Raw genomic sequence first — 55,428 nt, forward strand, 5'->3', positions numbered from 1 at the left:
TGGCGCCCGCCCCCCCCCGCCCCCCCGCCCCCCCCCCCCCCGCCCCCCCCCCCCCCCCACCCCCTTGGGGGCCCTATGGGGGTTTAGCCCCCCGCTAAACCCCACTTGCGCCACGAATCGTCGGAGGGTTGCCGCCGTTAGGCTGGAACGCGTGCGTATCGGCGTGATCGGAGCAGGAGCCATCGGCGGAACGATCGCGGCGCTCCTCGACCGCGTCGGCCATCTCGTCGAGGTGACGGCGCGCGGCGAGCAGCTCGCCGCCATCCGCGACGGCGGCCTCCGGCTCGACGGAGGCTGGGGTGTCCACACCGCACGGGTCGCCGCAGCGGAGACGCTCCAGACCCGCCCGGAGCTGGCCTTCGTCACCACCAAGGCCCAGGATGCGCCCGCCGCGATCCGCGCCAACGCCGCCGCCCTCGACGGCATCACCGTCGTGATCGTCCAGAACGGCCTCGCCGGCCTCCGCGAGGCGGAGCAGCTGCTGCCCGGCTCCGACTGCGTCGGCGCCCTCGCCCTGTACGCCGCGAGCTACCTCTCCCCCGGCCGCGTCTCGGTCACCACCACCGCGAACACCTACCTCGGCGCCGGCGACGGCCCGCCGCCCGCCGCGGCCGTCGACGCCGCGCGCATCCTCGACGCCGCCATGCCCGCCTTCGCCATCGACAACTTCACCGGCGCCCAGTGGACCAAGCTCATGGTCAACCAGATCAACGCCCTCCCAGCTATCACCGGTCTGAGTGCGCAGCAGGTGCTCGGCGACCGGCGGCTGCGGCCCATCGTGACCGCGAGCCTTCAGGAGGCCACCCGCGTCGGCTACGCGCGCGGCGTGCGCTACGGCAGTATCCAGGGCCTCGACGATCGCATCCTCCGCGTCGTCGCGCGGGCTCCGCGCTGGGCCGCCCAGGCCGTCCCCCTGCTCATGAAGCGGAGGATGGGATCGACCCCGAACCCGGGCTCGACGCTGCAGAGCATCCGCCGCGGTCAGCTCACCGAGATCGACTACCTGAACGGCGCCGTCGTCGACGAAGCCCGCACCGCCGGGGTCGAGGCACCGGTCAACGCGGCGATCACCGCGCTCGTGCACGAAGTGGAGCGCACCGGCGCCTTCCTCGCGCCCGATCAGGTCGCCGAGCGGATGCGTCCCCTGCTGGCCTGAAACGCCGACTCAGAGCGCGCGGTCGACACGCAGCGGCAGCTCGGGCTCGGAGTCGTCGACCAGGTGGTCGGCATTGGCGAGCGGACGGGCATCGTCGAGGTACACGGTCTCCTGCAGCGCGTTCACCAGCAGGATGGAGGCGTTCCAGGCGTCGCGCAGCGTCGGACGCAGGGCGAACTCCCCGTCGACGACGAGCACCGCATCCTGTCCGGCGGTCAGCCAGCGCGCCTCCACCGGCTGATCCCGCTCCTCGTCGAAGGCCGCGGTCTGGAACCCGGCGCTGCCGCCGAAGCGGAACGGATCGAGCAGCACGCGCCGCAGCGTCACGTAGTCGTAGGAGTCGCGGTAGTAGCTCTCCTCCGTCTCGGGACCGAGGCGCGTGCGGTACGCCCGCGAGTTGTGGAAGTCCGCCAGCCGCGCCCGGAACGTGTCGGCCCCGGACTCCCGGAACACCGCCGCGAGGTCGTCGGCGAACGGGCCGCCCACCGTCCCCGCGTCGACCGCCACGATCACCCGCCCGACCGGCGAGACCGCACGGATGTCACCGACCAGCGAGCGCAGGAACAGTACCCGCGGCGTCGGAGGAAGCATCATGCGACGAGCATAGGCCGTCGCACCGGTTAGCCTCGATGCATGCACGACTTCGCCGGAACGGTGGTGGATTGGTACCACGCCAACCGGCGCGACCTCCCGTGGCGACGCGACGGCTTCACCGCCTGGGGCACCCTCGTCAGCGAGTTCATGCTGCAGCAGACGCCGGTCTCGCGCGTCATCCCGCGACTCGAGGAGTGGCTGACCCGCTGGCCGACCCCGGCCGACCTGGCCGCTGTCCCTCCGGGCGAGGCGGTACGCGCCTGGCAGTCGCTCGGCTATCCGCGCCGCGCGCTGTGGCTGCACGCGGCCGCCGTCGCGATCACTGAGCAGCACGACGGAGTCGTGCCGGAGGATGTGGATGCGCTGCTCGCGCTCCCCGGCATCGGCGACTACACCGCACGCGCCGTCGCGGTCTTCGCCTACGGCAACCGGCACCCGGTGGTCGACACGAACATCCGCCGCGTCATCGCCCGGGCGATCGACGGGCAGGCGGAACCCGGCCCGCCCGGCAAGCGCGACCTCGCCGCGATGGAGGCGCTGCTCCCCGAGGATCGCCCGGCCGCCGCCGCGTTCAACGCCGGGATGATGGAGCTCGGCGCGATCGTCTGCGTCGCCCGCTCACCCCGCTGCGACGCGTGCCCTGTCGCGCAGCGCTGCGCCTGGCGCCGGGCCGGCTACCCCGCGTACGACGGACCGAAGAAGGCCGTGCAGAAGCGCTACGAGGGCAGTGACCGGCAGGTGCGCGGACGCATCCTCGCCGAGCTGCGGGCGTCGCACATCCCGGTGACCGCGGCCGAACTCGAGACCGTGTGGCCGGATGCCGCCCAGCGCGACCGTGCGCTGGCCGGGCTGCTCGCCGACGGTCTCGCCGTCGCGGCCGAGGGCGGGTACACCCTGCCGTAAGCCTGTCGGGGGTCAGCTCTCGGAGAAGACGAGCGGGTCCCAGGCCTGGATGCGCACCCGGTACACCAGGCCCTCGGTGACGAACGGGTCACCCTCCAGGAAGCGCTCCGCCGCCTCCTGGCTGCGGAAGATCGCCATGGAGCCCTGCGTGGCCGGGTCGCCGAAGGTGCCGATCATCAGCACCTCGCCTCCCGCGGCGAACTCGTCGAGGTAGGCCCGGTGACGGGGGTACGTCTCGACGAGACGCTGAAAGTGCTCCGGAGACGCGTCCGGGTCGGCATCGTAGAACGTGACGGCGAACATGCCGTCAGCCTAGAGCCGACCCGGCGCGGCGGTCAGTGCTTGTCGTCCGCCTCGTCGGCGCCCTCGGCGTCGTCGGAGTCCGCGGCGTCGTCATCCTCGTCGTCGTCGAAGTCCTCGTCGTCGTCCTCGAACTCGCGTGGCTTGACGTACGGGTCCTCGTCGCCGGCGTAGCTCGCGCCGGCCGCGAGCCCCGCGACCTCCTCATCCCGCTGGCGCGCCTCGCGGAGCAGGTTCTCGATCTGCGCGGCGTTCTCGGGGATCGCGTCGAGCTGGAACTCGAGCGTCGGCGTGAGCCGTGCGGTGATGTTCTTGCCGACCTCGCTGCGCAGCATGCCGGTGGCGGCCTTGAGAGCGGCGGCGCTGTCGTCGCGCTCCTGCTCGGTGCCGTACACCGTGTAGAACACCGTGGCGTGCTGCAGGTCGCCGGTCACCTGGACGTCCGTGATCGTGACGAAGCCGAGGCGCGGGTCGCGGAGACCGCGATCGAGCCGCTTCGCGATGATCTCCTTGATCCTGTCCGCGAGCTTCCTCGCGCGTGCCGGATCAGCCATGGTTGTGCTCCTTTCAGACAAGATGGCCGGTGGCGAAGCCACCGGCCATCTCTCGAATCAGACTCGAGGCTTCTCGCGAAGCTCGGTCGTCTCGATCTCGTCGCCGATCTGGATGTCGTTGTACTTCCCGAGACCGATACCGGCCTCGAAGTCCGTACGGACCTCGGTGACGTCGTCCTTGAACCGGCGCAGCGACTCGATGGCGAGGTTGTCCCCCACCACGACGCCGTCGCGGATGACCCGCGCCTTGGCGTTTCGCGTGATCGTCCCGGAGCGGACGATGACACCGGCGATGTTGCCGAACTTCGAGGAGCGGAACACCTCGCGGATCTCGGCGACACCGGACTGGACCTCTTCGAACTCGGGCTTGAGCATGCCCTTCAGCGAGTTCTCGATGTCCTCGATCGCGTTGTAGATGACCGAGTAGAAGCGCACATCCACACCCTCGCGGGCCGCACGCTCGCGCGCCTTCACGTCCGGGCGGACGTTGAAGCCGATCACGATCGCGTTGTCGATGGTCGCCAGGTCGATGTCCGACTCGGTGATCGCGCCGACGCCGCGGTGCAGGATGCGCAGGCTGACCGAGTCGTCGACCTCGATCTTCATGAGCGACTCCTCCAGCGCCTCCACGGCACCGGACACGTCGCCCTTGATGATGAGGTTGAGCGCCTCGACCTTGCCCTCCTCCAGGGCCCGGGTGAAGTCCTCGAGCGAGATGCGCTTGCGGGCCTTCGCCAGCTGCGCGTTGCGCTCCGCGGCCTCACGCTTCTCGGCGATCTGGCGGGCGGTGCGGTCCTCCTCGGTGACGAGGAACACATCACCGGCGCGCGGGACGCTGGAGAGACCCTGCACCTGGACCGGACGCGACGGGGCTGCCTCGAAGACGGCCTCGCCGTTCTCGTCGGCCATGGCACGCACGCGGCCGTAGGCGGTGCCCGCCACGATCGCGTCGCCCACCCGGAGCGTTCCGGACTGGATGAGCACGGTCGCCACGGCGCCGCGGCCCTTGTCGAGCTTCGCCTCGATGGCGACACCGCGGGCGTCCTTGTTCGGGTTGGCGCGGAGGTCGAGGCCGGCGTCGGCGGTCAGCAGGACCGCGTCGAGGAGGTCCTGGATGCCGATGTCGTTGCGCGCGGACACATCCACGAACATGACGTCGCCGCCGTACTCCTCCGCCACCAGGCCGAACTCGGTGAGCTGCTGGCGCACCTTGGCCGGGTTGGCCTCCGGCTTGTCGATCTTGTTCACCGCGACCACGATCGGCACGTTCGCCGCCTGGGCGTGGTTCAGCGCCTCGATGGTCTGCGGCATGATGCCGTCGTCCGCCGCGACCACGAGGATCGCGATGTCGGTGACCTGCGCACCACGGGCACGCATGGCGGTGAACGCCTCGTGACCCGGGGTGTCGATGAAGGTGATGGCACGCTCGATGCCCTCGTGCTCCGTCCACACCTGGTACGCACCGATGTGCTGGGTGATGCCGCCGGCCTCGCCCGCGACGACGTTCGCGTTGCGGATGGCGTCGAGGAGGCGCGTCTTACCGTGGTCGACGTGACCCATGACGGTGACGACCGGGGGCCGGATCTCGAGGTCTTCGTCGGACTCGCCGGCGAGCTCGCCGTCGAGGTCGATGTCGAAGCCCTCCAGGAGCTCCTTGTCCTCGTCCTCAGGCGAGACGACCTGGATCTTGTAGCCGAGCTCCTCGCCGAGCACCTCGAAGGTGGCCTCGTCGAGCGACTCGGTCGCGGTCGCCATCTCGCCCAGGTGGAAGAGGACGGTGACCAGCGACGCGGGGTTCGCGTCGATCTTGTCGGCGAAGTCCGAGATGGACGAGCCGCGACGCAGTCGGATGACGGTGTCGCCGTTGCCGCGGGGAACGGTCACGCCGCCCAGCGACGGGGCCTCCCGCATCTCGAATTCCTGACGCTTCGCGCGCTTCGACTTGCGGGCCTTGCTCTTGCCGCCACCGCGGCCGAACGCACCGGCCGTGCCGCCGCCCGGTCCACGACCACGACCGCCGCCGCCACCGGGGCGCGGGCCGCCGAAGCCGCCGCCGGGACGCTGGAAGCCGCCGCCTGCGCCTGCTCCCGCACCGCCACCGGTGCCGGGGCGCTGCTGGAAGCCGGGACGACCGCCGCCGCCCTGACGCGGGCCGGGACGGTTGCCGCCACCCTGACCGGGTGCGCCGATGCGCGGGGCACCGGGACGCGGCGGGGTCGGACGCGGGATGTTGGCGGGCGAGGGACGCTGTCCCATGCCCTGCGACGACGAGAACGGGTTGTTGCCCGGACGCGGCGTGCGCTGGCCCATGCCCTGGTTCGACGAGTACGGGTTGTTGCCGGGGCGCGGGGCGCTCGGGCGCGGGATGCCACCGCCGCCGGGGCGGGGCGCGGAGCTCGGCTTGACGGCGTCCGGGGTCGCCGGAGCGCCCGCGGCAGGCGCGCTCGAAGCGGCCTTCTCCGCCGCCTTCTCAGCAGCCTTCTCTGCGGCGGCCTTCTCGGCCGCGGCCTGACGCTCGGCGACCGACATCGGCGCCTGAGGCTTGGGCCCGGCATCCGTCTCGGTCGCGGCGGCGGGCGCCTGCGGCGGACGCGGCGCGGCCGGACGCGGCGCCTGCGACGGCGCCTTCGGGGCGGTAGCGGTCGCCTTCTCGGCAGACGGCTTCGCACCCTCGGCCTCCAGCGCGGCACGCAGCTTGCGTGCTACCGGGGGCTCGATGCTCGAGGACGGTCCCTTGACGAACTCGCCCATCTCCTTGAGCTTCGCGAGCGCGACCTTGCTGTCGACGCCGAGCTCGCTCGCGACCTCATGTACGCGTGGTTTTGCAGCCACAATTCTCCTGTCTGGGCCCACCCCAGACAGGGGCAGGCGTTAATAGCGGACGGATCTCATTTCGAGACACTCATCGGTTGTCACTCATGTGAAGTCAACTTCTTCAGCCTGTTCTAATGAATTGCGACCGGATGGTCGCGGTGTCGAGCGTCCCCTCCACCCGAAGCGCCCGCCCGAAGGCCCGGCGCTTCAGTGCGAGTTCGAGACACTCCTCGACCGGATGCAGCCACGCACCTCGCCCCGGCCGGGTGGCGGACGGGTCCACCACGAGTTCCGAATCCTGGGCGACGATCCTCAGAAGAGAGGACCGGGGAGCGCGAGAACGGCATCCGACGCACGTTCTGACGGGTTCCATCCTACTCCTCTCGGCGGCGCGCGCCGAACGGACAGGAACCCGCGTGATCAATAACGCTGTGGAATGCAACCGCATTCCAACCGGACGAACTCAATCGCGGTCGAGGATCGAATCGGGCTGGATGCTGTGCTTGTGCGCCTGCGGCGACCGTGGCGCCACGGCTCCGCCGCGTCGGCACGGCGCGAAGATCGACAGACGAACTCAATCGCGGTCGAGGATCGAATCGGGCTGGATGTCGATCTTCGCGCCCGTCAGCTTCGCCGCCAGGCGAGCGTTCTGACCCTCCTTGCCGATCGCTAGCGACAGCTGGTAGTCGGGCACGAGCGCGCGGACGGCCTTCAGCGACTCGTCGATGACGAACGCACTGGTCACCTTCGCCGGCGACAGCGCGCTCGACACGAACGTCGCGAGGTCCGGCGAGTAGTCGACGATGTCGATCTTCTCGTTGTTGAGCTCCGCGGTCACCGCACGGACGCGCTGACCCAGCTCGCCGATGCACGCGCCCTTGGCGTTCACTCCCGGCTCAGTCGCCCGGACCGCCATCTTCGTGCGGTGCCCGGCCTCGCGGGCGAGCGACACGATCTCGACGACACCGCTGGCGATCTCCGGAACCTCCAGCGCGAACAGCTTCCGGACGAGCGCCGGGTGCGTGCGCGACACGGTGATCGACGGACCCTTCGGCCCCTTGGTGACGCTCGTGACGTAGACGCGGATGCGCGAACCGTGCGTGTACTCCTCGCCCGGCACCTGCTCCTCCGGCGGGAGGATGGCCTCCACCGTTCCCAGGTCGACGTGGATCATGCGGGGGTTCGGGCCCTGCTGGATGACGCCGGCGACGATGTCGCCCTCGCGTCCGCGGAACTCGCCGAGAACGGCGTCGTCCGCGATGTCGCGCAGCCGCTGGTTGATCACCTGCTTCGCCGCGAAAGCCGCGATGCGGCCGAAGTCGCTCGGGCTGTCTTCGGCCTCGCCGATGACGTTGCCTTCTTCGTCGCGCTCGGGCACGTAAACCGTGACATGCCCCGTCTTGCGGTCGAGGTGCACCCGTGCGGCCGGCGGCTGGTCGCTGTGACCGTGGCGGTGATCGGCCTGGTTGGTGTGCTTCAGGTAAGCGGTCAGGATGGCCTGTTCGATGATCTGCACCAGTTCATCGAAGGGGATCTCCTTCTCGCGCTCCATGAGACGCAAGACGCTGAGGTCGATGTCCATGCCGGCCTCCTCTATTCAGATCTCGCCGCCGCGTGACGGCGCGGCGGACTCAGTCCTCTACGGTACCCGAGATTCCCGAACGCGTGAACGCCGGGTAGCGTTCACGCCATGACCTCCCCCAGCCGGGTCGCCTCCCGGGTCGAACGCCATCCGCTCGTGCGCGGGCTCGCCCGCGTCGGCCTCGCCGCCATCGGCATCCTGCACATCCTGATCGGCGTCATCGCGCTGGCCGTCGCGTTCGGATCGGGCGGGGACGCCGACCAGTCGGGTGCCCTGCAGGCGCTCGTCGCCGTGCCCGGCGGCCTCTTCGTGCTGTGGGCCGTGATCGTCGGGCTCATCTTCCTGGCGGCCTGGCAGATCCTGCAGGCGATCACCGCGCACAAGCCGGGCCAGAAGGTGACGGAGGTCGCCAAGTGCGTCGTGTACGCCGCCCTCGCCGGTATCGCGATCTCCATCGCGTCCGGCGGCCGGCAGGATGCGTCCACCTCCGAGAAGTCGGCGAGCGCGAAGCTGCTGGCGACGCCCGGCGGAGTCTTCCTCCTCGCCGGGATCGGGATCGCGATCGTGGTCGTCGGCGTCGTCTTCGCCGTGAACGGCCTGACCCACAAGTTCGAGCGCGATCTGCGCCTCCCGCCGAACCGCTGGGCGACCGTCACGACGACGCTGGGCCGCGTCGGCTACGTCTCCAAGGGCGTCGCCCTGGTGATCGTCGGCGGTCTGGTCGTCTTCGGCGCCTTCACGTCCGACCCCGAGAAAGCGGGCGGACTCGACGGCAGCCTCAAGGCGCTCACCGAGGTCCCGTTCGGCGTCGTCCTCCTCATCCTCATCGCCCTCGGCCTGATCGCGTACGGCGTCTTCTGGTGCGTGCGCGCGTACGCATCCCGCCTCGCCGAGCCGTGATCGGCACAGTCCCCTACTCGTCCGCCGCCCCGGCGAACTGCGCGTTGTAGAGCGAGTAGTACGCTCCGCCGCGCGCCAGCAGCTCGGCGTGGGTTCCCTGCTCGACGATGCGCCCTGCCTCCATCACCAGGATGAGGTCGGCGTCGCGGATCGTGGAAAGCCGGTGCGCGATGACGAACGACGTCCGGTCGGCCCGCAGCGCGCTCATCGCCTTCTGCACGAGCAGCTCGGTGCGGGTGTCCACCGACGAGGTCGCCTCGTCGAGGATGAGCACGCTCGGCCGCGCGAGGAAGGCCCGCGCGATGGTGAGCAGCTGCTTCTCCCCCGCCGAGATGTTCGATCCCTCGTCGTCGAGGATAGTGTCGTAGCCGTCGGGCAGCGAGTGGACGAAACGGTCGACGTAGGTCGCGCGCGCGGCATCCAGCACCTCCTCCTCTGTCGCGTCCGGGCGGCCGTAGAGAATGTTGTCGCGGATGGTGCCCTTGAACAGCCAGGTGTCCTGCAGCACCATCCCCATGCGGCTGCGCAGGTCGTGCCTGCTCATCGAGGCGATGTCGACGCCGTCCAGGGTGATGCGCCCGCCGTCGAGCTCGTAGAAGCGCATCATCAGGTTCACGAGCGTGGTCTTGCCTGCGCCGGTCGGTCCGACGATCGCGACGGTCTGTCCGGGCTGGGCGACCAGCGACAGGTCCTCGATGAGCGGGGCGTCCTCGACGTAGCGGAACGAGACGTCCTCGAACGTCAGGAGGCCCTTGGTGCCGGCTGGACTCTCCGGCTCGCGCGGGTCGGGCGACTGCTCGTCGGCGTCCAGCAGCTCGAAAACTCGCTCGGCGCTCGCGACGCCCGACTGCAGCAGATTCGCCATCGACCCGAGCTGAGTGAGCGGCTGCGTGAACTGCCGGGAGTACTGGATGAAGGCCGTCACGTCACCGAGCTGCATCGCGCCGCTCGCCACCTGGAGTCCGCCGACCACCGCGATGGCGACGTACATCAGGTTCCCGACGAACATCATCGCCGGCATGATGATGCCCGAGATGAACTGGGCGCCGAAGCTCGCCCGGTACATCTCCTGGTTCTTCTGGCGGAAGCGGGCCTCGACCTCACGGTGGCGGCCGAACACCTTGACCAGCGAGTGACCGGTGAACGCCTCCTCGATCTGCCCGTTCAGCTCGCCGGTGTGCCGCCACTGGGCGACGAAGAGCTTCTGCGAGCGCTTCGCGATGATCGTGGTGATGACCAAGGTCAGCGGGATGGTGATGAGCGCGATCAGCGCGAGGAGCGGCGAGATGACGAACATCAGCACGACCACTCCGACGACCGTCAGAAGCGACGTGAGCAACTGGCTCATCGTCTGCTGCAGCGACTGCGAGATGTTGTCGATGTCGTTGGTGACCCGGCTCAGCAGCTCTCCCCGCTGCATCCCGTCGAAGTACTTCAGCGGGAGGCGGTGCAGCTTGTCCTCCACGTCCGAGCGCAGGCGGTAGACCGTGCGCTGCGTGACGCCGTTGAGCACGTACGCCTGCAGGTAGCTGAACACCGACGACAGGATGTACAGCGCGAGCACCCAGAGCAGCGTCTGGCCGACCGCGGTGAAATCGATCCCGGCGCCGGGCGTGAAGGTCGTGCCGGAGAGCAGGTCGGCGTACTGGTCCTGGCCCTTGGCCCGCACGCCGGCGATGGCCTGCGCCTGGGTCTCGCCCTTCGGGAACTGCAGGGAGAGGGCACCGGCGAAGACCAGGTTGATCGCGTTGCCGAGCAGCTTGGGCCCGAGCACCGCGAACGTCACGGACACCACCGCGAGCAGCGTCACCGCGACGAGCGGCAGCCTCTCCGGGCGGAGGCGGCCGAGCAGGCGCTTCGCGCTCGGGCCGAAGTTCATCGACTTCTGGACGGGCATGCCGAATCCGGCGAACGGTCCTCCCCCGCCGGGTCCGCGCCGGACCGGAGGGCCGGCCGGCCGCTCGGGGGTCGTCGTCTTGTCGCTCATCCCGCTTCTCCCTATGCCGCATCCTGAGCCGCGAGCTGCGACGAGACGATCTCGGCGTAGGTCTCGTTGCTCTCGAGGAGTTCGTCGTGCGTCCCCCGACCGACCACGCGGCCGTCGTCGAGGACGATGATCTGGTCGGCATCCACGATGGTGGACACCCGCTGGGCGACCACGATCATGGTCGCGTCTGTCACATCCTGTGCGAGCGCCGCGCGGAGCCGCGCGTCGGTCGCGGTGTCGAGCGCCGAGAAGGAGTCGTCGAAGACGAAGATCTCCGGCTTCCTGACCAGCGCGCGAGCGATCGCGAGTCTCTGCCGCTGACCGCCGGAGACGTTGGTGCCGCCCTGCGCGATCGGCGCGTCGAGACCCTCCGGCATCGCCTCGACGAAGTCGCGCGCCTGCGCCACCTCGAGCGCGTGCCAGAGCTCGTCGTCGGTGGCATCCGGATTGCCGTACCGCAGGTTCGACGCCACCGTGCCCGAGAACAGGTAGGGGCGCTGCGGCACGATCCCGATGCGGGACCACAGCACCTCCGGGTCGAGGTCCGCGACATCCACACCGTCGACCAGCACGATCCCGCTCGTCGCATCGAACAGGCGCGGGATGAGGTTGACCAGCGTCGTCTTGCCCGCGCCGGTGCTGCCGATGATCGCTGTGGTCCGACCCGCCTCGGCGAGGAAGGTGATGTCGGTGAGCACAGGATGCTCGGCGCCGGGATACGAGAAGCCGACGTCGACGAACTCCACCGTTCCGTGCGCCTCCACCTCGGTGATCGGGGCGTCGGAGGCGCGAACGGACGGCTGCGTGCCGAGCACCTCGCCGATGCGGTCGGCGCACACCGAGGCGCGCGGCACGAGCACCGCCATCATCGTCGACATCATCACGCCCATGAGGATCTGCATGAGGTACTGCAGGAAAGCCGTCAGCGTGCCCACCTGGAGCGAGCCGTCCTGCACCCGGAAGGACCCGAACCAGATCACTGCGACACTCGACACGTTGAGCACGAGCATCACGATCGGGAACATGAGGGCGAACAGCCGGCCCGCCTTGAGCGCCGTCTCGGTCACCTGGTCGTTCGCGAGCCGGAAGCGGTCGGTCTCGACACGTTCGCGCACGAACGCGCGCACCACGCGGAGGCCGGTCAGCTGCTCGCGGAGCACGCGGTTGACGCGGTCGATCCTGTCCTGCATGCGTCGGAACAGCGGCACCATGCGGGCGATGATGATGCTCACCGCGACCAGCAGCGCCGGAACGCTCACGGCGATGAGCCACGACAGGTCGACGTCCTGCTGCATCGCCAGCACGATCCCGCCGACCGCGAGGATGGGCGCCGAGACGAGCAGCGTGCACGTCATCATCACCAGCATCTGCACCTGCTGGACGTCGTTCGTGTTGCGGGTGATCAGCGAGGGCGCACCGAAGGACGACACCTCGCGCTCCGAGAACTCCCCGACCCGGTGGAAGATCGCCTCGCGCAGGTCGCGGCCGACGAGCATCGCGACCTTGGCGCCGAAGTAGACGGCGGTGATGGCGCAGGCGACCTGCACCAGCGTCACGCCGAGCATCTCGGCGCCGACGGCCATGATGTAGCCGGTGTCGCCCTTGGCGATGCCGTTGTCGGTGATGTCGGCGTTGAGGGTCGGCAGCCACAGCGAGAGGAGCGATTGCGCCAGCTGGAAGACGATCACCCCGATCAGGAGCGGCCAGTGCGGCCGGAGGAACCGGCCGAGCAGTCTCAGGAGCATGATGCCTCCGTGTCGGATGACGGGAAGAGAACGTGGGGCGAGGTCCCGGCGACGCCGACCAGCGTCATCCGGGCGAGGTCGTCGATGCTGAACTCGATGCCCTCGTTGAGCGCGGGGAACGCGGAGGAGAAGCTGATCAGCCGCAACAGGTGGGCGACGCGCTCCGGCGGCCAGTTGAGCTCACCGGCCTCCGGCTCCAGGATCTGGGCGATGATGCGGGCGAACTCCCCGCGCTCCTGCGGGACGGGCGGTCGCTGTGCGCCGATGACCGGCATGATCCGCATGACGCTCTGGAAGCGCTCGCGCAGTAGGTACAGGATCGCGCGCATCTTGTTCTCCAGCGGGAGCGCTGGATCGATGCTGCGGAGCGCCTCGCGCAGCGGCTCCGGATCGAGGTACTTCTCGATCGCCGCCTGCACCAGCGTCTCCTTGTCACCGAAAGCGCGGAAGATGGTGCCTTCGGCGATGCCGGCGGCCTCGGCGATCTGGCGTGACGTCATTCCGCGCCCGTGCTCGAGCAGCAGCGGGATGACCGCGTCGATGATCATCGCTTTGCGGTCGTCCACCGCCATCGGCTGCGCGCGCGAGCGCGGCTGGGATTCTGTCGCTGCGTCGTTCGTCACGCGGCGACTCTACACGGAGTGAGTGCTCACTCACAAGGTTCTTCTGGTGCGATCTCAGCTCGCTGGAGCGAAGATCTCCCCGATCTCGGCGACCTCCTCCGCGGTCGGCTTCCACGCGGTCGCCGCCTCGGCGTTCGCGACGATCTGCTCCGGCTTCGTCGCCCCCGCGATGACGCTCGACAGCCCCGGCTGGGCGAGCAGCCAGGCGAAAGTCGCGGCCAGCATCGTGACGCCGCGCTCATCGCAGAACGCCTGGTAGCGCTCGATCCTGTCCCAGGGCGCCTCGTCGAGCAGGTGACGGCGGATGTGCATGATCCGGCTGTCGGCGGGGCCGCCCTCGCGCGTGAACTTGCCGGTGAACAGGCCGTTGTAGAGGGGGAAGAACGGCAGGAAGCCGAGACCGTAGCGGTTCACGGCCGGGAGCACCTCCCGCTCGACATCGCGCGCGAGAAGGCTGTACTCGTTCTGCGCGGAGATGAACTTCGGGTGCCCGCTGAGGCGAGCGGTGAATTCGGCTTCGGCGATCTGCCACCCCGACAGGTTGGAGTGGCCGATGTAGCGGATCTTCCCTTCGGTGATCAGATCGTCGAGCGTCGCGAGGGTCTCCTCGATGGGCGTCACCGGGTCGGGGCGGTGCAGCTGGTAGAGGTCGATCCAGTCGGTGCGGAGCCGGCGGAGCGAGCTCTCGACCGCAAGGCGGATGTAGCGGCGGGAGGCGCGCGCATCCCAGTCGGGTCCGTTGAGACCGGCCATGTCCATCCCGAACTTCGTGGCGAGCACGATGCGGTCGCGCTTGCCCTCGAGCGACTTGCCCATCAGCGTCTCGGACAACCCGCGTTCGGAACCGTAGATATCGGCGGTGTCGAACAGCGTCACGCCGGCATCGATCGCGGCGCCGATCACCGCGTCGGTGCCCTCCTGCGTCTCGGTGACGGTGTCCTTCCGCCCGAAGTTGTTGCAGCCGAGACCGATCGTGGAGACGACGAGGCCGGAGGGGCCGAGAGTGCGGTATTCGATGTTCGCCATGCCTCGAGTCTAGGCAGGGCGCAGGAGGGCCACGGATGCGACGGCGACGGGGTGAAACCGTCCCCAGACCGAGACCGGAGCGAGTTATCCCCCGATGTCCGATTCCCGCGAGTGTGCGTCGGTGGCGCGCCCTAGAGTCGTCCCATGAGCAGTTCCTTCGCCTATCTCCTCCGCACCCCGAGCCCCATCGGGCGGCTCGAACTGACCAGCGACGGCACGGCTGTCACGTCGCTCTCCATCGAACGGGCCGGGCACCTCCCCCTCGAAGACCATCCCGAACGCAGCACACCCGTGCTCGACGACGCGGCCGCTCAGCTGGAGGAGTACTTCTCCGGGTCTCGGCGCGCGTTCGACGTCCCGGTCCGGCTGCAGGGCACCCCGTTCCGCCAGGCGGTGTGGGAGAGGCTGGCGTCGCTCGAGTTCGGCACCTTCGTCTCGTACGGCGAGCTCGGCGCCTCCCTCGGTCACGCGGGCTACGGCCGCGCGATCGGCGGGGCGGTGGGCGCGAACCCGGTGCCGATCATCGTGGGCTGCCATCGCGTGCTCTCCTCCAGCGGTCGGGTGACCGGGTACAGCGGTGGCGACGGCATCCCCACCAAGATCTGGCTCCTCGAGCACGAGGGGATCCTGCTGGCCGCATGAGCGACACGACGACGACCCCGGCCCGCTCCGCCCTCGCCGTCGGCGAGGACGGCGTCGCCCGCTGCTCCTGGTCGGCGAGCGATCCGGAGTACCGCCGCTACCACGACGAGGAGTGGGGCCGACCGCAGCACGACCCGCGCGCACTCTACGAGAAGCTCTGCTTGGAGGGGTTCCAGGCAGGGCTCTCGTGGATCACCATCCTGCGGCGACGGCCGGCCTTCCGGGAGGCCTTCCTCGGATTCGTCCCCGAGAAGGTCGCCGCCATGACCGAGGCCGACGTCCAGCGCCTGCTGCACGACGACCGGATCATCCGTCACCGCGGCAAGATCGAGGCGACGATCTCGAACGCGCGCGCCGTGCTGCAGCTCGACGTGCCGCTCGAAGAGCTCATGTGGAGCTTCGCCCCCGAACCGCGCGCGGGCCACAGGCCACGGCAATGGGGCGAGATCCCCGCCGTGACGGCCGAGTCGACCGCGCTCAGCAAGGAGCTCCGGCGCCGGGGATTCCGGTTCGTCGGTCCCACCACGATGTACGCGCTCATGCAGGCGACCGGAATGGTCGACGACCACTTCGAGGGCTGCTTCCGCGCGGTATGAGCCGCGGAGGCGCGATCGATGCGGGCTCGATCAGGAACTCGGGAGAGGACCGAGAGAGTCGGGCCGACGGCGGATATGGACTCCGACACCGGATTCTCGCTGGTGAGGGCGTACCGCTCGTGCCCGACCGCAGGCGGAATCTTGGTGCCTCACACTCCGGCGAAGGAAACGACGCATGGGGATGACGCGTCGGCCACCACACGTCGGCCCGACTGTTGAGACGGAACACGCAACCAGTGCGCGCGCGCCTCGGATCAGTTGATCCTCTCTCTTGGTTGTGAGCTTATCTCACTTTTCACTCCTGCACCACTGAAAGTTGGCCGGGAGTGTCGCCATTCGGGCGGTGTCGTCACACCCGCAGCGCCGCCATGAGCTTGCCGGGAGCGCCCCGAACCTCCGGGACGACGAGCTCCAGGTCGCGGGAGCCATCCCCCGCGGGCCGCAGCTCGTACCCTTCGGCATCCGCCCAATCCAGAAGCGACGCGGTCGTCTCGAACCCCGCTCCCGCCTCGATCAGCGCGCGCGTCAGCAGACCCTTCGCCTGCTTGTTGAAGTGGTTCAGCGCGCGGACATGGCCCGACTCGTCGCGAGCGAGCACGCGCACGTAGTGGGCGCCGTCGCGTTCGGGAAGCGGTGCCAGCGCCGCATACCCCTCGGAGCGGAGATCGAGCAGGAGGTCGTCCCGCTCGGCCAGGGCCGCGGCCCCCGCCTGCGACCACCGCTTCTTCAGGGACGCCGCGCCACGACGCAGAGACAGGCGCGAGTCGAACGACAGCCGGTACGCCGGCACCGGATCGTCCGCGCCGACAAGACCGAGCAACGCCGACTGCACGGCGACCGTCTCAGCAGCGACCTCCCAGTCCGCAGAGGAGAGCGACTCGGCATCGAGGGCGTCATAGAGGACGCCCGTGTAACGCTCCAGCGCGCGCATGGTCGGAGCGGACGGGATGCCGCGGTTCCGCTCCACTTCGCCAGCCTGCTTCGGACCCAGCTTGAGCGCTCGGATCGCCGCATCGTGGTCCGCGGCGAGCTCGACCACCGCATCCACCACCTCACGGCGGACAGGGTTCAGTGAGGGGAAGCGCAACCGCTCCACGGCGAGCGGAGACCCCGCTCCCCCGTCCCTCTTCGTCTCGGAGGGCGGGAGCAGGATGAGCACGCTAGCCCTCCACGAAGTTCAGTGCCGTATTGACGTTCTCGCCCAGCGGCGCCGCGGTGTCCAGGGTCACCCGGGGCAGCGTGCCGCACGCGCCGCGCCACTCGTCGTACTCGTCGGTGCTCTGCTCGACGGCGTACGCCGCGACGAGGCCGCTGCGCTTGCCGAGACGCTCCTCGTGGAGCTCGGGGTCGGAGCACACCGTCTCGATCACGCGAAGCTTCACGTCGCACCGCTCCGCCAGGTCGCGCCACTGCAGACGCGCCGGCTCCACGGCGTTCACGGCGTCGACCACGACCGAGTGGCCCGAGAGCAGCACCTGCTCCGCCATCGTCTCCGCCACCAGATAGGCCGCGAGCCCGGTCGGCTGGTCGGAATCGATCCCCGCCCGGATGATCGACGCCTCGATCGGGTCCACCGAGATCACCGTGGCGCCCATGCGCCCGGCCAGGATCTCCGCGATGGTGGACTTCCCGGAACCGGGAAGCCCCGCCATCGCCACCAGCATCGGGACGCGGACGTCTCCGAACTGGCGCTCCAGCGGGGCTCCCTGCTGCCCGGACATGTCAGACCAGCTCGGCCTGACGGGCCACGATGGTGACCGTGTTGTTCTCGACGGAGAGGAAGCCGTCATCGGCGTTGGCCGTGATCGACTCGCCCCCGTTCAGGGTCACACGCACCTCGCCCTGCGCGAGGATGGCCAGCAGCGGCTCGTGGCCGGGCAGGATACCGATCTGCCCTTCCACGGTGCGCGCGACGACCATGCTCGCCTCGCCCGACCACACTTCGTGGTCGGCGGCGACGACGCTGACGTTGAGGACAGCCATTGTTAGCCGTTCTCCTTCTGAATCTGCGCCCACTTCTCTTCGACGTCGGAGATCGGTCCGACGTTGAAGAAGGCCTGCTCGGCAACGTGGTCGAACTCGCCCTTGGCGATCGCGTCGAACGACTCGATGGTGTCCTTCAGCGGGACGGTCGAGCCCTCCACGCCGGTGAACTTCTTCGCCATGTAGGTGTTCTGCGAGAGGAACTGCTGGATCCGGCGCGCACGCGACACCGTGATCTTGTCCTCCTCCGACAGCTCGTCGACACCGAGGATCGCGATGATCTCCTGCAGCTCCTTGTTCTTCTGCAGGATCTGCTTGACCGTCGTGGCCACGCGGTAGTGGTCCTCACCCAAGTACCGGGGGTCGAGGATGCGCGAGGTCGAGGTCAGCGGGTCGACCGCCGGGTACAGACCCTTCGACGCGATCTCACGGGAGAGCTCGGTCGTCGCGTCCAGGTGGGCGAACGTGGTCGCCGGCGCCGGGTCGGTGTAGTCGTCGGCCGGCACGTAGATCGCCTGCAGCGAGGTGATCGAGTGACCGCGGGTCGAGGTGATGCGCTCCTGGAGCTGGCCCATCTCGTCCGCGAGGTTCGGCTGGTAACCCACCGCGGAGGGCATGCGGCCCAGCAGCGTGGACACCTCGGAACCGGCCTGCGTGAACCGGAAGATGTTGTCGATGAAGAGCAGCACGTCCTGGTTCTGCACGTCGCGGAAGTACTCCGCCATCGTCAGAGCGGACAGCGCGACGCGCAGACGCGTCCCCGGCGGCTCGTCCATCTGGCCGAACACGAGCGCGGTCTTGTCGAAGACGCCCGCCTCCTCCATCTCGTGGATGAGGTCGTTGCCCTCACGGGTGCGCTCGCCGACACCGGCGAACACCGACACACCACCGTGATCCTGCGCAACACGCTGGATCATCTCCTGGATGAGGACGGTCTTGCCGACACCGGCGCCGCCGAACAGGCCGATCTTTCCACCCTGCACGTACGGGGTGAGCAGGTCGATGACCTTGATGCCGGTCTCGAACAGCTGGGTCTTGGACTCGAGCTGGTCGAACGCCGGCGGGTTGCGGTGGATGGGCCAGCGCTCGGTGATCTCGACCTTCTCGCCGGGCTCGAGGTTCAGGATGTCACCGGTGACGTTGAACACCTTGCCCTTGGTCACGTCGCCGACGGGCACGCTGATGGGAGCACCGGTGTCGCGCACCTCGCCGCCGCGGACCAGGCCGTCGGTCGGCTTCAGTGCGATCGCGCGCACCAGGTCGTCGCCGAGGTGCTGAGCGACCTCGAGCGTGATCTCGGTCGACTCCTCGCCGATCGTGATCGTGGTCTTCAGGGCGTTGTAGATGCCCGGGATCGCATCGTGCGGGAACTCGATGTCGACGACCGGACCGGTCACGCGGGCAATTCGTCCCACACCGGCCGGCTGCGCGGTCGAAGCCTGGGCTTCGGCGGTAGCGGTAGTCATGATTGTTATCTCTCTCGTTGGACGATCAGTGGGACGAGCTCAGCGCATCCGCGCCGCCGACGATCTCGGAGATCTGCTGAGTGATCTCCGCCTGACGGGCGTTGTTGGCCAGACGCGTGTAGTCGGTGATGAGCTTGTCGGCGTTGTCGCTTGCAGCCTTCATGGCCTTCTGCGTCGCGGCGTGCTTGGAGGCGGCCGACTGCAGCATCGCGTTGAAGATGCGGCTCTCGATGTAGACGGGGAGCAGCGAGTCGAGCACCGTCCCCACATCCGGCTCGAACTCGTAGAGCGGCAGGACCTGCGTGCGGTCCGGCTCCTCCACGCCCTCGACGACCTCCAGCGGCAGCAGGCGGACGACCTGCGGCTCCTGGGTCAGCATGCTGATGAAGCGGTTGTAGATGATGTGGATCTCGTCCACACCGCCGTCGGACGCATCGCGCAGGAAGGACTCCAGGATCGCGTCGGCGATCTCCTTGGCCTGCTCGAACTCCGGGGCATCCGTGTTGCCGGTCCACACCCGCTCGAACGCACGGCGGCGGAAGCTGAAGTAGCCCTGCGCCTTGCGGCCGACGAGGAAGTACACGACCTCCTTGCCCTGGCTGCGCAGCAGCTCCGCGAGCTTCTCGGACTCCTTGAGCACGTTCGAGTTGAACGCGCCAGCGAGACCGCGGTCGGAGGAGAAGATGACGATCGCGGCGCGCTCGATCTTCTCCGGCTCGGTGGTCAGGACGTGGTCGACGTTCGAGTACGTCGCCACCGCCGACACCGCGCGCGTGATCGCGCGGGCGTACGGCGAGCTGGCGGCGACCCGCGCCTGCGCCTTCTGGATGCGGGAGGCGGAGATCAGCTCCATCGCACGGGTGATCTTCTTAGTCGTCTGGGCAGATCTGATCTTCTGCCGGTAGACCCGAAGCTGTGCTCCCATGTCTCTCCTTGTTACCTAGTCTCTCAGGGCCTCAGCGCTCAGCGCCGGGCCTTGACGATGCGCTCCTGGTCGACCTCGTCCTCGTCGATGGCCTGGAACTCCTCGCGTCCGACCGAGGCGAGCGGCTTGCCCTCACCGGTCTGGAACTCGAGCTTGAACGTGTCCACCTCGGAGTCGAGCTTCGCGACCGTGTCGTCGTCGAGGACGTTGGTGTCGCGCAGCGTGTCGAGGATGTCGGTGTTCCGGCGCAGGTGGTCGAGCAGCTCGGCCTCGAAGCGCAGGACGTCCTCGACGGCGACCTCGTCCAGCTTGCCGTTGGTGCCGGCCCAGATCGAGACGACCTGCTCCTCCACCGGGAACGGCGAATACTGCGGCTGCTTCAGCAGCTCGGTGAGGCGGGCGCCGCGCGCCAGCTGACGGCGGCTCGCCGCGTCGAGGTCGGACGCGAACATCGCGAACGCCTCGAGCGAGCGGTACTGCGCCAGCTCGAGCTTGAGCGTGCCGGAGACCTTCTTGATGGACTTGACCTGCGCGTCGCCACCGACTCGCGAGACCGAGATGCCGACGTCGACCGCAGGGCGCTGGTTGGCGTTGAAGAGGTCGGACTGCAGGAAGATCTGGCCGTCGGTGATCGAGATCACGTTGGTCGGGATGTACGCCGAGACGTCGTTCGCCTTGGTCTCGATGATCGGCAGACCGGTCATCGAGCCGGCGCCCAGCTCGTCGGAGAGCTTGGCGCAGCGCTCCAGCAGACGGGAATGCAGGTAGAAGACGTCACCCGGGTAGGCCTCGCGTCCCGGCGGACGACGGAGCAGAAGCGACACGGCGCGGTACGCCTCGGCCTGCTTGGACAGGTCGTCGAAGACGATGAGGACGTGCTTGCCGCCGTACATCCAGTGCTGGCCGATGGCCGAGCCGGTGTAGGGGGCGAGGTACTTGAAGCCGGCCGGGTCGGAGGCGGGGGCCGCGACGATGGTGGTGTACTCCATCGCGCCGGCGTCCTCGAGCGCGCCCTTCACCGAAGCGATGGTCGAGCCCTTCTGGCCGATGGCGACGTAGATGCAACGGACCTGCTTGTTGACGTCGCCCGACTCCCAGTTGGCCTTCTGGTTGATGATCGTGTCGATCGCGATGGCCGTCTTACCGGTCTGGCGGTCGCCGATGATCAGCTGACGCTGTCCGCGGCCCACCGGGATCATCGCGTCGATGGCCTTGATGCCGGTCTGCAGCGGCTCGTGCACCGACTTGCGCTGCATGACGCCGGGCGCCTGGAGCTCGAGCTCGCGGCGGCCCTCGCTGGCGATCTCGCCGAGACCGTCGATCGGGTTGCCGAGCGGGTCGACGACGCGGCCGAGGTAGCCGTCGCCGACGGGGACGGAGAGGACCTCGCCGGTGCGGGTCACCTCCATGCCCTCGACGATGTGGTCGAACTCGCCGAGCACGACGACGCCGACCTCGTTCTCGTCGAGGTTCTGGGCGAGGCCCAGGGTGCCGTCGGCGAAACGGATGAGCTCGTTGGCCATCACGCTCGGGAGGCCCTCGACGTGCGCGATGCCGTCGGAGGCGTCGAGGACGTGGCCGATCTCGGTCGCCTGTGCGGACGCCGGCTCGTATGTGGTGACGAAGTCCTTGAGCGCGTCGCGGATGTCGTCGGGGCTGATCTGTGTGTCTGCCATTGTGATTCCTATCTTGAGGCGGTCAGCCCGCCAGCTGAAGCCGGAGTTCGGCCAGACGCGACGCGATGCTTCCATCGATGACGTCGTCACCGATCTGTACGCGCAATCCGCCGATGATCGAGGGGTCGACGACCTGGTTGATCCTGAGGTCGCCGTAGGAGGCGCTGAGCACCGTGCGCAGGCGCTCGGCCTGGGCCTCGGGGAGCGCTGACGCGGCGTAGACCGTCGCGATGGTCTGTCCGGACTGGGCGGCCACCATGCGAGCAGCGGCACGGAGCGACTCGCGGACGCTGCGACCGCGGGGCTGCGACACGAGCTGACGCACGATGGCGATCGTCTCCTTCGACGCCCGCCCGCCGAGCAGGCGCTCGACGAGCGCGACCTTCGAGTCGGCCGAGGCGAGCTTGCTGCGCAGCGCGAGCTCGAGGCTCGCGTCGGAGGTCACGGCGCCTCCGAAGGTCAGCAGCTCGGCCACGATGTCGACGTCCCGCGGCGCGGAGCCGGCGATCGCGCGGATCCCCAGCTCCTCGATCGCGCCGAGCAGGTCGTCGTGCGACGACCAGCGCTGTGCGGCGATCACGGTGAGCAGTTCGACGGCCGGGGCCGACAGCGAGGCGAAGACGCGCTTCACGAGCGTCGTCTTGCCCTCCGCCGAGACCGTCGGGTCGCCGAGGACCGCCCGGAGCTGGGCCGAGTCGGCGACGACTCGCCCTGCGCGGAACAGGTCCTCAGCCGTCGCCAGATCGGCCTTGGACCCCAGGTCGGCGAGAGCCGAGACGGACCGGGCCAATGCTTCTCTGGTGGCGCTTCCCATCAGTTGCCCGATCCTGCCTTCTGGTCGGCCTGAGCCTTCTCGTCGGCTTCGAGGTCCGCCAGGAAGCGGTCCACGATCGCCTGTGCGCGCTTGTCCTCATCGAGGGCCTCGCGAACGACGGTCGACGCGAGGTCGATCGCCAGCGAGCCCACCTCGCTGCGCAGCTGGACGAGCGCCGTCTGGCGCTCCGCCTCGAGCTGCGCCTGCGCCTGCGCGGTCACGCGTCCGGCCTCCGTCGCGGCGGCCTCGCGGGCCTCCGCGACGATCTTCTGACCGTCGGCACGGGCGGTCTCGCGGATCTTGCCCGCCTCCGCACGCGCCTCGGCGAGCTGGGCGGTGTACTCCTCCAGCAGGGCCTCGGCCTTGCGCTGCGCCTCGTCGGCCTTCTCGATGTTGCCCTCGATCGCCTCTGCGCGCTCATCCAGCAGCTTCTTCATGCGCGGAAGCACGAGCTTCCAGAAGAAGAACAGGATGATCAGGAAGCAGAGAAGCGCGCCGATGATGTCCGGCCACTCCGGGATCAGCGGGTTGTGCGACCCCTCTGAGGCTGCGATCACCACACTCTTGAGCATGGTTCCTCCTTACTGAGGGAAAAGAGGATTACTGGAAGATGAAGTAGGTAGCGATACCGATGAACGCGAGCGCCTCGGTGAATGCGATACCGATGTACATCAGGACCTGGAGGCGGCCGGCCAGCTCAGGCTGACGTGCGACGCCCTCGATGGTCTTGCCGACGACGATGCCCACGCCGATGGCCGGGCCGATGGCCGCGAGGCCGTAACCGACGGTGGCGATGTTGCCGTTGATTGCAGCGATGTCCACGTTGTGTGTTTCCTTCCGTGATGGCGATCCGTGCGGGTGCGCGGATCGTTCTTAGTGTTCCTCGGCGACTGCCAGCTGGATGTAGACAGCGGTGAGCAGTGCGAAGACATAGGCCTGCAGGACTGCGACCAGGATCTCGAAGACGGTGAAAGCGAAGCCGAAGGCGAAGGTGCCGACGCCGAACAGCGACCACCAGCCGCCCGCCGTGAAGAAGAAGAACTCCGTGGCGAGGAAGAACAGGACGAGCAGCAGGTGCCCGACGACCATGTTCATCAGGAGCCGCAGCGTCAGGGTGATCGGACGCAGGATGAAGGTCGAGACGAACTCGATCGGCGTCACGATGATGTAGAGGAACCACGGAACGCCGGGCGGGAAGAGCGCGTTCTTGAAGAAGTTCTTCGGGCTCTTCTTGACGCCCGCGTAGATGAAGGCGATGTACGCGACGATCGCGAGCAGCAGCGGCACGGCGATGACCGAGGTGCCGGCGATGTTGAGGAACGGGATGATGCCGGTGATGTTGAAGAACAGCACCATGAAGAAGATGGTGGTCAGCAGCGGAAGGAACCGGCGGCCGTCCTTCTTGCCGAGCAGGTCCTCCGCGATGTTGACGCGCACGAAGTCGAGACCCATCTCGACGACCGACTGGAAGCGGCCCGGGATGAGACGCATCCGGCGGGTACCGAGCCAGAAGATGAGGATCAGCGCGATGGTCGCGAGAGCGCGGACCACGAAGATGCGGTTGAACTCGAGGTCACCGATCGTGAACAGGGTCGGGGGGAAGAACTCGTTGATCGAGGGACCCTGGAAGCTTCCATCATCGGAGCTTGCGGCCTGGACCAGCAGGTTCACAGCGTTAGCTAACAGCGCTATCTCCTGTTTCGGGGCGTCGAGCTGAAACAGCTCTCGCGACGACGAACGGTGGGACACCCTGCACTTCTCGCGACCTCAGAGGTTCTCGGGCGCGAACGGGGTGGGGGATCGCTCATAACTCTACAAGAGTTTTCAGCCCATAACGAATTGGATACGGGTCAGCGCTTCTCCCCCGGCAGCGTCACGTCGCTGACGTAGGGCACCCGGGAGCGGAAGACCACGATCATGTCCACCACAAGCGATCCGATCACGCCGGCGATGAGGCTGAGGAAGAGCACGACGGGGTTGATCCAGGGCTGGTCGCGCAGCAGGATCGCCAGCACCAGGAACAGCACGAACTTGACGATCCAGCCGCCCAGCACGATGCCGAAGAACAGGCCGACGAACAGGTCGGTGCCGATGAACCGGTTGGCGATCAGGATGCTGAGCGCTGTGATCGACAGGAACACCGCCGCCATCGCGGTGCCGATCAGCGCGCTCGTGACGCCCACCCATCCGGCGAACAGACCGCCGAGCAGCATCCCCACGACGGCGATCACCGCGGCCAGGATCAGGCCGTACTTCAGCACGTCCCTCAGCACGGGCGTCGAGGTCGGCTGGGCGGGCGGCTGGGCCGGCCGCGGGGCGGTGGCTCCGTCCTGCTGGTCGGTCATCGGGTCTCCTCGGTCAGAGCGGTCGGGGATGCGGGAGTGCGCTCGCTCGCAGCGTCGAGCTGGTCGAACCGGGCGGTCTCCACAGCCTCGCGGCTGCCGGCGGGCGCGAGCTCGGCGACGGCCTCGTTGGCTTTCCTGCGGCTCAGCGGAGCGAGAGTGAAGGCCGTGCAGACGACGAGCCCGATCGCGACGAAAACGATCGCCATCCAGTACGGGTCGAAGAAGAACAGCAGGCAGCCGATCGACAGCACGGCCGTCCACGCGTAGAAGATGAGCACCGCGTGGAGGTGCGTGTGGCCCATGTCGAGGAGGCGGTGGTGCAGGTGCTTGCGGTCCGCGCTGAACGGCGACTTGCCGGCCCGCAGACGGCGGATGACGGCGAGACCGAAGTCGAGAAGCGGGATGATGAGCACCGCGAACGGCAGGATGATCGGGATGAACGCCGGCACCAGCGACGACTTCCCGAGAGTCTGCAGGTCCTGCGGGTTGATCGTCCCCGTCACCGAGATCGCCGAGGTCGCCATGAGCAGCCCGATCAGCAGCGCTCCCGCATCCCCCATGAACATCTTCGCGGGGTGCCAGTTGAGCGGCAGGAACCCGGCGCAGGCGCCGACCAGGATCGCGGCGATCACGCCGGCGAGGCTGAAGTAGTTCTGCGGGCTGATCTCGCGCTGCAGGAGGTAGGTGTAGACGAGGAACGTGCCGTTCGCGATCAGCGCGACGCCCGCGACCAGCCCGTCCAGGCCGTCGATGAAGTTGATCGCGTTCATCACCAGCACGATGGCGAACAGCGTGATGATGATCGACATGACCGGCGAGCCGACGGTGAGGCCGCCGATCGGCAGCGAATAGATCTGCACGCCCAGCCAGGCGACGAGGCCGGCGGCCACGAACTGCCCGGCCAGCTTCGTCATCCAGTCGAGATCCCAGATGTCGTCGGCGACGCCGATCACGACGATGAGCAGGGAGGCCCCCAGGATCGCGAGGATCGGCCCCTGGTCGGAGAAGATCAGCGTCAGCACGCCGAACTGGCTCGACAGCAGCCACGAGACGCCGAAGGCGACCAGGATGCCGAGGAACATCGCGACGCCGCCGAGGCGGGGCGTCGGCCGGGTGTGCACGTCGCGCGCCCGGATCTTCGGGTACAGGCGATACCGCATCGCCAGCTTGTAGACGACGAACGACATCCCGAACGTGATGACGGCCGAGATCAGTGCGAGGGCGAGGAGGAGGGTCACGGGGCGGCGTCCGCAGCGGCCGCCGGCTCATCCAGGGCGTCGCCGACGACCTCGCGCAGCTGATCGACCGAGATGACGCCGTGACGCAGGATGCGCAGTCCGCCCACACCTGCGGCCAGAGCCGTCGCATCCACGATCGTCGACGAGGAGTCCTTGCCCTCGACGCGCTCGTAGTCGGAACCGGCCTCTCCCCCATCGAGGTAGACGGAGATGGAGTCGCCCAGCATGGCCTCGGCCTCGGCGGCGGTCCGGGCGGCCGGGCGGCCGGTGAGGTTCGCGGACGACACGGCGAGCGGACCTGTCTCGGACAGCAGCTCGAGCGCGATCGTGTCCTTCGGCATGCGGAGGGCGACCGTGCCCTTCGTCTCGCCGAGATCCCAGACCAGCGACGGCGACGCGGGCAGGACGATCGTGAGGCCGCCGGGCCAGAAGGCCTTCACCAGCGCATCCACCTCGTCCGGCACCCGCTCGGCGAGGGCGGCGAGCGTCGGGATGCCGGGGACCAGCACCGGCGGCGGCGACTGGCGGCCGCGTCCCTTCGCGTCGAGCAGGCGCTGCACGGCGGCGGGGCTGAAGGCGTCCGCTGCCACCCCGTACACCGTGTCGGTGGGGATGACGACGAGTTCGCCGCGCCCGATCGCGGCCCGTGCGAGGCGCATGCCGGTGAGCAGCTCGGAGTCGACGGAGCAGTCGTAGATGGAGGCCATGACGGCTCAATGATAGCCGGGGCGCGGAAGCCCAGACTGGGAGGACGATACTGGAGGGGATGGATGTCTACTTCTTCGACTGCGACAAGACGCTCTACGACTACGACTTCCACAAGCGGCTGCCCAAGCTCGCGGAGCTGGGAGGCGTGAGCCAGTACCGGCTCGCATCCAGCTGGTGGGCGGGTGGACACGAGCGTGCGGCCGAGATCGGCGAGTACGCCACGAGCGAGGAGTACCTGGAGGCGTTCGCCGAGGTGACCGGCGCCCGGCTGACGCTCGCGCAGTGGCAGGAGGCGCGGAAAGCGGCCATGACGCCCATCCCCGGCGCCATCGCGGCGCTGCACGAGGCCGCGACGCTGGGGACGGTGTCGCTGCTGTCGAACAACCCCATCCCGTTCAAGGACTCGCTGCCGGTGCTGACGCCCGAGATCGTCGACGTGCTGCAGGACAACGACCTGGTCTCGGCCGTGCTCGGCGCACGGAAGCCCGAGCGCAGGATCTACACCAGGGCGCTCGGGCGGTTCGGGGTGCGGCCGGAGGACGCCATCCTCTTCGACGACTCGATCGCCAACGTGGAGGGCGCCCGCGAATGCGGGATGCACGCGTACCACTTCGCCAAACGCGAGGACGGCACCTTCGACACCGACGGCATGCTCGACGCCCTCCACGCCTTCGCCGCCCGCTGACCCGCTCCCGTCCTCCCCCAAGCCAACAACTCCTGAGTTTTTCGCCCCGCGCACGGCGTGTCGGGCGGAAAAACTCAGGAGCTGTTGGTTTGAGAGGAAGGGAGTGGGGGTCAGCGGCGGCCGGCGGAGCGGCGGAAGAGCCAGGCGGCCCAGACATAGGCCGCCGCGACGATGAGGGCGCACCAGCCGAGCGCCCACCACAGGTCCGAGCCGGGGTCGCGGCCGAAAAGCAGCGCGCGGATCGTCTCGATGATCGGGGTGATCGGCTGGTTCACGGCCACCCACCGCAGCCAGTCCGGCATCGTGTCCGTCGGCACGAATGCGCTCGACAGGTACGGCAGGAAGAGCACGGCGAAGCCGTAGCCGCTGGCCGCGGTCGGGCTCTTCGCCGCCAGGCCGATGGCGGCGAACAACCAGGTGATCGCGAGGATGAAGAGGGCGACGATCGCGAGCGCGCCGATCCACTGCGCCACATCGGCGGTCGGCCGGAAGCCCAGCAGCAGCGCGACGCCGATGACGACGCCGGTCGCGACCAGGTTGCGCAGCAGGCTCGCCACAACGTGGCCGGTCACGACGCCCCGGGACCGCAGCGGCATGGTCCGGAAGCGGTCGACGATGCCGTCGCTCATGTCGTTGGCCACATCCACCGCGGTGCTCGAAGCCCCGAAGCCCGCGCACAGCAGGATGATGCCGGGCACCACGTACTGGACGTAGTCCCCCGAGCGGTCGATCGCGCCGCCGAACACGAACGTGAACAACAGCATGAGGATCACCGGAAGCGCGATGGCCATGGTGAGCGCGTCCACATCGCGGAGCGAGTGACGGACGCTGCGGCCCACGAAGACGAGGGTGCTCGTGAGGGGCGAAACCCGCCGCGCCGCGCGGACGGGGACGGTGAGAGCGGTCATCGGACGACCTCCTTCTCGGTCGAGGTGTTCTGGGGGACGTTCTGGACGGACTGCCCGGTCAGGGCGAGGAAAGCGTCGTCGAGCGACGGCTTGCGGATGCCGATGGAGGCTCCGGGAACGCGGAGGCCGTCGAGCGTGTCGATGGCGTCGCGAAGAGCCTCGACGCTCCCGTCGGTCGGCACCTCGCGCACGATCTCCCCGTGCGCGTCTCGGAGCTCGACGACCTCGCCGCCGACCCGCGCCTTCAGCTCGGTAGCGGTGCCCTCGGCCACGATCGTGCCGTGGTCGAGAACCGCGATCCGGTCGGCCAGTTGGTCGGCCTCCTCGAGGTACTGCGTGGTGAGCAGGATGGTGGTTCCGCGCCGTGCCAGGTCCTGGATGATGTCCCACAGCGCCTGCCTGCTGCGGGTGTCGAGGCCGGTCGTCGGCTCGTCGAGGAAGATGACCGGCGGCGTCGCCACCAGGCTGAGCGCCAGGTCGAGGCGCCGTCGCATCCCGCCGGAGTAGGTCTTGACGCGCTTGCGTGCCGCCGCGGCCAGATCGAACGCGTCGATCAGCTCGCTCGCCCTGCGGCGCGACTCGGCGGCGGTGAAGCCGGAGAGCCGTGCCATCATCCGCAGGTTCTCCTCCCCCGTGAGCACGCCGTCGACTGCCGCGGACTGGCCTGTCACGCTGATGGCGCGCCGTACTTCCTCCGGCTCGGCGGTTACGTCATGGCCGGCGACCGTGACGCTTCCCGCGTCCGGCCGGACCAGGGTCGACAGGATGGTGATCAGCGTCGTCTTGCCCGCACCGTTCGGTCCGAGCAGCGCGAAGACGCCTCCCGACCGCACTCGCAGGTCGATGCCGTCGAGGACCGTCTGCTCCCCGAAGGACTTACGGAGGCCGATCACCTCGATCGCGGTTCCATTCATCGGACTTTCCCTTCTGTGTGCTGTCTAAACTGTTTATGCCGTAAACAGCTGTTTAAGTGATACACAGTCCTAGGATGAGTGTCAACACCGGATCGCGAAGATCGGGGATGCGGGAGCAGAAGGGCGGGACCATGGCCGACGACGTCGAGAACGTCCTCCCCCGTGCCGTCGCGCTGAGCTGGGGCGTCGCGGAGCATCCCCAGCGCGGACCCAAGCGCGAGCTGAGTATCGAGCGCATCATCGACACGGCCATCGAGATCGCGGACGCCGACGGCCTCGGCGCCGTCTCCATGAGCCGCATCGCGGGCGACCTCGGCTTCACGACGATGTCGCTCTACCGCTACGTGACCAGCAAGGACGACGTGCTCGCGCTGATGCAGGATGCGGTCTGCGCCATCCCCATCCCGCCCGACGACGAACTCGGGCGCCGGGGCGACGCCGCTCGGGAGGACGGCTCACCACACGACTGGCGCGCCGGGCTGCGGCGGTGGGCCATGGCGAGCATCGAGGTGATCCAGGCACACCCATGGTTCCCCGACATCCCGATCAACGGCATCCCGTTGATGCCGAACAACCTGGCCGTGCTCGACTGGGGGCTCCGCGAGATGCGCGGCCTGCCCCTCACGGACGCCGAGAAGATGTCGACGGCGCTGCTGCTGTCGTCCTACGCGCGAGCGGTCGCCATCGTCGAGCGGGATGTGAGCCGCTCGCGCTCCGCGGACGCGCCACCCGCCCACGGCGAGGCGTTCACCGCAGCGCTCGCCGAGCTGGTGACGCCCGAGCGCTTCCCCGACCTGGCGCCGCTCGTGTCATCCGGTGCTTACGCGGACTCGGACGGAGCGGACGACCAGGACGACTTCGCGTTCGGCCTGGAGCGGATCCTCGACGGCATCGAGACCTACGTCGCCGCGCGGCGGAGCGGCGAGCCGGTGACCCCCTACGAGGAGCGACCGGAGCCGATCCCCCGTGACAAGGCAGTTCGCGAGGCGGCGAAGGCGCGCCGCGAGGCCGAGTCGCGCCTGCGTGAGGCCCGCAAGCACGAGCGCGAGGCGATCGCCCGCGCCCGCGAGCGCGCCGCCCGCTGACCCCATCCCTCGCGTCCTCCCGTCCCCACCGTCGAGTCCGCAAACTGTGCACGCGAGACGCGGCGCGAGCGTGCGAAGTCTGCGGACTCGACGGCGGCGGAGGGGGACGGGACGGGGTGGGTCAGATGTAGATGGCGGGGTCGATCCAGTCGTCGCCGGCGATCTGCTCGTGGCCGGAGCGGGGACGGGGATGCGCGGGCACGCCGACGAGCAGCGAGTCGGCCGGCGCATCCCGCGTCACCACCGCGTTCGCGCCGATCACCGAGCGCGCCCCGATCGTGATCGCGCCGAGCACCTTCGCACCGGCGCCGACGATCACGCCGTCCTCCACCGTGGGATGCCGTTTGCCGTGCCCGCTCCCCCGGCCGCCCAGCGTGACGCCGTGATAGAGCATGACGTCGTCGCCGATCCACGTCGTCTCGCCGATGACGACGCCCATCCCGTGGTCGATGAAGAAGCGGCGACCGATGTGCGCGCCCGGGTGGATCTCGATCCCCGTCAGGAAACGGGTGAACTGCGACAGCAGCCGCGCGGGCGTCCGGAGGCCGGACCGCCACAACCGGTGGGCGACGCGGTACGACCACACGGCGTGCAGGCCGGAGTACGCCGTGGCGACCTCGAACCCGTTACGGGCCGCAGGGTCGTGCCTGCGCGCGTTGCGGATGTCCTCGCGCGCTCGGAAGATCGGCACCCCGTTCAGTCCAGCAGATCGGCCCAGAGCGGCGTGGAGATGTACCGCTCGCCGGTGTCGCACACGATCGCGACGATGGTCTTGCCCGCATTCTCGGGACGCTTGGCGAGCTGCAGCGCCGCCCAGATGATGGCTCCCGACGAGATGCCGGCGAGGATGCCCTCCTCGCTGGCGAGCCGCTTCGCGATGTCCAGCGCGTCGTCGAACGAGACGTCGACGACTTCGTCGTAGACCGTGGTGTCGAGGATCTCGGGCACGAAGTTCGCGCCCATCCCCTGGATCTTGTGCGGTCCGGGCTTCCCGCCGTTCAGGATGGGCGAGTCGAGCGGCTCGACGGCGACCACCTTCACGCCGGGCTTGCGCTCCTTGAGCACCTGGCCGACGCCCGTGATCGTGCCGCCGGTGCCGACGCCCGCGACGAAGATGTCGACCTCGCCGTCGGTGTCCTCCCAGATCTCCTCGGCGGTGGTGGCGCGGTGGATGGCCGGGTTGGCCTCGTTGGCGAACTGCCGAGCCCAGATGGCGTTCTCGGTCTTCGCGACGATGTCCTGCGCCGTCTCGACCGCTCCGCGCATCCCGTCGGGGCCCGGGGTGAGCACGATCTCGGCGCCGAACGCCCGCAGCAGCACCCGGCGCTCCTTGCTCATGGTCTCGGGCATCGCGAGGACGACCTTGTAGCCTCGCGCCGCACCGACCATGGCGAGCGCGATGCCGGTGTTGCCGCTGGTGGCCTCGACGATGGTGCCACCGGGCGTCAGCACCCCGGCCTTCTCCGCGGCATCGACGATCGCGACGCCGATGCGGTCCTTGACGCTGCCGGCCGGGTTGTAGAACTCGAGCTTGCCGAGAATCGTCGCGTCGACGCCCTCGGTCAGCCGGTTGAGGCGGACGAGCGGCGTGCGGCCGACGGCCTCGGTGACGTTCTCGTAGATGTGACCTGACATGGGCCTGTTCCTCGTGCTCTCGTACGGTGGATGACGACAGGGGGATGCGTGATCGCGTCTCCACTCTAGACGGCGTGCCCCAGCCGCTAGGCTCTTCTGGCGATGACCCCCACCACCCCTGCTCCTGGCGCATCCTCCGCCGCGTCCTCCGGCGCCGTCTCCGTCCGATCCGCGCGGGAGGATGCCGTGGCGGCGCTGGCGCGCGCGGGCGTCCCCGACCCGGAGGTCGACGCCGAACTCCTCATCGGCCACGTTCTCGGAGCCGGCCGCGGCCGCGTCCAGGCGCTCGTCGTGATGGATGCGGAGCTCTCTCCCGACGACGCCGAGAGGCTGCGATCCCTCGTCGAACGCCGGGCGGCCCGCGAGCCGCTGCAGCACATCACGGGCCGCGCCCCGTTCCGCTCGCTCGAGCTGAACGTCGGACCGGGTGTCTTCGTGCCGCGGCCCGAGACGGAGCAGGTGGCGCAGTTCGCGATCGACGCGCTCCGCGCCGTCCCCTCGCCCGAGCCCGTCGCGGTCGACCTCGGCACCGGGAGCGGCGCGATCGCGCTGGCCCTCGCGACCGAGGTGCCGCACGCACGCGTGTACGCGGTCGAGAACTCGCCGGAGGCGTTCATCTGGGCGCGCAGGAACATCGACGAGGTCGGTGCCACGAACCTGACGCCGGTGTTCATCGACCTCGCCGACGCGCTCCCGCAGCTCGACGGGACGGTCGATGTGGTCATCTCGAACCCGCCGTACGTGCCGGACGATGCCATCCCGCGCGACCCCGAGGTCCGGCTGCACGATCCGCACGCCGCGCTCTACGGCGGGCCGGACGGGTTGGATGTGGTGCGCACGATCTCCCGGGTCGCCCAGCGTCTGCTCCACCCGGGCGGCACCCTCGTGCTCGAGCACGGCGAGTTGCAGGGCGCCGCGATCCGCGACCTCCTGACCGCCGACGGCTGGCGCGCCGCCGCCACCCACCGCGACCTCACGACCCGCGACCGCGCCACGACGGCCCTCCGCTGACCGCTAAGCCAACAGCTCCTGAGTTTTTCCGCCCTCCGACCGCGTGTCGGGCCGAAAAACTCAGGAGCTGTTGGCTGGGAACCGGGAATAGGGGGTTAGTCGGTGGCTAGGTCGGCTAGGCGGGATTCTTCGTCGGCCTGGATGTTCGACTCGATGACGGGGTCGAGGGCGCCGTTCATGACGGCGTCGAGGTTGTAGGCCTTGTAGCCGGTGCGATGGTCCGCGATCCGGTTCTCCGGGAAGTTGTACGTGCGGATGCGCTCGGAGCGGTCCATCGTGCGGATCTGGCCCTTGCGGAACTCGGCCGCCTCGGCGTCCGCCTCCTCCTGCTGGCGCGCGAGCAGCCGGGCGCGCAGCACCCGCATCGCGGCCTCACGGTTCTGCAGCTGGCTCTTCTCGTTCTGCATGGAGACGACGATGCCGGTCGGCACGTGCGTGATCCGCACGGCCGAGTCCGTCGTGTTGACCGACTGACCGCCGGGGCCGGACGACCGGAACACATCGATCTTGAGGTCGTTCGGGTTGATCTCGACCTCCTCCGGCTCATCCACCTCCGGGAAGACGAGAACGCCGGCGGCGGAGGTGTGGATGCGGCCCTGCGACTCGGTCGCCGGCACGCGCTGGACGCGGTGGACGCCGCCTTCGTACTTCAAGTGCGCCCAGACGCCCTCGGCGGGATCGGTGGAGTTGCCCTTGAAGGCGACCTGGACATCCTTGATGCCGCCGAGGTCGCTGGAGGTCTGCTCGATGATCTCGGCCTTCCACCGCTTGGAGTCGGCGTAGTGCAAATACATGCGCAGCAGGTCGCCGGCGAAGAGAGCGGACTCGGCGCCGCCCTCCCCCATCTTGATCTCCATGATCACGTCGCGGCTGTCGTTGGGGTCGCGCGGGATGAGGAGGCGGCGCAGCTTCTCCGCCGAGTCCGCCACGCTCTGCTCGAGACCGGGGACCTCCTCGGCGAAGGCCGCGTCCTCCGTCGCCAGTTCACGGGCGGCGTCGAGGTCGTCGGAGAGCTGCTTCCACTCGTTGTACGCGGCGACGATGCGGCTCAGCTCGGCGTAGCGCCGGTTGACGCGCTTCGAGCGGACCGGGTCGCTGTGCAGCTCCGGGTCGGAGAGCTGCTGCTGGAGGTCGTCGTGCTCGGCGATGAGGCTGTTCACCGATTCGAACATGGGGTCTTCTTTCTGCGGGGATGCGGCCGGGGAACGACGAAGCGCCCGCCCGCCGTGCACGGTGGCACGGCGGGCGGGCGCTGATCGCAGCTAGCGGTGGTCGTTCTCGTGGCCGTGCGAGTGCGCGTTGCCGTGACCGTTGGTCGGCGCCGGCATCGACTTCTGCACCTGCATCAGGAACTCGACGTTGCTCGAGGTCTCCTTCAGCCGGCCGAGGACGATCTCGAGGGCCTGCTGCTGGTCGAGCCCGGCGAGGGCGCGGCGCAGCTTCCAGGTGATCTTGACCTCGTCCTGGCCCATGAGCATCTCCTCGCGGCGGGTGCCGGAGGCGTTCACGTCGACGGCCGGGAAGATGCGCTTGTCGGCCAGCTGGCGCGACAGGCGGAGCTCCATGTTTCCGGTGCCCTTGAACTCCTCGAAGATGACCTCGTCCATCTTGGAGCCGGTCTCCACCAGCGCCGAGGCGAGGATGGTGAGCGAACCGCCGTGCTCGATGTTGCGCGCGGCGCCGAAGAACCGCTTCGGCGGGTACAGCGCCGAGGCGTCGACACCACCGGAGAGGATGCGGCCGGAGGCCGGCGCGGTCAGGTTGTACGCGCGGCCGAGGCGGGTGATCGAGTCGAGCAGCACGACGACGTCGTGGCCGAGCTCGACGAGGCGCTTCGCACGCTCGATGGCGAGCTCGGCGACCGTGGTGTGGTCCTCCGCCGGACGGTCGAAGGTCGAGGCGATGACCTCGCCCTTCACCGTGCGCTGCATGTCGGTGACCTCTTCCGGACGCTCGTCCACCAGCACGACCATGAGGTGGACCTCAGGGTTGTTGGCGGTGATCGCGTTGGCGATCTGCTGCATCACGATGGTCTTGCCGGCCTTGGGCGGGGCGACGATGAGACCGCGCTGGCCCTTTCCGATCGGGGCGACCAGGTCGATGATCCGCTGGGTGACCTTGCTGGGCTCGGTCTCCAGGCGCAGGCGCTCCTGCGGGTACAGCGGGGTCAGCTTGCCGAACTCGACGCGGGTCGCGGCCTCGTCCGGGGTCTGCCCGTTGATCGAGTCGACCTTCACCAGCGCGTTGTACTTCTGACGGCTGTTGTTCTCGCCATCGCGCGGCTGACGGATCGCGCCGACGACGGCGTCGCCCTTGCGGAGGTTGTACTTCTTGACCTGGCCGAGCGAGACGTACACGTCGCTGGCGCCCGGGAGATACCCGGTCGTCCGCACGAACGCGTAGTTGTCGAGCACGTCGAGGATGCCGGCGACGGGGATGAGCACGTCGTCGTCGGACAGCTCCGGCTCGAACTCGTCACCCGGGGCGCCGCCGCGGCGCTTGCGGTTGCGGTCGCGGTAGCGGCCGCGGTCGCCCTCGAGCTGCTGCTGGGCGTTCTGGCCGCGGTTCTGCTGGCCGTCGCCCTGCTGGCCGCCCTGCTGCAGGTCCTTCGGCTGGTTCTGGCCCTGCGCCTGGCCCTGCTCGTTCTGCTGGCCGTTGTTCTTGTTGCGGTTGCGGTTGCGGCGGTTGCGGCCCTGGCCCTGCTGCTCGCCGGCGTTGTCGCCCTGCTCGCCCTGCTGGTCGGCCTGCTGCGCGTCGGCCTGCTGGCCCTGCTCCGCCTGCTGCGCGTCACGCTGCTGCGCGTCACGCTGCTGGCCGTCGCGGTTCTGCTCGGCGCCCTGGTCGCCGTTCTGACCGCCCTGGCCGCGACCACGGCGACGGCGTCCGCCGCCCTGGTTCTGCCCGTTGCCCTGCTCGTCCTGCGCACCCTGGCCGTTCTGGCCGCGCGCCTGCTCGCGGGAGGCGAGAGCCGAGTCGAGGAGCGCATCCACATCGGGGATGAGCGACTCGACGCCGGTGGCGCCGGAGTTGACGTGCGATCCGGCGGCGACGCCGGAACCGGCGGCGGCACCGGCGATGCCCGTGCCGTCCGGGCTGGACACGCGGCGCGAGCCGCGGCGGCGTCCGCCGGTCTGCTCGGCGGAGGCGTCTGCCTGCGGGAGCACGGGGTCACCGACGGTGGGCTCGACGCGCTCGGCCCCTGCGGGCTCGGCGATGAGCGGCTCAGCGATGAGCGGCTCGGTGAGCACCTGGGAGGCGGCGGCCGGCTCGGCGGCCGGCTCCTCGGTCTCGGGAAGCTCGAGGGCGTCGGCCGGAGCGGAGGCCGCGCGCGCGGCGGCGATCGCCTCGACCAGCTCGCCCTTGCGGAGCCGGGTTGCGCCCTGGAGCCCGAGCCCGGCGGCGAGAGCTTGCAGCTCTGCCACCTTGAGGCCGGTCAGGTCGCTGGTGTCCACGCCCCCGGCGTGGAGTTCGACATCAGTCACGGAAGAGGATCCTTTCCCCCGGCGCGCCTTACGCGCCGTCTGAAGCTTCGTCACATGAACTGCCGGGAACGTGCTGCGTTCGGATCCGCGCTACGTCGCCGTCCGGGTTCTCCACGAAGGGAGGCCCGGGAAGGCAGGCAGGAGTGACGGCATGATTGCTAGGAGATCACCCGGAAGCGGAATTCGCTCGTGACGCGGGTTCTTCACGGGTGCGACTGCAGTTTACCACCTCGCGGCGGGGCCGTCCGACGCTAGGCCGCTGGCGTGTCCGTTCGTGTCGACCCGCTGTCGGCGGCGACGCGGGTGACCGTTGCGCCCTTGAAGTCGACGGCGAGCATGAGCGGCTGCCAGCGGGTCTCCGCCGACTGCTCGACGAGGCGCGCGGCGGCGAGACGCTGGCTCGGGTCGCTCCCCAGCACGAGGATGGACGGACCGGCGCCCGACACGACGGCGGCGAACCCGTTCTCGCGCAGCAGCGTGATCAGCCGGTCGGTCTCCGGCATGGCCGAGGCGCGGTAGCTCTGGTGGAGCTTGTCCTCGGTGGCCGCATGCAGCAGCTCGGGGCTCTGGATGAGGGCCGCGACGAGCAGGGCGGAGCGGGAGACGTTGAAGACGGCGTCCTCGTGCGGCACGGACTGCGGCTGCAGACTGCGGGCGAGCGCAGTGGACATGACCGTCTCGGGAACGAGCACGAGCGGCGAGACGCCGCGGTGCACGATGAGCTTCTTGAACCGCGGACCCTCCGGGGTCACCCACGCGATCGTCAGGCCGCCGAACAGGGCGGGCGCCACGTTGTCCGGGTGTCCCTCCATATCGTTCGCGAGCGCGAGCAGCGTCTGGGCATCGAGGTCGACGACGCCCTCCAGCAGGCCCTTCGCGGCCATGATGCCGGAGACGATGGCGGCGCCGGAGGAGCCCATCCCCCGCCCGTGCGGGATGCTGTTGCGCGCCCGCAGGTTCAGGCCGGGAAGCGGGATGCCGACGGCCTCGAAGGTGTGCGCGATCGCGCGGACCACGAGGTTGCTCTCGTCGGTCGCCACCTCTCCTTCGCCGACGCCGGTGACCTCGACGGTCGCACCGGGCTCGTCACGGACGGAGACCTCGAGCTCGTCGTACAGCGCGAGGGCGAGGCCGAGCGTGTCGAATCCCGGTCCGAGGTTGGCGCTCGTCGCCGGGACCTTGACCGCGACGGTCCGACCGCGGAGGTCGGGCGTGGTCACGCGGTCGCCTCTGCGGCGGACGTCTGCCCGGCGGGCGCCAGGCCGAGCACGTCGGCGATGGCGGTCGTGTCGACCGGGACGACGGTGGGCTGGACATCGGAGCCGTCGGCCGTGCGGAGAGCCCACTGCGGGTCCTTCAGGCCGTGGCCGGTGACGGTGAGGACGACGGTCGCGCCGGCGGGGATCACTCCGGCCTCCGAGCGCTCCAGGAGTCCGGCGACGCTGATCGCGGACGCCGGCTCGACGAAGATGCCGACTTCGGCGGAGAGGATACGGTGCGCCTCGAGGATCTTGGCGTCGCTGATCGCTCCGAACCAGCCGTCGCTGTCGTCGCGGGCGTTCAGTGCGAGCTCCCACGATGCGGGGTTGCCGATGCGGATCGCGGTGGCGATCGTGTCGGGATCCTTCACGGCGTGGCCGAGGACGATCGGGGCACTGCCCGAAGCCTGGAAGCCGAACATGCGGGGCAGCTTGGCCGACTCGCCGCGCTGCAGCTCCTCCGTGTAGCCGCGGTGGTAGGCGGTGTAGTTGCCGGCGTTGCCGACCGGGACGAGGTGGAAGTCCGGCGCGTCGCCCAGGGCCTCGACGACCTCGAAGGCCGCCGTCTTCTGCCCCTCGATGCGGTCCGGGTTCACGGAGTTCACCAGGTGCACCGGGTAGTTGGTGGCCAGCTCGCGCGCGATGTCGAGGCAGTCGTCGAAGTTGCCCTGCACCTGCAGCAGCTGGGCGTTGTGCGCGATGGCCTGGCTGAGCTTGCCCATCGCGATCTTCCCCTCAGGCACGAGCACGACCGACTGGATGCCCGCGTGCGTCGCGTACGCCGCGGCCGACGCCGAGGTGTTGCCGGTGGAGGCGCAGATGACCGCCTTCGCACCATGCTCGACGGCCTTGGAGATCGCCATGGTCATGCCGCGGTCCTTGAAGGAACCGGTCGGGTTCATGCCCTCGAACTTCACGTACACGTCGGCGCCCGTCCGCGCGGACAGCGCGGGGGCCGGGATGAGCGGCGTGCCGCCCTCGCCCAGCGTGACGATCGGAGTGGCGTCGGAGATGTTCAGGCGGTCCGCGTACTCGCGGAGGACGCCGCGCCACTGACGACTGTAGGCCTTCGGCTGGGGCATTACGATCCTTCGACTCGGAGAACGGAAGAGATGGCGATCACGACGTCGCTCGCCGCGAGAGCCTCGACGGTGGCCGCGAGTGCGGCCTCCTCGGCTTCGTGGGTGCCGATCACCAGGGTAGCGGTGGCCGTCCCGCCGCCGTGAATCGAGCCGGCCGCGGCGGGTGCCGCTCCGGCGATCACGACGGGTCCGGTGATGCTCGGAACGGACTGCTGCACGGTCTCGACGCTGACCCCGCCGTCGCTCAGGATGCGCGCGACCGCGGCGAGGACGCCGGGCTGGTCCTCGACGTCGAGCGTGATCTGGTAGCGGGTGACGACGCGGCCGATGTCGAGCACCGGCAGATCGGAGTGCGTCGACTCGGCGACGCCCGGTCCGCCCACCACGTGCCGGCGGGCGGCGGACACCACGTCGCCGAGCACGGCGGATGCGGTCTCGACCCCGCCGGCGCCCGCGCCGTAGAACATGAGGTCGCCGGCCGCGGCCGACTGCACGAACACGGCGTTGTGCGCGCCGTGCACGGCCGCGAGCGGATGGTCGCGACTGATGAGCGCGGGATAGACGCGGGCCGAGACGCCCTCCTCCCCCGTCTCCGGGTCGGTCAGGCGCTCGCAGATCGCCAGCAGCTTGATGACCGCGCCGGCCTCGCGGGCCGCATCCACCTGTGCCTTGGTGACGCTCGTGATGCCCTCGCGGTAGACGCGCTCCAGGGGAACGACGGTGTGGAACGCCAGGCTCGCCAGGATGGCCGCCTTCTGCGCCGCGTCGTACCCGCCGATGTCGGCGGTCGGGTCCGCTTCGGCGTATCCGCGTTCGGTGGCCGTGGCCAGCGCGTCCTGCAGCGTCTCGCCGTTCACGTCCATCCGGTCGAGCACGAAGTTCGTGGTGCCGTTGACGATGCCGAGGATGCGGTTGATGCGGTCGCCCGCGAGGCTGTCGCGCAGCGGCCGGATGATCGGGATGGCGCCGGCGACGGCCGCCTCGTAGTAGAGCTGCGCACCGACCTGCTCTGCGGCGTCGAACAGCTCGGGGCCGTGCGTCGCCAGCAGCGCCTTGTTCGCCGTGATGACGTCGGCGCCGGAGTTCAGCGCCTCCAGCACGTAGCCGCGGGCCGGCTCGATGCCGCCCATCAGCTCCACGACGATGTCCGCGCCGAGGATCAGCGAGGAGGCGTCGGTGGTGAACAGCTCGCGCGGCAGGTCGGCGTCGCGCGGCGCATCCACATCGCGGACGGCGATGCCCACCAGCTCGAGGCGCGCGCCGATGCGGGAGGCGAACTCGTCGCCCTGTTCCAGCAGGAGTCGGGCCACCTGCGATCCGACGGAGCCGGCCCCGAGCAGGGCGACACGGAGGTTGCGGTACTCGATCATGCCTGACTGCGCTCCTTCGACGCGGAAACGGTGGATGCGGGCGCCGCGTAGCCGGCGTCGCGCGCGAGGAGGTCCTCGATGGTCTCGCCGCGGACGATCACCCGCGCCTCCCCGTCGCGTACCGCGACGACCGGCGGCCGCCCGATGTGGTTGTAGTTGCTGGACAGCGGCCAGCAGTAGGCGCCCGTGGCGGGCACGGCGAGCAGGTCGCCGGGCTCGACGTCGCCCGGGAGGTATTCGGCGTCCACGACGATGTCGCCGCTCTCGCAGTGCTTGCCGGCGACGCGCACGAGGGCGGGAGCCGCCTGCGAGACGCGGTTCGCGATCCTGGCCGAGTAGTCGGCGCCGTAGAGAGCAGGGCGGGCGTTGTCGCTCATCCCGCCGTCGACGCTGACGTACCGGCGGACCGCGGTCTCGCCGTCGTCCTGGAACGCGACAGGCACGTCCTTCGTCGTCCCGACGGTGTAGAGCGTGAGTCCGGCGGTGCCGATGATCGACCGGCCGGGCTCGAACGCGACGACCGGCGCCGGGATGTCGAGCTCCTCGCATCCCGCAGCCACCGTCTCCGCGATGCGCCGCGCGAGCTCGCCGATCGGCGCAGGATCGTCGGCAGAGGTGTAGGCGATGCCGAAGCCGCCGCCGAGGTTCAGCTCGGGCACGTCGCCGCCCGCGAGGAGCTCCTTGTGGAGCGTGAGCAGCCGCGCGGCCGACTCGGCGAACCCGTCGGCACCGAAGATCTGCGAGCCGATGTGGCAGTGCAGACCGCGGAACGCGAGGGAGGCGTGCGACCGGATCAGCGCGACGGCCTCCGTCGCGTGCTCCAGCGCGATCCCGAACTTCTGGTCCTCGTGGGCGGTCGCAAGGAAGGCGTGTGTGTGGGCGTGCACGCCGCTGTTCACGCGCAGGCGGACGCTCTGGACTACGCCGTGGCGCACGGCTGCGGCGGCGACGCGGCCGATCTCCTGCACGCTGTCGATGATGATGGCGCCGATGCCGGCCTCGACCGCCTGGTCGATCTCGGCGAGCGACTTGTTGTTGCCGTGGAAGCCGATCCGCTCCGGGTCGACCCCGGCGGCCAGCGCGACGGCCAGCTCGCCCCCGCTGCAGACGTCGACGTTGAGGCCTGCGTCCGACATCCACCGCGCCACCTCGATGCTGAGGAACGCCTTGCCGGCGTAGTAGACCTTCGCGGCGGTGCCGATCTCGGCGAACGCGCGGTCGAAAGCCTCGCGCACCTCGACGGCGCGCGCCCTGGCGTCCTCCTCGTCGATCACGTACAGCGGCGTGCCGAAGCGGGCGGCGAGCTCGCTCGCCGCGAGACCGCCGACGACCAGCTCTGCCGCGTCGCGATCGACCGTCCGGGACCAGAGGCCCGGGGCGAGCGCGTTCGCGTCCGCGGGCACGTGCAGCCACGGCGGGGCGAGCGGGTTGGACGCAGCGACAGGATCAGCCATAGGGAACCTCACGGGTGGCGACGAGTGGGGGTCTCCTAGGCGAGCGGACCCGGATTGGCCCCTGAAGCCGGTGGAGATGACAGCAGAAGTCTATCCAGGCCGCACGACACGCTCGGTGCGTGTTACGAACAGCTCCCCTTGCTGGCCATGAACTTCTGGTCGAGGACGAAGTCGCTCGCGGTCAGCTCGACGGTGGCGTGGCCAGGGGTCACCTGGATGTCGGACACCTCGACGCCGTCGGGGAGGTACTGCGCCGCGCACACCGGGAACGGGCCCTGCGAGGTCAGCGCCTGCAGCAGACGGCTGAGGTTGACGTCGCCGGCTCCGGTCGTCAGGTTGGCCTTGTCCGGCTTCAGCAGCACCTGCTTGCCGGCCGCCTCGGGCGTCGCTGTCACGGTGTAGCCGACGGGGAGGCCGAGCAGGTCGATCTTCCCGTCGTAGCCGATCGTGCCGTCGCCGAGGGTGATGTCGCCGGTGGCGCCGGGGATCTTCACGAGGGTGTTCAGCGACTCCTGGCTGATGCGCAAGGTGCCGGTCGCATCGGCGATGGGCTTCGAGAAGTCGGCCGGGACGCCGGTGGCGACGACGGTCGCGCTCAGCGGGGCTCCCTGCACGACGAGCTTCGGCGCATCCAGCTCGACCCGCTGGAAGGAGCCGGACAGGTACTGCTGCAGCACGGAGAAGCCGCCGATGTGGGTCGTCACCTCTCCGCGGATGTCGTCGGGGAGGTTCTTCTCGATCTCGTCGGACACCCGCTGCTCGGCGTAGGCGCGCACGGCCGTGTCGGTCACGACCAGCAGCACGACGATCACGGCGACCGGGATGCCGATGGCGAGCAGGAGACGCAGCCACAGCGGCCGCCTACGTCGCGGCGCTGCGGCCTTCGCCTCGGGGATCACCTGGGTGGTGTTGTCGCTCATCCGGTCGTCATCCGTTCGCTACATGCGGTCCGGCGCGGAGACCCCGAGCAGGCCGAGGCCGTTGCGGATCACCTGGCCGGTCGCGTCGTTCAGCCAGAGGCGGGTGCGGTGCAGATCGGTCACCGGCTCCTCGCCGTGCGGGAGCACGCGCGTCGAGCCGTCGCGGACGGCGTACCAGGCGTGGTAGAGGCCGGCGAGCTCCTCGATGTAGCGGGCGACGCGGTGCGGCTCGCGCAGCTCGGCCGCCTGGGCGACCACGCGCGGGAACTCCTGCAGACCGCCCAGCAGCGCCGACTCGGTCTCGTGCGTGAGCAGTTCCGGCGCGAAGACACTGCGGTCGACTCCGGCCTTCTCGGCGTTCGCCGCCACCGAGCGGGTGCGCGCGTGGGCGTACTGCACGTAGTAGACGGGGTTCTCGTTGCTGCGCTTGGTCAGCAGGTCGAGGTCGATGTCGAGCTGCGAGTCGGTCGAGGAGCGCACCAGGGCGTAGCGCGCGGCGTCGACGCCCACCGCATCCACCAGGTCGTCGAGCGTCACGATGGTTCCCGCGCGCTTGGACATGCGGACGGGCTCGCCGTCCTTCACCAGGTTGACCATCTGGCCGATGAGGATCTGCAGGTTCTCGTTCGGCTTGTCGCCGAACGCCTCGACCATCGCCATCATGCGGCCGATGTAGCCGTGGTGGTCGGCGCCCAGCATGATGATGTTCTGCTCGAAGCCGCGCTCGCGCTTGTCGAGGTAGTAGCCGAGGTCGCCGGAGATGTAAGCGGGCTCGCCGTTGGAGCGGATGATGACGCGGTCGCGGTCGTCGCCGAACGTCGTGGTGCGCAGCCAGATGGCGCCGTCAGCCTCGAAGATGTGGCCCTGCTCGCGCAGTCGCGCGATGGCACGGTCGACCGCGCCGGACTCGTGCAGGGAGTCTTCGTGGAAGTAGACGTCGAAGTCGACGCCGAACGAGTGCAGGCGGTCCTTGATCTCCTGGAACATCAGCTGGGTGCCCGCCGAGCGGAACACCTCCTGCTGCTGCTCGCGCGGAAGGGCGGCGAGGTCGCCGTCGAATCCCTGCACGACACGCTCGGCGATCTCGCCGATGTAACCGCCGCCGTAGCCGTCCTCCGGCGTGGGCTCACCGAGGTACGCGGCGAGCAGGCTGCGCGCGAACCGGTCGATCTGCGATCCGTGGTCGTTGAAGTAGTACTCGCGGGTAACGTCGGCGCCCTCGGCCTGCAGGATGCGCGCCAGGCTGTCGCCGACGGCCGCCCAGCGCGCGCCGCCCATGTGGACGGGGCCGGTCGGGTTGGCCGAGACGAACTCCAGGTTCACGGTCAGGCCGTCGTACACGTCGCCGCGACCGTACGCATCGCCGGCCTCGACGATGGTCTTGGCCAGCTGCCCGGCGGCCGCGGCCTCCAGGCGGAAGTTGATGAAACCGGGACCGGCGACCTCGGCGGACGCGACACCGTCGATGCCGGCGGCGGCCGCGGCGATCTGCTCGGCGAGCTCGCGCGGGTTCGCACCGACCTTCTTCGCGAGGCGCATCGCCACGTTCGACGCCCAGTCGCCGTGGTCGCGGTTCTTCGGGCGCTCCAGAGGCACGTCGTCGACCGTGAGAGCGAGCTCGGGGATGTCCGCGCCGGCCGCTCGTCGCTGCTCGACCACCGTCGTCACGATGTCGAGGAGGGCGGCGGAGAGGTCAGCGGGAGTCATGAGGATCGATTCTACCGGGCGGCCGTGGGGGCCGGCGTCGGCGGGGCACGGCGGGCCGTCGGGTTCGCGGCGCGCGAATTGATAGGGTCATCGCGACGCGCGCTCCCGCACGGCGTGCCGAACAGAGAGACGAAGAGCCGAATGCCCTCATCCACCCGCCGTTTCGCCCTTCTGACCGCGACCGTCGCGGCAGGACTCCTCGCATCCGCCGCGCTCGCCGGCTGCACGCCGACTCCCACGCCGTCGAAGACGCCGACCGCGTCCGCGTCGGCCACCAAGACACCGACGGCGACGCCCGTGCCGGTGGTGACGCCGACCGCTCCCCCGACGCCCGTCGGCATCACCTGCGACCAGGTGCTCACGGCGGACCAGCTGTACGCGTTCAACCCGAATTACGGCCCGGATCCGGACTACGCGGCCAAGGACGGCACCCTCGAGAAGAAGATCGTCGACTGGCAGGGCGTCTCGTGCGCCTGGAAGAACCAGACCAGCGGCGACGTCGTGCAGATCGCCGTCGCGAAGCCGCCGTCGGATGCGCTCGAGAGCCTGAAGAACGCGGCGATCACCGACGCGAAGCCGGTTCCGACCTACGGCGTTCCGCCCGAGGTCGAGGGCTACTTCAAGGCCGGCAGCAGCGGACAGGTGCAGATCTTCCGCGGCCCGTACTGGATCGTGTCCGAGTCGGGCGCGTTCTTCGAGCCGGGCGACGCGGCGCCGCTGATGGAGAGCGTGCTGGGGAACATCCCCGCCTCCTGAGCCGGCAGCCGTCCTCGCGAGCACCCGCCGGCCCCGCCGATTTCACGGTGGTGGCCGACGGGATGCTAGCCTGGAGAACACCCTGGCCCCCATAGCTCAGGGGATAGAGCGTCTGCCTCCGGAGCAGAAGGCCGTAGGTTCAAATCCTACTGGGGGCACCATCCGATCGCCGCGCTCCTCGGCTGGGCACGGCTGACCCGAGAGCCGCATGGACTGTTCGTACTTCGACGCCGGCGTGTGCCGCTCGTGCACGCTGATGGGTGTCCCGTACGCGGAACAGCTCGACGGCAAGGACCGCCTCGCCCGCGAGCTGCTCGCATCCTACGGCGACGCGGTCTGGCTCCCGCCGGTCGCGAGTGCCGAGGCGGGATACCGCAACAAGGCCAAGATGGTCGTCGGCGGAACCGTGGAGCAGCCGACCATCGGCATCCTCGACGAAGCCGGTCGCGGCGTCGACCTGCGCGAGTGCGGCATCTGCTCGCCCGGCATCCGTGCCGCCCTCCCCGTGCTCGCGCGTTTCGTCACCCGGCAGCGGCTGGAGCCGTACCGGGTTCCGGAGCGCCGGGGCGAGCTGAAGTACGTGCTCGTCACCGAGTCGCCGGACGGTGACCTCATGGTCCGGTTCGTCGCCCGGTCGGAGCAGACAGTCGCGCGCGTGCGCGCCGGTCTCGGGCAGCTGCTGGCCGACCTGCCGCGCGCCCGCGTCGTCACGGTGAATGTGCAGCCGGAGCACAAGGCCGTGGTGGAGGGCGACACGGAGGTCGTGCTCACCCGGGAGTCGACGCTCACGATGCGCCTTGGTGCGGTGTCGCTGCGGCTTCGGCCGCAGAGCTTCTTCCAGACCAACACCGCGGTCGCCACCGCCCTGTACGGCCAGGTGGCCGCCTGGGTGAACGAGGTCGCCCCCGCCTCGGTGTGGGACCTGTACTGCGGCGTCGGCGGATTCGCCCTGCACGTCGCGGCGCCGGGGCGACGGGTGGTCGGCGTCGAGACCAGCAGGGAGGCCGTGCGCAGCGCGCGTGCGACCGCTGTGGCGGCCGGCCTGCCGCAGGTGGCGTTCCGGGCGGGCGACGCGACGGCGTTCGCATTGTCCGCCGCGGCGGCTCCGGAACTCGTGATCGTCAATCCGCCGCGCAGAGGGATCGGTGCAGAGCTGGCGGGCTGGCTGGAGGGCTCGGGCGTCGGTAGCGTGGTCTACTCCAGCTGCAACCCGAAGAGCCTCGCTCAGGACCTCGCGCGGATGCCGTCCTACCGCGTGCGGACGGGGCGGGTGCTCGACATGTTCCCGCAGACCGGGCACATGGAGGTCGCCGTACTGCTCGAGCGCCGCTGAAACGGACCGGCCGGCGGGTGGTGCACCCGCCGGCCGGCCCTTCAGCTCAGCTCGAGTCGGCTGAGCTCAGCTCGCTGCGGTCTCGCGCTTGGGCAGCTTCCAGCCCGGACGCACGAAGTGGCAGGTGTAGCCCCACGGGATGCGCTCCAGGTAGTCCTGGTGCTCCGGCTCGGCCTCCCAGAACGGACCGGCGGCGGTCACCTCGGTGACGACCTTGCCGGGCCACAGGCCCGACGCGTCCACGTCGGCGATGGTGTCCTCGGCGATTCGGTGCTGCTCGTCGTTCTCGTAGAAGATCGCGGAGCGGTAGCTGGTGCCGACGTCGTTACCCTGACGGTTCTTGGTCGACGGGTCGTGGATCTGGAAGAAGAACTCGAGCAGGTCGCGGTACGTGGTCCGCTCGGGGTCGTACTCGATCTCGATCGCCTCGGCATGGGATCCGTGGTTGCGGTAGGTGGCGTTGGGGACGTCGCCTCCGGTGTAGCCGACGCGCGTGCTGGTCACGCCGGGGAGCTTGCGGATGAGGTCCTGCATGCCCCAGAAACACCCGCCGGCGAGGATGGCCTTCTCAGTCATTTCTCTCTGTCCTTACTTCTCGAAGAGCTTCGTGTAGTCGCCGTAACCAGCCGCGTCGAGCTCGGAGAGCGGGACGAACCGGAGGGCGGCGGAGTTGATGCAATAGCGCAGGCCGCCTGCCTCGGCGGGCCCGTCGTCGAACAGGTGACCCAGGTGGCTGTCACCGTGGGCCGAGCGGACCTCGGTGCGCACCATCCCGTACGTGCGGTCCACCTTCTCCACGATGTTGCCGGGCTCGACCGGAACGGTGAAGCTCGGCCACCCCGAGCGGCTGTCGTACTTGTTCACGGACGCGAACAGCGGCTCACCCGACACGATGTCGACATACAGCCCCTCCTCGTGGTTGTTCCAGAACTCGTTGCGGAAGGCGGGCTCGGTGGCGGCCTCCTGCGTGACCGCGTACTGGCGCGGCGTCAGCTGGGCGAGGGCCTCCGGGTCCTTGCGGTAGTCCTGTGTCACGTTTCCTCCTCGTGCGGCGCGCTGGCTGCGACGCCGTCAGTAGATGGAACACGCGAGCACTCCCGGTTGGTCCCGCTGATCCTGTGAGTTCGCCGAGTGCGCGACAACCGCCTCGATGGAGTGGAGAACGCTCGGCCAGGCGTCCCGCACCTGGGCTGCGGAGACCCGCAAACGGGCGCTGCCCGCCGCCGCGAGGTACGCATCCCGTGCCCGATCGCGCTCGAAGGCGTCGCGGCCCGCGTGAAACGCGAATCCGTCGATCTCCAGGTAGAGTACGCCGTCCACCCGCATGTCCACCCGGCCGACTCCGGGAACGTGAACCTGCTGCTCGACCAGATGACCGAGCGCCTGCAGCCGCTGCCGGACGATCGACTCCACCCCGGATTCCGACCCCGGACGCGCCAGCACCGCCCGAGACCGTGCCCGGCTCGGCTGGCTTTCGAGGATGCGCCGGAGGGTGACGGGATTCACCAGGCCCGCGGTGATCGCCGTGTCGAACACCGCCACTGCCGTCTCCTCATCCGCACAGCGCGCCACGGAGCGCAGGCAGTCGGCGACGGTCACCCGCCAGAGCTGGTCGCCTCGCTCCGTGGGCAACCAGTGCCGAACCTGGCCGCGCCGCTCCTGCTGTTCCGGCCCGGCACGGGCATGCGGGGAGAACTGCAGGTGGAGACGCGGGTCGTGTCCCGCCCACAGCCCATAACTCCGCGCAGCCGACACGCACGACAGCCGGCCGCGTGCCGCCACCGCAGCCAGCGCGTCGGGCTGTGCCGCAGGCAGGGCGTAGACGCCTCTCCGCATCCGGCGCAGAGTCCCGCCGCGCACGGCCGTCGTCAGTTCTTCGGCCGAGGCGCCGGCCGCCCGCAACTGGTGCACGGTCGCGATTCCGCCGAGCCGCTCGAGTGTTCGTTCGTCGATCATGCAAGCAGCCTCGCAGCGGCGACGCAGGCCGGGACCGACGGGACCGGATCTGTGGAGAACCCGGGCCAGGGCACGGAGGGTGCAACGTAGGAGAAAGTGCCCCGAATCTCCGACCGACCGCGGTGGGGATGGAGATTCGGGGCGGAAACGCCGGGATCTCCGACGGAGGCGGGCCGATCTCCTGCGGGACGGGGACGGCCTACGGGCGGGCCTCGTGGCCCGGCTCGCCGTGGGTGCGCCGCTGCTCCTTCAAGTCCGCCTCGTAGAGGTGGCGGCGCCCGCCGGCCAGCCGGTCGCGCGCCTCACGCTCCAGGTCGCGGAAGAGGGCGTAGTAGCCGTCGTCGAAGTCCTCGACGATCTGGAACGTCCACCGGCCCTCGATGACGTTCCGGCCCACCAGCTCGTGCTCGATGCGGTCGGCGAGGTCGGCGTGACCGGCGTCGCGCAGCTTCTCCACGGCCTCGCCGAGCGTGAAATCGGCCTTCCCGGTGAGCCGATGGAAGCCGTACAGCAGTCCGCGCGCGTGCTCGACCACCTCCAGCGCCTCGCTGAGGCTGCCGAGCGCATCCACCGTCGCGTCGTCCAGGCCCTCGGGCCGCGTGTGCTGTTCGTCCGGTCCGTCGGTCATCGGTTCTCCTCGTTCCTCGGGGCCGGCCCCTCGGCGGGGACGGCGGTCGGCTCTCTGTCGCCGTCGTCCTCCCGGACGATCGGAATGGCGTCGGTGAACTGCTGCGCGCGCTGCTCGTTCTCGGGAGTGCCGCTGAACAGACGACCCTCCTCCTCGCTGCGGGCGCGCGACGGCCGGTCGCGCGGCTCCGGCGCCTCCGCGATCTCCACCCGCTGTCGCGGCAGCGAGGCCGGCGAGTACCGCTGCATCCAGTCGATGAGCCGCTCGCGCACCAGGCAGCGCAGGTCGAACAGCGTGGGGGCGTCCTTCGCGGTGACGAGCACACGCACCCGCACCCAGCCGCCGACCGCATCGGTGACCTGCAGGACGCCCGTGCGGTGATCCCACAGGTCGGTGGTGGCGAGGATGCGGTTCAGCTCCGCGCGCATGCCTCCGGTGGACACCCGCCAGTCGAGGTCGAACTCGATCGAGCCGAGCAGCTCGCTGTGCTGCCGCGTCCAGTTCTCGAACGGCTTGGTCGTGAAGTAGGTGGAGGGGAGCACGAGCCGGCGGTCGTCCCAGACGTGGACGACCACGTAGGTGAGCGTGATCTCCTCGATGGTTCCCCACTGCTGCTCGACCACGACGACGTCGTCGATGCGGATGGCATCGGAGAACGCGAGCTGGATGCCGGCGAACAGGTTCGCGAGGCTCGACTGGGCGGCGACACCGGCGATGATCCCGATGACCCCCGCGGAGGCCAGCAGGCTCGCGCCCGCCGCCTGCAGCGCGGGGAACGTCAGGAGCACGGCGCCCAGTCCGATGACGACCGCCGCCACGATGGTGAGCCGCCGCAGGATGAGCACCTGGGTGCGCACGCGCCGCGCGTAGCGGTTGTCGGGCACGTCGAGCCGGTAGCGCGCCAGCCCCAGGTCCTCCACGAAGACGACGAACGCGGCGACGAACCAGACGCCGGTGGCGATGGTCAGGATGAGGAACGTGTGATGGATGCCGGCCCGCCAGGCCGCCGTGACCTCCGGCGGCATGCTGACGGTCACCGCGATCCACAACACGATCACGACCAGGAACAGCCGGAACGGCACGCGGACGTGGCGGATCAGCAGCTCCGGCCACTGCCTCCTCCGCCCGATCAGGCGCAGCACCACCGCGAGGATGGCCGTGACGGCGACCGCGACGACCACGGCCAGAACGCAGGCGACGGCCAGGCCGGGCCAGCTGTGGAGGGGGAACACGGGTGGGAGGACTCCTCGGGGTCGAATTCGCGAAGGAGTGTACGCGCGCACGGCCGGAGGGTCGACCCGCCCTCGCGAGCGCGGGGCCAGCGGACTAGCCTGGCCATTCGGACGGACGTCCGCCGATCGGCGACGCAGGACGCGTAAAGGAGCGGGAATGGCAGCGACACGGACACTCTTCATCGGCGGGACGGGCGTCATCAGCTCGGCGTGCGTGGCGGAGGCCCTCGAGCAGGGCCACGAGGTCACGGTGGTGAACCGCGGGAACAGCTCGACCCGTCCCCTCCCCGATGGCGTCGAGGTGCTGCACGCCGACATCCGCGACCCGGAGAGCGTGCACCGCGCGCTCGGCGAACGCAGCTTCGACGTCGCCGCCGAGTTCCTCGCCTTCACGCCCGAGCACATCACGACCGACTTCGACCTGTTCGAGGGCCGGGTCGGGCAGTACGTCTTCATCAGTTCCGCCTCCGCCTACCAGAAGCCGCCGTCGCGCGTGCCGGTGACCGAGTCCACCGCGCTGCGCAACCCGTTCTGGCAGTATTCGCGCGACAAGATCGCCTGTGAGGATGCGCTGATGGAGGCGTACCGCGATCGCGGATTCCCGGTCACGATCGTGCGGCCGTCGCACACGTACGACCGCACGATGATCCCGACGACCGGGAGCTGGACCGACCTCGAGCGGATGCGGCGCGGCGCCCCCGTCGTCGTGCACGGCGACGGCACGAGCCGCTGGACGATCACGCACAACACCGACTTCGCGGTGGCGTTCGTCGGCCTGCTCGGCCGCCCCGAGGCCGTCGGCGACGCTTTCCACATCACGGGCGACGAGGCCCCGACGTGGGATCAGATCTACTGCTACCTGGCGGAGGCGCTGGGGGTCGAGGCAGAGCTCGTCCACGTGTCGAGCGAGTCGATCGCCGCGGTGATCCCCGAGGTCGGCCCCGGCCTCCTCGGCGACAAGGCGCACTCGATGCATTTCGACAACAGCAAGGTCAAGGCGATGGTGCCCGGGTTCAGCGCGCGGGTGCCGTTCGCCCGCGGCGCCGGGGAGATCGTGGAGTGGTACCTCGCCGACCAGGAGCGGCAGCGCGTCGACCCCGACCTGGATGCGGCGTTCGACCGCCTCGTGGAGCACGCCCGCGCGCTCGGCTGAGCGCGCGGGCGCGCCGCGTCACTTGGTGTAGCCGCTGCCGGAGGTTGGTGTGGACGACGACGAGGTGATCTTCGTGCCGTCCGGTCCGACGACCCACCAGATGCCGGCGAAGCCCTGCCCGGTGACGTCACCGGCGGACGAGTCGCCCGCGTAGGTGTAGAGCGGGTGCCCGTCGAGGGTGACCTGCTTCTTGCCGTCGACGCCGGTGATCGTGCCGACCGTGCCGGTGACGCCCTGCACGGTCGGGTGGTCGCTGCCGGTCTCGATGGCGGGCCACTGGGTGGCGCACTGCCCGGAGCAGACGCTCATCCCGGAGCCGGCGGTGTCCTTGTCGAAGACGTAGGCGGTGAGGCCCTTGCCGTCGACGACCACGGTGCCGAGCGTGGTCGAGCCGGTCTTCAGGGCCGTCGCGCCGGCGTCGGAGGCGCCGGACGATGTGGACGCGGACGGGCTGGATGAGCCGGATGTGCCGGAGCCCGGCGCCGAGTATCCCCCGCCTCCCGTGGTCGAGCAGGCGGCGAGCGCGAGGAGCACGGCGGCGGCTCCTGCCGCCAGTGCCGCGAAGCGCGTGGGTGAGGTGATGTTTCTCATGAGCGGATGCTCCCTTCCACCCGGTGCACGCTGCCTGAGGGGCGGATGGTTCACTCCCTGAGAGGACCATCAGACAGCACGGCCGGAAACAGGAGCTTTACTATAAAGAAACTTTCCTGATACATTCTCGCGAGAGCATCGTTCCAACGAAGGGATGAGGATGACCGGACCGGTTCGGGGCACCCCCGGGTGGCTGCGCGAGACCAACGACCGCACCGCGCTGTCGTTGCTGCTGCAGCACGGCGTCCTCACCCGCAACCGCATCGGCGAGCTCTCCGGGCTCTCCAAGCCGACTGCGGCGCAGATGGTCGCGCGGCTCGAGACGGCGGGCCTCATCCACGTCGTCGGCGAGGTGTCCGGCGGCCGCGGACCGAACGCGGCCAGCTACGCGGTGCGGACCGACCGCATGCTCGCCGTGGCCGTCGACATCGACGCGGAGGCCCTTCACTCGACCGTCGTCGACGCCTCCGGTGCCGAGCAGCCCATCGCCGTCACGCCGCTCGCCGGCCGATCCCCCGAAGAGGACGTGCGCGCGGCCATCGATGCAGCGTGCGCCGCGGCGGCGGCCGATCCGCAGCAGGTCCGCTCCGTCTGCATCGGCGTGCAGGGCGCGCTCGACCCGCGCACCGACGAGCTGACCTACATCGAGACGCTGCCCGGCTGGCCCAAGCAGGGCATCGGCCGGCGACTCCGCGACGCCCTCGGTATCGAGGTGCGCATCGACAACGACGTGAACCTGGCCGCACTCGCCGAGCGCACCGACGGCGCGGGGCGCGACACGGGCGGCTTCGCGCTGCTCTGGATGGGCGACGGCCTCGGCCTGTCGGTCGACCAGGGCGGCAGCGTCCACCGTGGAGCCTCCGGAGGTGCCGGCGAGATCGGCTACCTGCCCATCCCCCGCTCAGCCGCCGAGCTCGACTCCGACGCCGGCGACCTGCAGGACCTCATCGGAGGCCCGGCCGTCGCCCGGCTCGCGGGCAGCCATGGGGTCTCGCCCGCCACCGACGGCGCCTTCGCCGGCGACCCGGACGCACGCGAGGCGTTCCTCGGGGAGCTCGCCCGCCGCGTCGCCGTCGGCGTCGTACCCGTCCTCGCCCTCCTCGACCCCGAGCTGGTCGTGCTGGGCGGGCCCACCGGCTCGGCGGGCGGCGACCGGCTCGCCGAACTCGTCACCTCCGAACTCCGCCCCGCCTGGGGCGAACGGAGCGTCGTCGCGACCGGCGTCGACGCCCACCCGGTGCTCCGCGGAGCCAGGGAGCACCTCATCGGCGAGGTGCGCGACGCGCTCTTCGCCGAAGTGTCGCGGATCGCACCGTAGCGACCCGCGACCGCACCACCGCATCCACCCGCACCACTCCATCCCGCACCACCACACCTGCACCCACCGACAGTGAGGGAGCCACCCGTGAAACACCGCCATCTCATCGCCGCGGCAGCGGTCACCGCCGCCGCCGCGCTCGCCCTCTCCGGCTGCTCCGGCGGCGGAGGCGGCACCGACTTCGCCGCCAGCACCCCGAAGGACCTCAGCGGCACCGTGTCGTTCTGGCACTTCTTCTCCGACCGCGAGGCGAAGGTCATCCAGTCCGTCGTCGACGACTTCGAGAAGAAGTACCCGAAGATCACGGTCGACGTCCACTCCGGCCAGGACGACGAGAAGCTCCAGAAGGCCATCGCCACCGGCAGCAAGGTCGACGTGGGCCTCTCGTACTCCACCGACATCGTCGGGAACTTCTGCTCGAACGGCGCCTTCCGCAGCCTCAACAAGGTGATCGAGCGCGACGGCGTCGACATGAGCCAGTTCTCCGACACCGTGAAGTCGTACACCGAGTTCAAGGGCACCCGCTGCGCGATGCCGATGCTCGCCGACGTCTACGGCCTCTACTACAACACCGACCTGCTGAAGGCCGCCGGCTACACCGCGCCGCCGAAGACGCTCAGCGAGCTGGAGTCGATGGCCGAGAAGCTGACGACCTTCAACCCGGACGGCTCCATCAAGACCCTCGGCTTCAACCCGACCATGGGCTGGTACGAGAACTCGGCCGCCCACGTCGGTCCCGCCGCCGACGCGAAGTGGCTGAAGTCCGACGGCACCAGTGCGGTCGGCTCCAGCGAGGGCTGGAAGGAGCTGATGACCTGGCAGAAGAAGTTCGTCGACACCATCGGCTGGGACAAGCTCAACGCCTTCACCTCCGGGCTCGGTCAGGAGTTCTCGGCCGACAACGCGTTCCAGACCGGGCAGGTCGCGATGAACCTCGACGGCGAGTACCGCACGGCGTTCATCGACGACCAGGCGAAGGACCTCCACTACGGCACCGCGCCCTTCCCGACCGCCGATGACCAGACGCAGCTGTACGGCGGCGGCTACATCACCGGCAACATCATCGGTATCTCCAAGGGGTCGAAGCAGCCCGAGCTCGCCTGGGCGCTGCTGCGCTACCTGACCACCGACACGGACGCCGTCGTGAAGCTCGCGAACGGCCTCAAGAACGTGCCGACGACGAAGGATGCGCTCGCCTCGCCCAAGCTGGAGGTCTCGGAACAGTTCAAGACGTTCCTCGACATCGCGTCGAACAAGAACGTCCAGACCACGCCGCCGAGCCCGCTCGGCCCCGGCTATCAGCAGTCGCTCCAGGACTGGTGGAACAAGTACCAGAGCCAGGGCGGCGACCTCGACGCCGGACTGAAGTCGGTCGACAAGCAGATCAACGACGCGCTCGCGTTGAGCACCGGGCCGTGAGCCGGACGCCATGACCGCGACCGCAGAACGCGTGGGGCGGGCCACCGCCCGCCCCACGCGCCGCTCCCCGGCCCGCCGCAAGCGCTCCCTGGTGACGCTGGCGCTGCTGGCGCCGGCCCTCCTCGGGCTGCTGATCTTCTTCGTCTACCCGCTGATCGCCTCCGTCTACTACTCGTTCACGCGGTTCGACCTGGTGTCGCCGCCACAATGGATCGGCCTGCGCAACTACCAGTACCTGTTCACGCAGGACCCGAACGTCTGGCTGGCGACGCTCAACACGCTGTGGTTCGTCGTGATCTGGGTGCCGGTGAAGACGGCGTTCGCGCTCATCGTCGCCGGGCTCCTCGCCCGAGCGCGCCGCGCATCCGGCTTCTGGCGGACGGTGTTCTACCTGCCCGCCCTCGTGCCGCCGGTCGCGAGCGTCGTCGCGTTCGTCTTCCTGTTCAACCCGGGCACCGGACCGGTGAACCACATCCTCGGCTTCTTCGGCATCCAGGGACCGCTGTGGTTCAACGACCCGGCCTGGTCGAAGCCCTCCCTCGTGCTCCTGGGAATCTGGGTCATGGGCGACGTGATGATCATCTTCCTCGCCGCCCTGCTGGATGTGCCCCGCGAGCAGTACGAGGCGGCGTCGCTCGACGGCGCCAACGGCGTGCAGAAGGTGCGCTACGTGACCATGCCGTCGATCGCCCCCGTGCTGCTCTTCGCCGTCGTGACCGGCGTCATCGCGGCCATCCAGTACTTCACCGAGGCGGCCGTGGCCTCCTCGGTCGCGTCGGGCAAGGCCGTGGTCGGGCAGGGCATCAGCTCCAACCTCGGCTACCCGGACGGCTCTCTCCTCACGTACACGCAGTGGCTGTACGTGCGCGGCTTCGGCACCTACCAGCTCGGCTACGCCTCCGCCCTCGCGGTGCTGCTGTTCGTGGTGGCCGCGGTCATCCTCGTCCTGCTGC

Annotated in this window: 55 protein-coding genes and 1 tRNA gene (1 of these 56 only partly in view); 15 read left to right on the forward strand and 41 right to left on the reverse strand. The window is 69.6% G+C overall.

The features are described from left to right. Positions 1-151: 151 nt before the first annotated feature. Positions 152-1,156: a ketopantoate reductase family protein gene (locus tag ACF1AJ_RS07170; RefSeq protein ID WP_391506717.1), complete on the forward strand. Its 1,005-nt coding sequence runs from the start codon at positions 152-154 to the stop codon at positions 1,154-1,156. A 9-nt stretch (positions 1,157-1,165) separates the two neighbouring features. On the opposite strand, the gene ACF1AJ_RS07175 is transcribed toward ACF1AJ_RS07170, so the two are convergent. Further along, positions 1,166-1,750, reverse strand: a complete 585-nt coding sequence (locus ACF1AJ_RS07175) for a hypothetical protein (RefSeq protein ID WP_391506718.1) — start codon at positions 1,748-1,750, stop codon at positions 1,166-1,168. Positions 1,751-1,789: 39 nt separating this feature from the next. On the opposite strand from ACF1AJ_RS07175, the gene ACF1AJ_RS07180 reads away from it, so the two are divergent. After that, a complete protein-coding gene (locus ACF1AJ_RS07180; RefSeq protein ID WP_391506719.1) occupies positions 1,790-2,653 on the forward strand; it encodes an A/G-specific adenine glycosylase in 864 nt (287 codons plus the stop codon). Positions 2,654-2,665: 12 nt separating this feature from the next. Here ACF1AJ_RS07180 and ACF1AJ_RS07185 read toward each other — a convergent pair whose 3' ends face one another. From ACF1AJ_RS07185 to nusA, 5 genes are all read right to left on the reverse strand, one after another. Then, positions 2,666-2,956 (reverse strand): YciI family protein, encoded by a 291-nt coding sequence (locus ACF1AJ_RS07185; protein WP_391506720.1) that lies wholly within the window; start codon positions 2,954-2,956, stop codon positions 2,666-2,668. A 32-nt stretch (positions 2,957-2,988) separates the two neighbouring features. Continuing rightward, positions 2,989-3,507 (reverse strand): 30S ribosome-binding factor RbfA, encoded by a 519-nt coding sequence (gene rbfA / locus ACF1AJ_RS07190; RefSeq protein ID WP_391506721.1) that lies wholly within the window; start codon positions 3,505-3,507, stop codon positions 2,989-2,991. Positions 3,508-3,564: 57 nt separating this feature from the next. Continuing rightward, positions 3,565-6,339, reverse strand: a complete 2,775-nt coding sequence (gene infB / locus ACF1AJ_RS07195) for a translation initiation factor IF-2 (RefSeq protein ID WP_391506722.1) — start codon at positions 6,337-6,339, stop codon at positions 3,565-3,567. 103 nt (positions 6,340-6,442) lie between these two features. After that, a complete protein-coding gene (locus ACF1AJ_RS07200) occupies positions 6,443-6,769 on the reverse strand; it encodes a YlxR family protein (protein ID WP_391506723.1) in 327 nt (108 codons plus the stop codon). 126 nt (positions 6,770-6,895) lie between these two features. Then, positions 6,896-7,903 carry a transcription termination factor NusA gene (nusA, locus tag ACF1AJ_RS07205; protein ID WP_018190364.1) on the reverse strand — a complete coding sequence of 336 codons (1,008 nt, stop codon included), beginning with the start codon at positions 7,901-7,903 and terminating at the stop codon, positions 6,896-6,898. 108 nt (positions 7,904-8,011) lie between these two features. On the opposite strand from nusA, the gene ACF1AJ_RS07210 reads away from it, so the two are divergent. Next, entirely contained in the window at positions 8,012-8,803 is a 792-nt protein-coding gene (locus tag ACF1AJ_RS07210; RefSeq protein WP_391506724.1) for a DUF1206 domain-containing protein, read from the forward strand. 13 nt (positions 8,804-8,816) lie between these two features. On the opposite strand, the gene ACF1AJ_RS07215 is transcribed toward ACF1AJ_RS07210, so the two are convergent. From ACF1AJ_RS07215 to ACF1AJ_RS07230, 4 genes are read right to left on the reverse strand one after another with little or no spacing between them, the layout of a single operon-like run. Further along, a complete protein-coding gene (locus tag ACF1AJ_RS07215; protein WP_391506725.1) occupies positions 8,817-10,790 on the reverse strand; it encodes an ABC transporter ATP-binding protein in 1,974 nt (657 codons plus the stop codon). An 11-nt stretch (positions 10,791-10,801) separates the two neighbouring features. Beyond that, entirely contained in the window at positions 10,802-12,535 is a 1,734-nt protein-coding gene (locus ACF1AJ_RS07220) for an ABC transporter ATP-binding protein (RefSeq protein WP_391506726.1), read from the reverse strand. Further along, complete coding sequence (locus ACF1AJ_RS07225; RefSeq protein ID WP_231371062.1) at positions 12,526-13,158, reverse strand: TetR/AcrR family transcriptional regulator; 633 nt, start codon at positions 13,156-13,158, stop codon at positions 12,526-12,528. The genes ACF1AJ_RS07220 and ACF1AJ_RS07225 overlap by 10 nt, the downstream gene beginning before the upstream one ends. A gap of 54 nt (positions 13,159-13,212) precedes the next feature. After that, a complete protein-coding gene (locus ACF1AJ_RS07230; RefSeq protein WP_391506727.1) occupies positions 13,213-14,184 on the reverse strand; it encodes an aldo/keto reductase in 972 nt (323 codons plus the stop codon). Positions 14,185-14,328: 144 nt separating this feature from the next. Between ACF1AJ_RS07230 and ACF1AJ_RS07235 the strand changes: the two genes are divergently transcribed. Further along, a complete protein-coding gene (locus tag ACF1AJ_RS07235; protein WP_391506728.1) occupies positions 14,329-14,826 on the forward strand; it encodes a methylated-DNA--[protein]-cysteine S-methyltransferase in 498 nt (165 codons plus the stop codon). After that, complete coding sequence (locus ACF1AJ_RS07240) at positions 14,823-15,422, forward strand: DNA-3-methyladenine glycosylase I (protein WP_391506729.1); 600 nt, start codon at positions 14,823-14,825, stop codon at positions 15,420-15,422. Before ACF1AJ_RS07235 ends, ACF1AJ_RS07240 begins: the two co-directional genes overlap by 4 nt. A 349-nt stretch (positions 15,423-15,771) precedes the next feature. Here ACF1AJ_RS07240 and ACF1AJ_RS07245 read toward each other — a convergent pair whose 3' ends face one another. The 13 genes from ACF1AJ_RS07245 to ACF1AJ_RS07305 all read right to left on the reverse strand — a co-directional run bounded on the left by ACF1AJ_RS07245 (position 15,772) and on the right by ACF1AJ_RS07305 (position 26,576). After that, positions 15,772-16,581, reverse strand: a complete 810-nt coding sequence (locus ACF1AJ_RS07245) for a YaaA family protein (RefSeq protein WP_391506730.1) — start codon at positions 16,579-16,581, stop codon at positions 15,772-15,774. 1 nt (position 16,582) lies between these two features. Continuing rightward, the gene (locus tag ACF1AJ_RS07250) at positions 16,583-17,143 is read right to left on the reverse strand and encodes an ATP-binding protein (protein WP_018190355.1); all 561 of its coding nucleotides are present in this window, start codon (positions 17,141-17,143) and stop codon (positions 16,583-16,585) included. A gap of 1 nt (position 17,144) precedes the next feature. Next, positions 17,145-17,405 carry a F0F1 ATP synthase subunit epsilon gene (locus ACF1AJ_RS07255; protein WP_018190354.1) on the reverse strand — a complete coding sequence of 87 codons (261 nt, stop codon included), beginning with the start codon at positions 17,403-17,405 and terminating at the stop codon, positions 17,145-17,147. Positions 17,406-17,407: 2 nt separating this feature from the next. Further along, positions 17,408-18,871, reverse strand: coding sequence for a F0F1 ATP synthase subunit beta (atpD, locus tag ACF1AJ_RS07260; RefSeq protein ID WP_026307115.1), 1,464 nt, complete (start codon positions 18,869-18,871; stop codon positions 17,408-17,410). A gap of 25 nt (positions 18,872-18,896) precedes the next feature. Continuing rightward, the gene (locus ACF1AJ_RS07265) at positions 18,897-19,796 is read right to left on the reverse strand and encodes a F0F1 ATP synthase subunit gamma (RefSeq protein ID WP_018190352.1); all 900 of its coding nucleotides are present in this window, start codon (positions 19,794-19,796) and stop codon (positions 18,897-18,899) included. Positions 19,797-19,834: 38 nt separating this feature from the next. Further along, entirely contained in the window at positions 19,835-21,472 is a 1,638-nt protein-coding gene (gene atpA / locus ACF1AJ_RS07270; RefSeq protein WP_391506731.1) for a F0F1 ATP synthase subunit alpha, read from the reverse strand. A gap of 22 nt (positions 21,473-21,494) precedes the next feature. Further along, on the reverse strand, positions 21,495-22,286 hold the full coding sequence (locus tag ACF1AJ_RS07275) for a F0F1 ATP synthase subunit delta (protein WP_391506732.1): 792 nt from the start codon (positions 22,284-22,286) through the stop codon (positions 21,495-21,497). Then, positions 22,286-22,858: a F0F1 ATP synthase subunit B gene (locus ACF1AJ_RS07280; protein WP_391506733.1), complete on the reverse strand. Its 573-nt coding sequence runs from the start codon at positions 22,856-22,858 to the stop codon at positions 22,286-22,288. Before ACF1AJ_RS07280 ends, ACF1AJ_RS07275 begins: the two co-directional genes overlap by 1 nt. Before the next feature lie 28 nt (positions 22,859-22,886). Next, positions 22,887-23,108, reverse strand: coding sequence for an ATP synthase F0 subunit C (atpE, locus tag ACF1AJ_RS07285; protein ID WP_018190348.1), 222 nt, complete (start codon positions 23,106-23,108; stop codon positions 22,887-22,889). A gap of 51 nt (positions 23,109-23,159) precedes the next feature. After that, positions 23,160-23,957 (reverse strand): F0F1 ATP synthase subunit A, encoded by a 798-nt coding sequence (gene atpB, locus ACF1AJ_RS07290; RefSeq protein ID WP_018190347.1) that lies wholly within the window; start codon positions 23,955-23,957, stop codon positions 23,160-23,162. Between the two features lie 179 nt (positions 23,958-24,136). Continuing rightward, entirely contained in the window at positions 24,137-24,631 is a 495-nt protein-coding gene (locus ACF1AJ_RS07295; protein ID WP_309857896.1) for a hypothetical protein, read from the reverse strand. Beyond that, entirely contained in the window at positions 24,628-25,869 is a 1,242-nt protein-coding gene (locus ACF1AJ_RS07300) for an MraY family glycosyltransferase (protein WP_391506734.1), read from the reverse strand. Before ACF1AJ_RS07300 ends, ACF1AJ_RS07295 begins: the two co-directional genes overlap by 4 nt. Then, positions 25,866-26,576 (reverse strand): L-threonylcarbamoyladenylate synthase, encoded by a 711-nt coding sequence (locus ACF1AJ_RS07305; protein ID WP_018190344.1) that lies wholly within the window; start codon positions 26,574-26,576, stop codon positions 25,866-25,868. Before ACF1AJ_RS07305 ends, ACF1AJ_RS07300 begins: the two co-directional genes overlap by 4 nt. A 59-nt stretch (positions 26,577-26,635) precedes the next feature. Here ACF1AJ_RS07305 and ACF1AJ_RS07310 point away from each other — a divergent pair, with 59 nt between their 5' ends. Next, positions 26,636-27,262, forward strand: coding sequence for an HAD family phosphatase (locus tag ACF1AJ_RS07310; protein WP_018190343.1), 627 nt, complete (start codon positions 26,636-26,638; stop codon positions 27,260-27,262). Between the two features lie 110 nt (positions 27,263-27,372). On the opposite strand, the gene ACF1AJ_RS07315 is transcribed toward ACF1AJ_RS07310, so the two are convergent. Together ACF1AJ_RS07315 and ACF1AJ_RS07320 are read right to left on the reverse strand one after the other, a co-directional pair. Beyond that, positions 27,373-28,170: an ABC transporter permease gene (locus tag ACF1AJ_RS07315; protein WP_391506735.1), complete on the reverse strand. Its 798-nt coding sequence runs from the start codon at positions 28,168-28,170 to the stop codon at positions 27,373-27,375. Continuing rightward, positions 28,167-29,084 (reverse strand): ATP-binding cassette domain-containing protein, encoded by a 918-nt coding sequence (locus ACF1AJ_RS07320; RefSeq protein ID WP_391506736.1) that lies wholly within the window; start codon positions 29,082-29,084, stop codon positions 28,167-28,169. Before ACF1AJ_RS07320 ends, ACF1AJ_RS07315 begins: the two co-directional genes overlap by 4 nt. A 74-nt stretch (positions 29,085-29,158) precedes the next feature. Here ACF1AJ_RS07320 and ACF1AJ_RS07325 point away from each other — a divergent pair, with 74 nt between their 5' ends. After that, positions 29,159-30,169, forward strand: a complete 1,011-nt coding sequence (locus ACF1AJ_RS07325) for a TetR/AcrR family transcriptional regulator (protein ID WP_391506737.1) — start codon at positions 29,159-29,161, stop codon at positions 30,167-30,169. Between the two features lie 121 nt (positions 30,170-30,290). On the opposite strand, the gene epsC is transcribed toward ACF1AJ_RS07325, so the two are convergent. Together epsC and cysK are read right to left on the reverse strand one after the other, a co-directional pair. Further along, positions 30,291-30,860, reverse strand: a complete 570-nt coding sequence (gene epsC / locus ACF1AJ_RS07330; RefSeq protein ID WP_391506738.1) for a serine O-acetyltransferase EpsC — start codon at positions 30,858-30,860, stop codon at positions 30,291-30,293. Positions 30,861-30,865: 5 nt separating this feature from the next. Beyond that, complete coding sequence (gene cysK, locus ACF1AJ_RS07335; RefSeq protein ID WP_391506739.1) at positions 30,866-31,804, reverse strand: cysteine synthase A; 939 nt, start codon at positions 31,802-31,804, stop codon at positions 30,866-30,868. A gap of 102 nt (positions 31,805-31,906) precedes the next feature. Here cysK and prmC point away from each other — a divergent pair, with 102 nt between their 5' ends. After that, complete coding sequence (prmC, locus tag ACF1AJ_RS07340) at positions 31,907-32,815, forward strand: peptide chain release factor N(5)-glutamine methyltransferase (protein ID WP_391506740.1); 909 nt, start codon at positions 31,907-31,909, stop codon at positions 32,813-32,815. 95 nt (positions 32,816-32,910) lie between these two features. On the opposite strand, the gene prfA is transcribed toward prmC, so the two are convergent. From prfA to argS, 8 genes are all read right to left on the reverse strand, one after another. Next, on the reverse strand, positions 32,911-33,987 hold the full coding sequence (gene prfA / locus ACF1AJ_RS07345) for a peptide chain release factor 1 (protein WP_391506741.1): 1,077 nt from the start codon (positions 33,985-33,987) through the stop codon (positions 32,911-32,913). Between the two features lie 90 nt (positions 33,988-34,077). After that, on the reverse strand, positions 34,078-36,297 hold the full coding sequence (gene rho / locus ACF1AJ_RS07350) for a transcription termination factor Rho (protein ID WP_391506742.1): 2,220 nt from the start codon (positions 36,295-36,297) through the stop codon (positions 34,078-34,080). Between the two features lie 251 nt (positions 36,298-36,548). Beyond that, positions 36,549-37,517: a homoserine kinase gene (thrB, locus tag ACF1AJ_RS07355; protein WP_391506743.1), complete on the reverse strand. Its 969-nt coding sequence runs from the start codon at positions 37,515-37,517 to the stop codon at positions 36,549-36,551. Beyond that, positions 37,514-38,638 carry a threonine synthase gene (gene thrC, locus ACF1AJ_RS07360; RefSeq protein WP_391506744.1) on the reverse strand — a complete coding sequence of 375 codons (1,125 nt, stop codon included), beginning with the start codon at positions 38,636-38,638 and terminating at the stop codon, positions 37,514-37,516. Before thrC ends, thrB begins: the two co-directional genes overlap by 4 nt. After that, on the reverse strand, positions 38,638-40,008 hold the full coding sequence (locus ACF1AJ_RS07365) for a homoserine dehydrogenase (RefSeq protein ID WP_391506745.1): 1,371 nt from the start codon (positions 40,006-40,008) through the stop codon (positions 38,638-38,640). Before ACF1AJ_RS07365 ends, thrC begins: the two co-directional genes overlap by 1 nt. Further along, a complete protein-coding gene (lysA, locus tag ACF1AJ_RS07370) occupies positions 40,005-41,462 on the reverse strand; it encodes a diaminopimelate decarboxylase (RefSeq protein ID WP_391506746.1) in 1,458 nt (485 codons plus the stop codon). The genes ACF1AJ_RS07365 and lysA overlap by 4 nt, the downstream gene beginning before the upstream one ends. Positions 41,463-41,584: 122 nt before the next feature. Next, positions 41,585-42,382, reverse strand: coding sequence for a DUF2993 domain-containing protein (locus ACF1AJ_RS07375; RefSeq protein ID WP_391506747.1), 798 nt, complete (start codon positions 42,380-42,382; stop codon positions 41,585-41,587). Between the two features lie 18 nt (positions 42,383-42,400). Next, the gene (gene argS / locus ACF1AJ_RS07380; protein WP_309857849.1) at positions 42,401-44,089 is read right to left on the reverse strand and encodes an arginine--tRNA ligase; all 1,689 of its coding nucleotides are present in this window, start codon (positions 44,087-44,089) and stop codon (positions 42,401-42,403) included. A 141-nt stretch (positions 44,090-44,230) separates the two neighbouring features. Between argS and ACF1AJ_RS07385 the strand changes: the two genes are divergently transcribed. The 3 genes from ACF1AJ_RS07385 (at position 44,231) to rlmC (ending at position 46,178) form a co-directional block, all read left to right on the forward strand. Then, the gene (locus ACF1AJ_RS07385; RefSeq protein WP_309857847.1) at positions 44,231-44,845 is read left to right on the forward strand and encodes an iron ABC transporter ATP-binding protein; all 615 of its coding nucleotides are present in this window, start codon (positions 44,231-44,233) and stop codon (positions 44,843-44,845) included. A gap of 85 nt (positions 44,846-44,930) precedes the next feature. Then, positions 44,931-45,006: transfer RNA gene (locus ACF1AJ_RS07390), tRNA-Arg, on the forward strand. A 47-nt stretch (positions 45,007-45,053) separates the two neighbouring features. Next, positions 45,054-46,178: a 23S rRNA (uracil(747)-C(5))-methyltransferase RlmC gene (gene rlmC / locus ACF1AJ_RS07395; protein ID WP_391506748.1), complete on the forward strand. Its 1,125-nt coding sequence runs from the start codon at positions 45,054-45,056 to the stop codon at positions 46,176-46,178. A 66-nt stretch (positions 46,179-46,244) separates the two neighbouring features. Here rlmC and msrA read toward each other — a convergent pair whose 3' ends face one another. The 5 genes from msrA to ACF1AJ_RS07420 form a co-directional block, all read right to left on the reverse strand. Then, positions 46,245-46,754: a peptide-methionine (S)-S-oxide reductase MsrA gene (gene msrA, locus ACF1AJ_RS07400; RefSeq protein WP_391506749.1), complete on the reverse strand. Its 510-nt coding sequence runs from the start codon at positions 46,752-46,754 to the stop codon at positions 46,245-46,247. A 12-nt stretch (positions 46,755-46,766) separates the two neighbouring features. Then, positions 46,767-47,213: a peptide-methionine (R)-S-oxide reductase MsrB gene (gene msrB, locus ACF1AJ_RS07405; RefSeq protein ID WP_309857829.1), complete on the reverse strand. Its 447-nt coding sequence runs from the start codon at positions 47,211-47,213 to the stop codon at positions 46,767-46,769. A gap of 36 nt (positions 47,214-47,249) precedes the next feature. Further along, positions 47,250-48,134: a type IV toxin-antitoxin system AbiEi family antitoxin domain-containing protein gene (locus ACF1AJ_RS07410; protein WP_391506750.1), complete on the reverse strand. Its 885-nt coding sequence runs from the start codon at positions 48,132-48,134 to the stop codon at positions 47,250-47,252. Between the two features lie 199 nt (positions 48,135-48,333). After that, positions 48,334-48,762 (reverse strand): hypothetical protein, encoded by a 429-nt coding sequence (locus ACF1AJ_RS07415; protein ID WP_391506751.1) that lies wholly within the window; start codon positions 48,760-48,762, stop codon positions 48,334-48,336. Continuing rightward, positions 48,759-49,994: a mechanosensitive ion channel family protein gene (locus tag ACF1AJ_RS07420; protein ID WP_391506752.1), complete on the reverse strand. Its 1,236-nt coding sequence runs from the start codon at positions 49,992-49,994 to the stop codon at positions 48,759-48,761. The genes ACF1AJ_RS07415 and ACF1AJ_RS07420 overlap by 4 nt, the downstream gene beginning before the upstream one ends. A gap of 157 nt (positions 49,995-50,151) precedes the next feature. Here ACF1AJ_RS07420 and ACF1AJ_RS07425 point away from each other — a divergent pair, with 157 nt between their 5' ends. Further along, a complete protein-coding gene (locus tag ACF1AJ_RS07425; RefSeq protein ID WP_391506753.1) occupies positions 50,152-51,147 on the forward strand; it encodes an SDR family oxidoreductase in 996 nt (331 codons plus the stop codon). A gap of 18 nt (positions 51,148-51,165) precedes the next feature. Here the strand turns inward: ACF1AJ_RS07425 and ACF1AJ_RS07430 are convergent, their stop codons facing one another. Continuing rightward, positions 51,166-51,738: a hypothetical protein gene (locus tag ACF1AJ_RS07430; protein ID WP_391506754.1), complete on the reverse strand. Its 573-nt coding sequence runs from the start codon at positions 51,736-51,738 to the stop codon at positions 51,166-51,168. Between the two features lie 160 nt (positions 51,739-51,898). On the opposite strand from ACF1AJ_RS07430, the gene ACF1AJ_RS07435 reads away from it, so the two are divergent. From ACF1AJ_RS07435 to ACF1AJ_RS07445, 3 genes are all read left to right on the forward strand, one after another. Continuing rightward, positions 51,899-53,056: an ROK family protein gene (locus ACF1AJ_RS07435; protein WP_391506755.1), complete on the forward strand. Its 1,158-nt coding sequence runs from the start codon at positions 51,899-51,901 to the stop codon at positions 53,054-53,056. 87 nt (positions 53,057-53,143) lie between these two features. Continuing rightward, positions 53,144-54,475: an ABC transporter substrate-binding protein gene (locus tag ACF1AJ_RS07440; RefSeq protein ID WP_391506756.1), complete on the forward strand. Its 1,332-nt coding sequence runs from the start codon at positions 53,144-53,146 to the stop codon at positions 54,473-54,475. 10 nt (positions 54,476-54,485) lie between these two features. Then, on the forward strand, positions 54,486-55,428 hold the 5' portion of the coding sequence (locus tag ACF1AJ_RS07445; RefSeq protein WP_391506757.1) for a carbohydrate ABC transporter permease. The gene runs 41 nt beyond the window's last position; only the first 943 of its 984 coding nucleotides appear in the window; it begins with the start codon at positions 54,486-54,488; its stop codon lies beyond the right edge, outside the window.

It is taken from the genome of Leifsonia sp. NPDC014704 (assembly GCF_043083605.1).
Classification (GTDB): domain Bacteria; phylum Actinomycetota; class Actinomycetes; order Actinomycetales; family Microbacteriaceae; genus Leifsonia.

Coding starts and splice junctions, on each gene's coding strand:
- ACF1AJ_RS07310 (WP_018190343.1), top strand. CDS start 26,636: ATGGATGTCTACTTCTTCGACTGCGACAAGACGCTCTACGACTACGAC.
- ACF1AJ_RS07240 (WP_391506729.1), top strand. CDS start 14,823: ATGAGCGACACGACGACGACCCCGGCCCGCTCCGCCCTCGCCGTCGGC.
- cysK (WP_391506739.1), bottom strand. CDS start 31,804: ATGTCAGGTCACATCTACGAGAACGTCACCGAGGCCGTCGGCCGCACG.
- nusA (WP_018190364.1), bottom strand. CDS start 7,903: ATGGACATCGACCTCAGCGTCTTGCGTCTCATGGAGCGCGAGAAGGAG.
- ACF1AJ_RS07180 (WP_391506719.1), top strand. CDS start 1,790: ATGCACGACTTCGCCGGAACGGTGGTGGATTGGTACCACGCCAACCGG.
- atpA (WP_391506731.1), bottom strand. CDS start 21,472: ATGGCAGACACACAGATCAGCCCCGACGACATCCGCGACGCGCTCAAG.
- ACF1AJ_RS07280 (WP_391506733.1), bottom strand. CDS start 22,858: ATGCTCAAGAGTGTGGTGATCGCAGCCTCAGAGGGGTCGCACAACCCG.
- ACF1AJ_RS07220 (WP_391506726.1), bottom strand. CDS start 12,535: ATGCTCCTGAGACTGCTCGGCCGGTTCCTCCGGCCGCACTGGCCGCTC.
- ACF1AJ_RS07185 (WP_391506720.1), bottom strand. CDS start 2,956: ATGTTCGCCGTCACGTTCTACGATGCCGACCCGGACGCGTCTCCGGAG.
- ACF1AJ_RS07295 (WP_309857896.1), bottom strand. CDS start 24,631: ATGACCGACCAGCAGGACGGAGCCACCGCCCCGCGGCCGGCCCAGCCG.
- ACF1AJ_RS07275 (WP_391506732.1), bottom strand. CDS start 22,286: ATGGGAAGCGCCACCAGAGAAGCATTGGCCCGGTCCGTCTCGGCTCTC.
- argS (WP_309857849.1), bottom strand. CDS start 44,089: ATGACTCCCGCTGACCTCTCCGCCGCCCTCCTCGACATCGTGACGACG.
- ACF1AJ_RS07375 (WP_391506747.1), bottom strand. CDS start 42,382: ATGAGCGACAACACCACCCAGGTGATCCCCGAGGCGAAGGCCGCAGCG.
- ACF1AJ_RS07385 (WP_309857847.1), top strand. CDS start 44,231: ATGCCCTCATCCACCCGCCGTTTCGCCCTTCTGACCGCGACCGTCGCG.
- ACF1AJ_RS07410 (WP_391506750.1), bottom strand. CDS start 48,134: ATGATCGACGAACGAACACTCGAGCGGCTCGGCGGAATCGCGACCGTG.
- ACF1AJ_RS07265 (WP_018190352.1), bottom strand. CDS start 19,796: ATGGGAGCACAGCTTCGGGTCTACCGGCAGAAGATCAGATCTGCCCAG.
- ACF1AJ_RS07175 (WP_391506718.1), bottom strand. CDS start 1,750: ATGATGCTTCCTCCGACGCCGCGGGTACTGTTCCTGCGCTCGCTGGTC.
- rbfA (WP_391506721.1), bottom strand. CDS start 3,507: ATGGCTGATCCGGCACGCGCGAGGAAGCTCGCGGACAGGATCAAGGAG.
- ACF1AJ_RS07200 (WP_391506723.1), bottom strand. CDS start 6,769: ATGCGGTTGCATTCCACAGCGTTATTGATCACGCGGGTTCCTGTCCGT.
- ACF1AJ_RS07215 (WP_391506725.1), bottom strand. CDS start 10,790: ATGAGCGACAAGACGACGACCCCCGAGCGGCCGGCCGGCCCTCCGGTC.
- ACF1AJ_RS07415 (WP_391506751.1), bottom strand. CDS start 48,762: ATGACCGACGGACCGGACGAACAGCACACGCGGCCCGAGGGCCTGGAC.
- ACF1AJ_RS07425 (WP_391506753.1), top strand. CDS start 50,152: ATGGCAGCGACACGGACACTCTTCATCGGCGGGACGGGCGTCATCAGC.
- lysA (WP_391506746.1), bottom strand. CDS start 41,462: ATGGCTGATCCTGTCGCTGCGTCCAACCCGCTCGCCCCGCCGTGGCTG.
- msrA (WP_391506749.1), bottom strand. CDS start 46,754: ATGACTGAGAAGGCCATCCTCGCCGGCGGGTGTTTCTGGGGCATGCAG.
- ACF1AJ_RS07250 (WP_018190355.1), bottom strand. CDS start 17,143: ATGTCCGGGCAGCAGGGAGCCCCGCTGGAGCGCCAGTTCGGAGACGTC.
- ACF1AJ_RS07435 (WP_391506755.1), top strand. CDS start 51,899: ATGACCGGACCGGTTCGGGGCACCCCCGGGTGGCTGCGCGAGACCAAC.
- ACF1AJ_RS07325 (WP_391506737.1), top strand. CDS start 29,159: ATGAGTGTCAACACCGGATCGCGAAGATCGGGGATGCGGGAGCAGAAG.
- prfA (WP_391506741.1), bottom strand. CDS start 33,987: ATGTTCGAATCGGTGAACAGCCTCATCGCCGAGCACGACGACCTCCAG.
- ACF1AJ_RS07365 (WP_391506745.1), bottom strand. CDS start 40,008: ATGATCGAGTACCGCAACCTCCGTGTCGCCCTGCTCGGGGCCGGCTCC.
- ACF1AJ_RS07315 (WP_391506735.1), bottom strand. CDS start 28,170: ATGACCGCTCTCACCGTCCCCGTCCGCGCGGCGCGGCGGGTTTCGCCC.
- ACF1AJ_RS07210 (WP_391506724.1), top strand. CDS start 8,012: ATGACCTCCCCCAGCCGGGTCGCCTCCCGGGTCGAACGCCATCCGCTC.
- rlmC (WP_391506748.1), top strand. CDS start 45,054: ATGGACTGTTCGTACTTCGACGCCGGCGTGTGCCGCTCGTGCACGCTG.
- ACF1AJ_RS07230 (WP_391506727.1), bottom strand. CDS start 14,184: ATGGCGAACATCGAATACCGCACTCTCGGCCCCTCCGGCCTCGTCGTC.
- thrC (WP_391506744.1), bottom strand. CDS start 38,638: ATGCCCCAGCCGAAGGCCTACAGTCGTCAGTGGCGCGGCGTCCTCCGC.
- ACF1AJ_RS07320 (WP_391506736.1), bottom strand. CDS start 29,084: ATGAATGGAACCGCGATCGAGGTGATCGGCCTCCGTAAGTCCTTCGGG.
- ACF1AJ_RS07305 (WP_018190344.1), bottom strand. CDS start 26,576: ATGGCCTCCATCTACGACTGCTCCGTCGACTCCGAGCTGCTCACCGGC.
- ACF1AJ_RS07235 (WP_391506728.1), top strand. CDS start 14,329: ATGAGCAGTTCCTTCGCCTATCTCCTCCGCACCCCGAGCCCCATCGGG.
- ACF1AJ_RS07255 (WP_018190354.1), bottom strand. CDS start 17,405: ATGGCTGTCCTCAACGTCAGCGTCGTCGCCGCCGACCACGAAGTGTGG.
- ACF1AJ_RS07430 (WP_391506754.1), bottom strand. CDS start 51,738: ATGAGAAACATCACCTCACCCACGCGCTTCGCGGCACTGGCGGCAGGA.
- prmC (WP_391506740.1), top strand. CDS start 31,907: ATGACCCCCACCACCCCTGCTCCTGGCGCATCCTCCGCCGCGTCCTCC.
- atpD (WP_026307115.1), bottom strand. CDS start 18,871: ATGACTACCGCTACCGCCGAAGCCCAGGCTTCGACCGCGCAGCCGGCC.